Annotated in this window: 55 protein-coding genes and 1 pseudogene (1 of these 56 running past the window's edge); 20 read left to right on the top strand and 36 right to left on the bottom strand. The window is 64.7% G+C overall.

The window, feature by feature from the left end; translation table 11 throughout:
• Positions 1 to 171: 171 nt before the first annotated feature.
• Both ACK6AU_RS13045 and ACK6AU_RS13050 read left to right on the top strand, forming a co-directional pair.
• Positions 172 to 921, top strand: a complete 750-nt coding sequence (locus ACK6AU_RS13045; protein ID WP_185701340.1) for a TetR/AcrR family transcriptional regulator — start codon at positions 172 to 174, stop codon at positions 919 to 921.
• A gap of 201 nt (positions 922 to 1,122) precedes the next feature.
• Entirely contained in the window at positions 1,123 to 2,070 is a 948-nt protein-coding gene (locus ACK6AU_RS13050) for an alpha/beta fold hydrolase (protein ID WP_409299550.1), read from the top strand.
• 13 nt (positions 2,071 to 2,083) lie between these two features.
• Here ACK6AU_RS13050 and ACK6AU_RS13055 read toward each other — a convergent pair whose 3' ends face one another.
• From ACK6AU_RS13055 to ACK6AU_RS13065, 3 genes are read right to left on the bottom strand one after another with little or no spacing between them, the layout of a single operon-like run.
• Positions 2,084 to 3,397: an NAD(P)/FAD-dependent oxidoreductase gene (locus ACK6AU_RS13055; RefSeq protein ID WP_409299551.1), complete on the bottom strand. Its 1,314-nt coding sequence runs from the start codon at positions 3,395 to 3,397 to the stop codon at positions 2,084 to 2,086.
• Positions 3,394 to 4,482 (bottom strand): polyamine ABC transporter substrate-binding protein, encoded by a 1,089-nt coding sequence (locus ACK6AU_RS13060; RefSeq protein ID WP_185701343.1) that lies wholly within the window; start codon positions 4,480 to 4,482, stop codon positions 3,394 to 3,396. The genes ACK6AU_RS13055 and ACK6AU_RS13060 overlap by 4 nt, the downstream gene beginning before the upstream one ends.
• A gap of 48 nt (positions 4,483 to 4,530) precedes the next feature.
• Positions 4,531 to 5,889: a glutamine synthetase family protein gene (locus ACK6AU_RS13065; protein WP_409299552.1), complete on the bottom strand. Its 1,359-nt coding sequence runs from the start codon at positions 5,887 to 5,889 to the stop codon at positions 4,531 to 4,533.
• A 163-nt stretch (positions 5,890 to 6,052) separates the two neighbouring features.
• On the opposite strand from ACK6AU_RS13065, the gene ACK6AU_RS13070 reads away from it, so the two are divergent.
• The gene (locus tag ACK6AU_RS13070; protein ID WP_409299553.1) at positions 6,053 to 7,039 is read left to right on the top strand and encodes a helix-turn-helix domain-containing protein; all 987 of its coding nucleotides are present in this window, start codon (positions 6,053 to 6,055) and stop codon (positions 7,037 to 7,039) included.
• Here the strand turns inward: ACK6AU_RS13070 and ACK6AU_RS13075 are convergent.
• The 3 genes from ACK6AU_RS13075 to ACK6AU_RS13085 all read right to left on the bottom strand — a co-directional run bounded on the left by ACK6AU_RS13075 (position 6,993) and on the right by ACK6AU_RS13085 (position 8,854).
• The gene (locus tag ACK6AU_RS13075; RefSeq protein ID WP_409299554.1) at positions 6,993 to 7,382 is read right to left on the bottom strand and encodes a hypothetical protein; all 390 of its coding nucleotides are present in this window, start codon (positions 7,380 to 7,382) and stop codon (positions 6,993 to 6,995) included. The genes ACK6AU_RS13070 and ACK6AU_RS13075 overlap by 47 nt on opposite strands.
• A 223-nt stretch (positions 7,383 to 7,605) precedes the next feature.
• Positions 7,606 to 8,076 (bottom strand): YbaK/EbsC family protein, encoded by a 471-nt coding sequence (locus tag ACK6AU_RS13080; RefSeq protein WP_185701346.1) that lies wholly within the window; start codon positions 8,074 to 8,076, stop codon positions 7,606 to 7,608.
• Positions 8,077 to 8,158: 82 nt separating this feature from the next.
• Positions 8,159 to 8,854: a peptidoglycan DD-metalloendopeptidase family protein gene (locus ACK6AU_RS13085; protein WP_185701347.1), complete on the bottom strand. Its 696-nt coding sequence runs from the start codon at positions 8,852 to 8,854 to the stop codon at positions 8,159 to 8,161.
• 322 nt (positions 8,855 to 9,176) lie between these two features.
• Between ACK6AU_RS13085 and ACK6AU_RS13090 the strand changes: the two genes are divergently transcribed.
• On the top strand, positions 9,177 to 9,392 hold the full coding sequence (locus ACK6AU_RS13090; protein ID WP_185701348.1) for a PLD nuclease N-terminal domain-containing protein: 216 nt from the start codon (positions 9,177 to 9,179) through the stop codon (positions 9,390 to 9,392).
• A 208-nt stretch (positions 9,393 to 9,600) separates the two neighbouring features.
• On the opposite strand, the gene ACK6AU_RS13095 is transcribed toward ACK6AU_RS13090, so the two are convergent.
• The 3 genes from ACK6AU_RS13095 to ACK6AU_RS13105 form a co-directional block, all read right to left on the bottom strand.
• On the bottom strand, positions 9,601 to 11,601 hold the full coding sequence (locus ACK6AU_RS13095; RefSeq protein WP_409299555.1) for a peptidase U32 family protein: 2,001 nt from the start codon (positions 11,599 to 11,601) through the stop codon (positions 9,601 to 9,603).
• Positions 11,602 to 11,715: 114 nt separating this feature from the next.
• A complete protein-coding gene (locus tag ACK6AU_RS13100) occupies positions 11,716 to 12,096 on the bottom strand; it encodes a RidA family protein (protein WP_409299556.1) in 381 nt (126 codons plus the stop codon).
• 87 nt (positions 12,097 to 12,183) lie between these two features.
• Positions 12,184 to 13,134, bottom strand: a complete 951-nt coding sequence (locus ACK6AU_RS13105; protein ID WP_409299557.1) for a LysR family transcriptional regulator — start codon at positions 13,132 to 13,134, stop codon at positions 12,184 to 12,186.
• Between the two features lie 143 nt (positions 13,135 to 13,277).
• Between ACK6AU_RS13105 and ACK6AU_RS13110 the strand changes: the two genes are divergently transcribed.
• Positions 13,278 to 14,453 carry a M20 aminoacylase family protein gene (locus tag ACK6AU_RS13110; RefSeq protein WP_409299558.1) on the top strand — a complete coding sequence of 392 codons (1,176 nt, stop codon included), beginning with the start codon at positions 13,278 to 13,280 and terminating at the stop codon, positions 14,451 to 14,453.
• 26 nt (positions 14,454 to 14,479) lie between these two features.
• Positions 14,480 to 15,802: an MFS transporter gene (locus tag ACK6AU_RS13115; protein WP_409299559.1), complete on the top strand. Its 1,323-nt coding sequence runs from the start codon at positions 14,480 to 14,482 to the stop codon at positions 15,800 to 15,802.
• A gap of 343 nt (positions 15,803 to 16,145) precedes the next feature.
• Here ACK6AU_RS13115 and ACK6AU_RS13120 read toward each other — a convergent pair whose 3' ends face one another.
• Positions 16,146 to 16,709 (bottom strand): TetR/AcrR family transcriptional regulator, encoded by a 564-nt coding sequence (locus tag ACK6AU_RS13120; protein WP_185701354.1) that lies wholly within the window; start codon positions 16,707 to 16,709, stop codon positions 16,146 to 16,148.
• Between the two features lie 128 nt (positions 16,710 to 16,837).
• Entirely contained in the window at positions 16,838 to 17,461 is a 624-nt protein-coding gene (locus ACK6AU_RS13125; RefSeq protein WP_185701355.1) for a TetR/AcrR family transcriptional regulator, read from the bottom strand.
• Between the two features lie 167 nt (positions 17,462 to 17,628).
• Between ACK6AU_RS13125 and ACK6AU_RS13130 the strand changes: the two genes are divergently transcribed.
• Complete coding sequence (locus ACK6AU_RS13130) at positions 17,629 to 17,790, top strand: hypothetical protein (protein ID WP_409299560.1); 162 nt, start codon at positions 17,629 to 17,631, stop codon at positions 17,788 to 17,790.
• Between the two features lie 32 nt (positions 17,791 to 17,822).
• On the top strand, positions 17,823 to 18,257 hold the full coding sequence (locus ACK6AU_RS13135; protein WP_409299561.1) for a nuclear transport factor 2 family protein: 435 nt from the start codon (positions 17,823 to 17,825) through the stop codon (positions 18,255 to 18,257).
• A gap of 66 nt (positions 18,258 to 18,323) precedes the next feature.
• Here ACK6AU_RS13135 and ACK6AU_RS13140 read toward each other — a convergent pair whose 3' ends face one another.
• Positions 18,324 to 18,572, bottom strand: a complete 249-nt coding sequence (locus tag ACK6AU_RS13140; protein WP_185701358.1) for a hypothetical protein — start codon at positions 18,570 to 18,572, stop codon at positions 18,324 to 18,326.
• Between the two features lie 238 nt (positions 18,573 to 18,810).
• Here ACK6AU_RS13140 and ACK6AU_RS13145 point away from each other — a divergent pair, with 238 nt between their 5' ends.
• On the top strand, positions 18,811 to 19,152 hold the full coding sequence (locus ACK6AU_RS13145; RefSeq protein ID WP_185701359.1) for a hypothetical protein: 342 nt from the start codon (positions 18,811 to 18,813) through the stop codon (positions 19,150 to 19,152).
• Positions 19,153 to 19,191: 39 nt separating this feature from the next.
• On the opposite strand, the gene ACK6AU_RS13150 is transcribed toward ACK6AU_RS13145, so the two are convergent.
• Genes ACK6AU_RS13150 through ACK6AU_RS13165 form a run of 4 tightly spaced genes read right to left on the bottom strand, consistent with a single transcriptional unit; the run spans position 19,192 to position 21,209 of the window.
• Positions 19,192 to 19,500 (bottom strand): hypothetical protein, encoded by a 309-nt coding sequence (locus ACK6AU_RS13150; RefSeq protein WP_185701360.1) that lies wholly within the window; start codon positions 19,498 to 19,500, stop codon positions 19,192 to 19,194.
• On the bottom strand, positions 19,497 to 19,775 hold the full coding sequence (locus ACK6AU_RS13155; protein ID WP_185701361.1) for a transporter suffix domain-containing protein: 279 nt from the start codon (positions 19,773 to 19,775) through the stop codon (positions 19,497 to 19,499). The genes ACK6AU_RS13150 and ACK6AU_RS13155 overlap by 4 nt, the downstream gene beginning before the upstream one ends.
• Before the next feature lie 59 nt (positions 19,776 to 19,834).
• Entirely contained in the window at positions 19,835 to 20,587 is a 753-nt protein-coding gene (locus ACK6AU_RS13160; RefSeq protein WP_409299562.1) for a DUF3313 family protein, read from the bottom strand.
• A gap of 19 nt (positions 20,588 to 20,606) precedes the next feature.
• Complete coding sequence (locus ACK6AU_RS13165; protein ID WP_185701363.1) at positions 20,607 to 21,209, bottom strand: TetR/AcrR family transcriptional regulator; 603 nt, start codon at positions 21,207 to 21,209, stop codon at positions 20,607 to 20,609.
• Between the two features lie 555 nt (positions 21,210 to 21,764).
• Between ACK6AU_RS13165 and ACK6AU_RS13170 the strand changes: the two genes are divergently transcribed.
• Both ACK6AU_RS13170 and ACK6AU_RS13175 read left to right on the top strand, forming a co-directional pair.
• The gene (locus ACK6AU_RS13170) at positions 21,765 to 22,910 is read left to right on the top strand and encodes an efflux RND transporter periplasmic adaptor subunit (RefSeq protein WP_409299580.1); all 1,146 of its coding nucleotides are present in this window, start codon (positions 21,765 to 21,767) and stop codon (positions 22,908 to 22,910) included.
• A 12-nt stretch (positions 22,911 to 22,922) separates the two neighbouring features.
• Positions 22,923 to 26,096 (top strand): efflux RND transporter permease subunit, encoded by a 3,174-nt coding sequence (locus tag ACK6AU_RS13175; RefSeq protein WP_409299563.1) that lies wholly within the window; start codon positions 22,923 to 22,925, stop codon positions 26,094 to 26,096.
• A gap of 104 nt (positions 26,097 to 26,200) precedes the next feature.
• Here the strand turns inward: ACK6AU_RS13175 and ACK6AU_RS13180 are convergent, their stop codons facing one another.
• The 5 genes from ACK6AU_RS13180 to dkgB all read right to left on the bottom strand — a co-directional run bounded on the left by ACK6AU_RS13180 (position 26,201) and on the right by dkgB (position 30,566).
• Entirely contained in the window at positions 26,201 to 27,088 is an 888-nt protein-coding gene (locus ACK6AU_RS13180; RefSeq protein ID WP_409299564.1) for an AraC family transcriptional regulator N-terminal domain-containing protein, read from the bottom strand.
• Positions 27,089 to 27,285: 197 nt separating this feature from the next.
• Positions 27,286 to 28,455: an MFS transporter gene (locus ACK6AU_RS13185; protein WP_409299565.1), complete on the bottom strand. Its 1,170-nt coding sequence runs from the start codon at positions 28,453 to 28,455 to the stop codon at positions 27,286 to 27,288.
• Positions 28,452 to 28,796 (bottom strand): MoaF-related domain-containing protein, encoded by a 345-nt coding sequence (locus ACK6AU_RS13190; protein ID WP_185701368.1) that lies wholly within the window; start codon positions 28,794 to 28,796, stop codon positions 28,452 to 28,454. The genes ACK6AU_RS13185 and ACK6AU_RS13190 overlap by 4 nt, the downstream gene beginning before the upstream one ends.
• Positions 28,793 to 29,758, bottom strand: a complete 966-nt coding sequence (locus tag ACK6AU_RS13195; RefSeq protein WP_409299566.1) for a TIGR03571 family LLM class oxidoreductase — start codon at positions 29,756 to 29,758, stop codon at positions 28,793 to 28,795. The genes ACK6AU_RS13190 and ACK6AU_RS13195 overlap by 4 nt, the downstream gene beginning before the upstream one ends.
• 4 nt (positions 29,759 to 29,762) lie before the next feature.
• Positions 29,763 to 30,566 (bottom strand): 2,5-didehydrogluconate reductase DkgB, encoded by an 804-nt coding sequence (gene dkgB, locus ACK6AU_RS13200; RefSeq protein ID WP_185701370.1) that lies wholly within the window; start codon positions 30,564 to 30,566, stop codon positions 29,763 to 29,765.
• A gap of 277 nt (positions 30,567 to 30,843) precedes the next feature.
• Here dkgB and ACK6AU_RS13205 point away from each other — a divergent pair, with 277 nt between their 5' ends.
• Positions 30,844 to 31,740, top strand: coding sequence for a LysR substrate-binding domain-containing protein (locus tag ACK6AU_RS13205; RefSeq protein ID WP_409299567.1), 897 nt, complete (start codon positions 30,844 to 30,846; stop codon positions 31,738 to 31,740).
• Here the strand turns inward: ACK6AU_RS13205 and ACK6AU_RS13210 are convergent.
• On the bottom strand, positions 31,737 to 33,152 hold the full coding sequence (locus ACK6AU_RS13210; protein WP_409299568.1) for an amino acid permease: 1,416 nt from the start codon (positions 33,150 to 33,152) through the stop codon (positions 31,737 to 31,739). The two genes, ACK6AU_RS13205 and ACK6AU_RS13210, sit on opposite strands and share 4 nt — an antisense overlap.
• A 253-nt stretch (positions 33,153 to 33,405) precedes the next feature.
• On the opposite strand from ACK6AU_RS13210, the gene ACK6AU_RS13215 reads away from it, so the two are divergent.
• A complete protein-coding gene (locus ACK6AU_RS13215) occupies positions 33,406 to 34,209 on the top strand; it encodes a phytanoyl-CoA dioxygenase family protein (protein ID WP_409299569.1) in 804 nt (267 codons plus the stop codon).
• A 64-nt stretch (positions 34,210 to 34,273) separates the two neighbouring features.
• On the opposite strand, the gene ACK6AU_RS13220 is transcribed toward ACK6AU_RS13215, so the two are convergent.
• Positions 34,274 to 35,182, bottom strand: coding sequence for a LysR substrate-binding domain-containing protein (locus ACK6AU_RS13220; RefSeq protein ID WP_409299570.1), 909 nt, complete (start codon positions 35,180 to 35,182; stop codon positions 34,274 to 34,276).
• Positions 35,183 to 35,284: 102 nt separating this feature from the next.
• On the opposite strand from ACK6AU_RS13220, the gene ACK6AU_RS13225 reads away from it, so the two are divergent.
• The 4 genes from ACK6AU_RS13225 (at position 35,285) to ACK6AU_RS13240 (ending at position 41,070) form a co-directional block, all read left to right on the top strand.
• On the top strand, positions 35,285 to 36,199 hold the full coding sequence (locus tag ACK6AU_RS13225; protein WP_409299571.1) for a DMT family transporter: 915 nt from the start codon (positions 35,285 to 35,287) through the stop codon (positions 36,197 to 36,199).
• Positions 36,200 to 36,316: 117 nt separating this feature from the next.
• Complete coding sequence (locus tag ACK6AU_RS13230) at positions 36,317 to 37,153, top strand: Ku protein (RefSeq protein WP_409299572.1); 837 nt, start codon at positions 36,317 to 36,319, stop codon at positions 37,151 to 37,153.
• Between the two features lie 143 nt (positions 37,154 to 37,296).
• Positions 37,297 to 39,774 (top strand): DNA ligase D, encoded by a 2,478-nt coding sequence (gene ligD, locus ACK6AU_RS13235; protein WP_409299573.1) that lies wholly within the window; start codon positions 37,297 to 37,299, stop codon positions 39,772 to 39,774.
• Positions 39,775 to 39,957: 183 nt separating this feature from the next.
• Positions 39,958 to 41,070 (top strand): sensor histidine kinase, encoded by a 1,113-nt coding sequence (locus tag ACK6AU_RS13240; protein WP_409299574.1) that lies wholly within the window; start codon positions 39,958 to 39,960, stop codon positions 41,068 to 41,070.
• Between the two features lie 45 nt (positions 41,071 to 41,115).
• On the opposite strand, the pseudogene ACK6AU_RS13245 reads toward ACK6AU_RS13240, so the two are convergent.
• A pseudogene (locus ACK6AU_RS13245) lies at positions 41,116 to 41,283 on the bottom strand (general stress protein); the annotation flags it as partial.
• 341 nt (positions 41,284 to 41,624) lie between these two features.
• Between ACK6AU_RS13245 and ACK6AU_RS13250 the strand changes: the two are divergent.
• Genes ACK6AU_RS13250 through ACK6AU_RS13260 form a run of 3 tightly spaced genes read left to right on the top strand, consistent with a single transcriptional unit; the run spans position 41,625 to position 43,670 of the window.
• Positions 41,625 to 41,801, top strand: a complete 177-nt coding sequence (locus ACK6AU_RS13250; RefSeq protein WP_185701428.1) for a hypothetical protein — start codon at positions 41,625 to 41,627, stop codon at positions 41,799 to 41,801.
• 26 nt (positions 41,802 to 41,827) lie between these two features.
• Positions 41,828 to 42,925 (top strand): DUF3182 family protein, encoded by a 1,098-nt coding sequence (locus ACK6AU_RS13255; protein WP_185701379.1) that lies wholly within the window; start codon positions 41,828 to 41,830, stop codon positions 42,923 to 42,925.
• Complete coding sequence (locus ACK6AU_RS13260) at positions 42,915 to 43,670, top strand: alpha/beta hydrolase family protein (protein ID WP_409299575.1); 756 nt, start codon at positions 42,915 to 42,917, stop codon at positions 43,668 to 43,670. The genes ACK6AU_RS13255 and ACK6AU_RS13260 overlap by 11 nt, the downstream gene beginning before the upstream one ends.
• Here ACK6AU_RS13260 and ACK6AU_RS13265 read toward each other — a convergent pair.
• The 12 genes from ACK6AU_RS13265 to ACK6AU_RS13320 all read right to left on the bottom strand — a co-directional run.
• Positions 43,654 to 43,920: a hypothetical protein gene (locus tag ACK6AU_RS13265; RefSeq protein ID WP_185701381.1), complete on the bottom strand. Its 267-nt coding sequence runs from the start codon at positions 43,918 to 43,920 to the stop codon at positions 43,654 to 43,656. The genes ACK6AU_RS13260 and ACK6AU_RS13265 overlap by 17 nt on opposite strands.
• Positions 43,917 to 44,174: a DUF6555 family protein gene (locus ACK6AU_RS13270; protein WP_409299576.1), complete on the bottom strand. Its 258-nt coding sequence runs from the start codon at positions 44,172 to 44,174 to the stop codon at positions 43,917 to 43,919. The genes ACK6AU_RS13265 and ACK6AU_RS13270 overlap by 4 nt, the downstream gene beginning before the upstream one ends.
• Positions 44,175 to 44,454: 280 nt before the next feature.
• Positions 44,455 to 45,408 (bottom strand): lysylphosphatidylglycerol synthase domain-containing protein, encoded by a 954-nt coding sequence (locus ACK6AU_RS13275; RefSeq protein WP_185701383.1) that lies wholly within the window; start codon positions 45,406 to 45,408, stop codon positions 44,455 to 44,457.
• Positions 45,405 to 46,613 carry a cardiolipin synthase ClsB gene (gene clsB / locus ACK6AU_RS13280; RefSeq protein ID WP_185701384.1) on the bottom strand — a complete coding sequence of 403 codons (1,209 nt, stop codon included), beginning with the start codon at positions 46,611 to 46,613 and terminating at the stop codon, positions 45,405 to 45,407. The genes ACK6AU_RS13275 and clsB overlap by 4 nt, the downstream gene beginning before the upstream one ends.
• The gene (locus ACK6AU_RS13285; protein ID WP_409299581.1) at positions 46,610 to 47,377 is read right to left on the bottom strand and encodes an endonuclease/exonuclease/phosphatase family protein; all 768 of its coding nucleotides are present in this window, start codon (positions 47,375 to 47,377) and stop codon (positions 46,610 to 46,612) included. The genes clsB and ACK6AU_RS13285 overlap by 4 nt, the downstream gene beginning before the upstream one ends.
• Positions 47,378 to 47,382: 5 nt before the next feature.
• Positions 47,383 to 48,315: a DUF72 domain-containing protein gene (locus ACK6AU_RS13290; protein WP_409299577.1), complete on the bottom strand. Its 933-nt coding sequence runs from the start codon at positions 48,313 to 48,315 to the stop codon at positions 47,383 to 47,385.
• A 19-nt stretch (positions 48,316 to 48,334) separates the two neighbouring features.
• Complete coding sequence (locus ACK6AU_RS13295) at positions 48,335 to 49,483, bottom strand: zinc-dependent alcohol dehydrogenase (RefSeq protein ID WP_185701387.1); 1,149 nt, start codon at positions 49,481 to 49,483, stop codon at positions 48,335 to 48,337.
• A 91-nt stretch (positions 49,484 to 49,574) separates the two neighbouring features.
• Entirely contained in the window at positions 49,575 to 50,297 is a 723-nt protein-coding gene (locus ACK6AU_RS13300; RefSeq protein WP_185701388.1) for a glycosyltransferase family 2 protein, read from the bottom strand.
• Positions 50,294 to 50,893: a class I SAM-dependent methyltransferase gene (locus ACK6AU_RS13305; protein WP_185701389.1), complete on the bottom strand. Its 600-nt coding sequence runs from the start codon at positions 50,891 to 50,893 to the stop codon at positions 50,294 to 50,296. The genes ACK6AU_RS13300 and ACK6AU_RS13305 overlap by 4 nt, the downstream gene beginning before the upstream one ends.
• Positions 50,890 to 51,648, bottom strand: coding sequence for a PIG-L deacetylase family protein (locus ACK6AU_RS13310; protein WP_185701390.1), 759 nt, complete (start codon positions 51,646 to 51,648; stop codon positions 50,890 to 50,892). The genes ACK6AU_RS13305 and ACK6AU_RS13310 overlap by 4 nt, the downstream gene beginning before the upstream one ends.
• Positions 51,645 to 52,676, bottom strand: a complete 1,032-nt coding sequence (locus tag ACK6AU_RS13315; RefSeq protein WP_260498093.1) for an acyl-CoA dehydrogenase — start codon at positions 52,674 to 52,676, stop codon at positions 51,645 to 51,647. Before ACK6AU_RS13315 ends, ACK6AU_RS13310 begins: the two co-directional genes overlap by 4 nt.
• Positions 52,677 to 52,827: 151 nt before the next feature.
• Positions 52,828 to 54,038, bottom strand: partial view of a sodium:proton antiporter gene (locus tag ACK6AU_RS13320; RefSeq protein ID WP_185701392.1) — the 3' portion only. Its footprint extends 142 nt past the window's final position; only the last 1,211 of its 1,353 coding nucleotides appear in the window; its start codon lies beyond the right edge, outside the window — the gene reads right to left on this strand; the stop codon is at positions 52,828 to 52,830.

A 54,038-nucleotide genomic window follows, 5' to 3' on the forward strand; every position in this document is an offset into this window, starting at 1 on the left:
TTTTTTGACAGGTTCGGGGCAGGAACCCGCTGGTCACAAAAAGGCCTATGGGCGCTGTGGGAGTCCCTGGGGCGCTTGCTTTTAGGGAGGCTGGCGGGTATAAAAAATCAAATTTTTTTTTAAAACACTGTTCGAACGGTCAGTTTTTCATCCAGCAAAGGTTAGCCCTCCATGGTCGCCAAGAAACTCAGTGCCCCCAATGTCACCAAGACCCGACTGCTGGAAGCGACCGAGGCATTGTTCATCAAGTACGGCTACGACGCCGTGCTGCTGCGCCAGATCACCGAACGGGCCAAGGTCAACCTGGCGGCGGTGAACTATCACTTCGGCGACAAGGACTCGCTGATGAAGGCCCTGCTCATGCAGCGCCTGGGCCCACTCAACGACCAGCGCCTGGAACTCCTGGCCAAGTGCGAGGAGCAGTCCGACGGCCCCCTGGACTGCGAAACCCTGCTGGGGGTGCTGTTCGCCCCGGCGATGGGCATGGAGCGCAGTGATGAAAGCGGCGGGGTGGAGGGGCGTTCGTTCATTCGCTTCCTTGGCCGGGTGTACAGCGATACCTCGCCTTTCATCCAGGAATACCTCAAGGAACACTACCAGCCGGTGTTCGAGCGCTTTTTCAAGGCGTTCGCCCTGGCCTTGCCGGACCTGCCGCGCAACGAGCTGGGGGTACGCTTGCAGTTCGCCCTCAAGGCGATTTCCGGGGTAATGGCCGGTACCGAACTGCGCTTGCTGATGCAGGCCATGAGCCTGGGGCGCCCGGCCACCGATGCCGAGGTCATGGCCAAGCTGATCAGCCTGGTATCGGCGGCGATCCGCGCGCCGATGCAGGACCCGGATTCCGAGCAGGCCCTGGAAAAGGTCCTGGCGACCCAGCGATTGATTCGCCAGCAAAGCCAGTCATTGGCCGGGCACCTGTAGCCGCAGCTCGCGGATCCACCTGAGCCGATGCCCGCTGCGCGGCCATGCGCGGCTGGTACCCGCGGCTACACGCTGCGGCAGCCCCCGGCCATTCGCCTCGCCGCGCAGATCCGCTACCCGCATCATTCGGCTGATCGATGATGCTCAATGCCTGGCAGGACATCTGCTAGGTTTTCCTGGCACTTGCCAGGAGCCCTCGCCATGACTTCCTTCCAACAGCACATTCTGGCCGTCAACGGCATCGAACTCAGCGTCCGGGTCGCCGGCCCCGAGCAAGGCCGGCCCGTTTGGCTGCTCCATGGCTTTCCCGAGTGCTGGCATTCCTGGCGGCACCAGGTGCCGGCTTTGGCGGCGGCCGGGTTCCAGGTCTTCGTCCCGGAGATGCGTGGCTACGGTCGCAGCTCGGCTCCCCAGGCGATAGCAGACTATGACCTGCTGACCCTGTGCGCCGACATCCAGCAGGCCATGGATGCCTTCGGCCATGACCGGGTGTGCATGGTCGGCCACGATTGGGGCGCTCCGGTGGCCTGGCACCTGGCACTGCTGGAACCACAGCGGGTGGCGGCGCTGGTGACGATGTCGGTGCCTTTTGCCGGAAGGCCCAAGCGTCCGGCCACGGACATCATGCGCCAGGTGCACGGTGGGCATTTCAACTACATCCTGTATTTCCAGGAACCGGGGCTGGCCGAAGCTGAGCTGGATGCCGACATCGATGCCAGCCTGCGCCTGTTCATGGGCAACATCGACGCGTTGCTGCAACCCAAGCCGGCCGAAGCCCGCTTGTTCGACGGTGTGACTATTCCCGAGCGCTTGCCCGCCTGGTGCTCCGAAGAGGATTTCCAGGTTTATCGGCAAACCTTCGCCGGCCGCGGTTTCCGTGGGGCGTTGAACTGGTACCGCAACTTCGAGCGCAACTGGCAGCGCAGCGAGTTCCTCGCGCAAGCCCGGGTCCTCCAGCCCACCTTGTTCCTGCTCGGCGACAGCGACCCGGTCGGGGTCCTGGAAGCCCATACCCTCAAGCGCATGCCAGACCGGGTCGCCGACCTCGAGCAGCACCTGCTGCAAGACTGCGGGCACTGGCTGCAAAGCGAATGTCCCGAACAGGTCAACCGCTTGCTGCTGGACTTCCTGCAGCGACGTTTTGCCTGAGGCGCCTGGATTATCAGCCCAGCACCTCGCGCATCCGATGCCAGAACATGCCCAGAGCCAGCAAGGGGGCACGCAGTGCCGGCCCACCGGGGAAGGTCATGTGCGGCACGGCGCTGAACACATCCAGGCCCTGGCTGTGCCCGGCGTGGATCGCCTCGGCCAGCAGGCGCGCCGTCCAGTGGGTGACGTTCAGCCCATGGCCCGAATAACCCTGGGCGTAGTACACATTGGGATACTGGCGCAGCCGCCCGACCTGGGGAAAGCGGTTGGCGGTGATGCCTATCTTCCCGCCCCATTGGAAGTCGATACCGATGTCCGCCAGTTGCGGGAACACCTTGAGCATCTTCGGCCGCATGTAGCCGGCGATATCCGCTGGATCGCGACCGGAATAATGGCAAGCGCCGCCGAACAGCAGGCGGCGATCGGCAGTGAGGCGGTAGTAGTCGAGGCCGACCTTCTGGTCGCACAGCGCCAGGTTGTCCGGGATCAGTTGCCGGGCCAGGGCCTCGGGCAGCGGCTGGCTGGCGATGATGTAGCTACCCGCGGGCAAGACCTTGCCGCTCAGGCGCGGCTCCAGGTCCTCCAGATGAGCGTTGCACGCCAGCACCAGGCGTCCGGCGCGCACCGTGCCCGCGGCGCAGCGCAGCGTCACGCTATCGCCGTGGCGCAGCTCCAGCACCGGGCTGTGCTCGAAGATCCGCACCCCCAGGCTGCTGGCCAATCGGGCTTCGCCGACCACCAGCTTGAGTGGGTGCAGGTGCCCGGAGCCCATGTCCACCAGCCCGCCGGCATAGAGCCGGGAAGCCACTACTTGTTGCATGTCTTGCGCGGCCACCACGCGAGTCGGGTGACGGTAGCCCAGGCTCACCAGGTGGTCTTGCTCAGCCTGGAACGCGGCGTACTGGGCCTGGGTGTTGGCCAGCTCGCAGAAGCCCCAGCGCAGGTCGCAGTCGATGCCGTGTTCGGCGATGCGCCGGCCCACCAGTTCCACCGAGTCGATGCCGGCACGCTCCAGGTATTTGAGTCCTTCCTGGCCGACGTAACGGGCAAAGCCGCCGATCTCATGGCCGATGCCACGGATCAGTTGCCCGCCGTTGCGCCCGCTGGCGCCCCAGCCGATGCGCCGGGCCTCCAGGAGGATCACCGACAGCCCGCGCTCGGCCAGCTCGATAGCGGTATTGACCCCGGTGAAGCCGCCGCCGACCACGCAGACATCGGCGTGCAGGTCGCCTTCCAGGGACGGGTAGCCGGGCAGGGCGCCGACCGAGGCGGCGTAGTAGGAGGGGGCGTGCCCGTTGGCGCCGCCCAGGGACAGTGGCTGGTTCATTTGTTGGACTTCACTTTGCTCCACGAACGAGTCATGACGCGCATGATCGCCGGGGAAGGAGTACTGGCGATGTACAGCTTGTCCAGCACCTCCTTGGGTGGATAGACCTCGGGATCGTTCAGCAATTGGGCGTCCATGTACTGCTGGGAGGCCGGGGTGGGGTTGGCGTAGCCGACCTGGGCACTGACCTTGGCGATCACTTGCGGGTCCAGCAGGTAGTTGATGAAGGCATGGGCCTGCTTGGTATTGGTGGCGTCCGCGGGGATGGCCATCAGGTCGAACCACAGGTTGCTGCCTTCCTTGGGAATGGCATAGGCGATGTTCACTCCATTCTGGGCTTCCTTGGCCCGGTTGGCGGCCTGGAAGGCATCGCCGGAGTAGGCGAACGCCACGCAGATATTGCCGTTGGCCAGGTCCGAGACGTACTTGGAGGAGTGGAAGTAGGTGATGTAGGGGCGCAGGCTCAGCAGCTTGGCCTCGGCCTTTTGGTAGTCGGCCGCCGATTGGCTGTTGGGGTCCAGGCCCAGGTAGTTGAGCATCGCCGGCATGACCTCATCGGGCGAATCCATCAGCGAGACCCCGCATTGCGCCAGCTTCTTCAGGTTCTGCGGCTCGAACAGCACCGCCCAGGAGTCGATGCGGTCGATGCCCAGCACCTGCTTGACCTTGTCGACGTTGTAGCCGATGCCATTGGTGCCCCACAGGTAGGGCACCGAGTACTGGTTGCCGGGATCGTTCTGCTGCAACAGGGTCATCAGCTTCGGATCCAGGTTCTTCCAGTTGGGCAGTTGCGCCCGGTCCAGCTTGAGGAAGGCCCCGGCTTTCACTTGGCGGGTGAGGAAGTGGTTGGAAGGCACCACCACGTCGTAGCCGGTACGCCCGGCCAACAGCTTGCCTTCCAGGGTTTCGTTGGAGTCGAACACGTCGTAGATCACCTTGATCCCGGTCTGGGCCTGGAAGTCGGCCAGGGTCGTCTTGCCTATGTAGTCGCTCCAGTTGTACACGCTGACACTGGGCTCGGCCTGGGCGGCGGTGCTGCACAAGGTCGCCAGGGCGACCGGGATCACTGCTTTGAATAGACGCATGTTCGACACCTCTGTGGGATGTTTTTGTTGTGCGAAAAATCGCCCGGGTCAGACGCTGAGCAGCAGGAACTCACGTTCCCAGGAGCTGATCACCCGCTTGAAGTTCTCGTTCTCGGCGCGCTTGACCGCGACATAGCCACGCACGAACTTGCGCCCCAGGTACTGCTCGATGACCGGGCATTCCTCCATGTGCGCCAGGGCGTCCTCGATGGTGATCGGCAGGCGCAGGTTGCGCCGTTCATAGGCGCGGCCTTCCACCGCGGCGCTGGGGGCGATGCCCTCGACCATGCCCAGGTAACCGCACAGCAGGCTCGCGGCGATCGCCAGGTAGGGGTTGGCATCGGCGCCGGGCAAGCGGTTCTCCACCCGCGTGGCATCCGGGCTGGAGGTCGGTACGCGCAGGCCGGCGGTGCGGTTTTCCACGCCCCATTCGACGTTCACCGGGGCCGAGGTATCCGGCAGGAAGCGGCGGAACGAGTTGACGTTGGGGGCGAACATCGGCAGCACCTTGGGGATGTACTTCTGCAAACCGCCGATGTGCTGCAGGAACAGCTCGCTCATGCTGCCGTCGTCGTTGGTGAACACTGGCTTGCCGGTGGCGATGTCCACCACGCTCTGGTGCAGGTGCATGGCACTGCCGGGCTCATCGGTGATCGGCTTGGCCATGAAGGTGGCGGTGACGTTGTGCTTGAGTGCGGCCTCGCGCAGGGTGCGCTTGAACACGGTGATCTGGTCCGCCAGGTCCAGGGCGTCGCCATGGCGGAAGTTGATTTCCATCTGCGCCGGGCCGTCTTCGTGGATCAACGTATCGAGGTCCAGGCCCTGGGCTTCGCACCAGTCGTAGACGTCCTCGAACAGTGGGTCGAATTCGTTGGCGGCATCGATGGAGAACGACTGCCGGCCGCTCTCGGCACGCCCCGAGCGTCCCAGGGGCGCTTGCAGCGGCAGGTCCGGGTCTTCGCAACGCTGGGTCAGGTAGAACTCCATTTCCGGAGCCACGATCGGCTTCCAGCCCTTGTCGGTGTAGAGCTGAAGGACTTTCTTCAGCACATTGCGTGGCGACAGCTCGATGGGGTTGCCGAACTTGTCGAAGGTGTCGTGGATGACGATGGCGGTGGGTTCCAGGGCCCAGGGCACCAGGTAGATCGACGAGGGATCGGGACGGCAGAGCATGTCGATGTCCGCCGGGTCCAGCAGCTCGTAATACAGGTCGTCGTCGACGAAATCCCCGGTGACCGTTTGCAGCAGGACACTTTCCGGCAGGCGCATGCCTCGCTCATGCAGGAACTTGTTGGTGGGGGCGATCTTGCCGCGGGCAATCCCGGTCAGGTCGCTGACCACGCACTCTACTTCGGTGATCTTGTGCTCTTTCAGCCATGAGGAAAGCTGATCGAAAGGGGCATTCATAAAGACCTCGATGATTGTTTTCATCTGCGCCCAGGTGAGCGGGAGTATCCCGGCAAGGCTTCCCCAGCGGCGCATTGGCGACTATCTTGGGCAAGCCTTGTGGTTCCATCTATCCACTTTAAACAGACGCAAAACGCACCAAAAGAGTGCGTAAGGTCTTCCCATGACGATGTCCAATCCGCTTCAGGTCCAGGCGTTCAAGAGCTTCGATGTGCTCGACCAGGTCCGGGCCACGCCAGGTTGGGTCCAGCAGTACCGGCAGATGTCCCCCGGGCATTTCAATGGCCTGGTGCGCTACCTGGACCTGCAGGGCGTGCAGATCTACGAAGAGCGCATGAATACCCGGGTCGAGCAGAACTTCAATGCCCCCGAAGGGGCCCTGGCGTTCTGCTTCGATCGCAGCGACAACGCGCTGTACGTGCTCAATGGCGAGAGCCGCAATATCTGGATCACCCCCGAGAACTACCAGGAAGTGGCGGTGGTGTTCGGTCCCGAGTTCGTCCAGGGCCAGGGCCTGGGTGTCGAGCGCCTGGACGGCCTGTTCATGGCACCCTTGACCTGCCAGCAGAACCCGTTGTTCTGTCGCTGGCTCAGCGCGACGCTGACCCGCCTGTCACAGACCCTCGATCCACCCAGCCGCGAGGTCCTGGCCCAGCAGTTGCTGGATGACTGCCTGTACATTCTCGACAACGCTTGCGTACGCCTGGACCCCGGCGGTTTGCAGCGGCGGGCCGAGGAACGGGCGATCATGCGGCGGGTTGCGCAGTGGGCCGCCGATGTCCCCGAGGAAACCCTCAACCTGCTGGACCTGTCCCAAGTCGCCGGGGTGTCCCTGCGCCAATTGCAGAGTGCCTTCAAGGCCTTTACCGGCATGGCTCCCAGCCACTGGCTGCGCCTGCGCCGGCTCAACAGCGCCCATCGCGAATTGCTCAGCCGTGGCCCGACGGATACCACGGTGGCCGAGGTGGCGATGCACTGGTCGTTCTGGCACCTGGGGCGTTTCTCCAGCAGCTATCGGGCCGTGTTCGGGGAGTTGCCGAGCCAGACCCTGAAGCGTGCGCCGGGGGCCACCCTCTTCGACCCACGGGAGGGTGCAAGCGCGATCAACGGAATGTTCCGCAGAGCGCGTTACCCTGGTAGTCGTGCATGAGAGGGCCGAGGAACATGAAGGGGCCGCAGGCATGGAAGTCCGAACTGATCTTGCGGCTCGAGCGCAGCAAGGGAACCTCAGTGCCGTTGATGTCGTTGCCGTAGGCGATGGCATTGCTGTAGGACTCGCACACCGGCAACTTGAGCGGGATCGGCAGGATCACCACCAGAAGGGTGGCGCCACACCATTGTCGTTCGGGCGAATTCTTCTGCATGCGCGTGATGACCGGTGTCCTGGCGCTTTCGATCAGTCGCTGGTGGGCTGCTGTCTTCGTTACCTGTTCCTCAGGCATGTCCACCCAGGCGCCCACGCAGCCATGGAGTGCGACCGTCGCCAGGGCCAATAGCGCGCCCCTGATGAGAGGGGCAAACGAGCGGGGCGCGTGATGCAACCGGGGAGTGGCTGGCAGTGGGGGCTGCGCGCAATTGAGTGGAGCGTGCATTCTGCACCTGTCGCTGGAATGGGGGCCTGCGTGGGGCGACGCATCAGCAAGTCGCCAACCTCTCCCGGGGCGTGGCCCGACACGCTAAGGCGTCGGGCAGATCGCGGGTGTCCTCGCTGCTCGGCTACTTGACGCAGATCACCTGGTGCCTGGGCAGGATGGCGGTCAGTGGGCCGGTAATCCGGAACACGGCATTGGGGGTGCCAGCGGCGGCCCAGACTTCATCGAAGTTCAGCAGGTCTTCATCGACCAACAGCTCGAGCTCCTGCCGGTGGCCGAGCGGTGGCACACCCCCGATGGCGAAACCGGTCACTTGCTTGACGAAATCGGCGTCGGCCTTGGTGATCTTGTCGCCGAGCAAGCGGGAAATGGCTTGCTCATTGACCCGGTTGGGGCCGCTGGCGAGGACCAGCACAGGAGTGTCGAGCGCGCTCCGAAACACCAGGGACTTGACGATCTGGGCTTTTTCGCAGCCCAGGGCGTTGGCCGCGTCGTCGGCGGTGCGGGTCGAGTCCGGGAGTTCTTGTACCGTCAGGTCGAGTCCGCGCTGGTGGAGCAGGTCCTGGAACTGTTGAGCTCGTTTACTGATACTCATGGGGATTTCTCCTGGGGTGGGAAGGCGAAGAGCAGCTGGCGCCAGCGCCACGGCCGGGGGCCGGAATCGATGGGTTGAACGATCAGCCCGGGGGCAGCAACCGCAGCGGGTCCACCGGCACGCCGTTGGCGCGAATCTCGAAGTACAGCTGGGCGCGATCGGTGTCCTGGGAGCCGGCCTCGGCGATCTTCTGGCCCTTGATCACCATCTGGCCTTCCTTGACCACCAGCTTGCTGTTGTAGGCATAGGTGCTGGTGTAGGACGGACCGTGCTGGAGGATCATCAGGTTGCCGTAGCCACGCATGTAGCCGGCGAACGCGACCTTGCCGCCGAGGCTGGCGTGGATCGGCTGGCCTTGGGTGGTGGCGATGCGAATGCCCTGGTTGAGCTTGCCGGTGGGCGAAAAGCGCCCGATCAGCACGCCGCGCAGCGGCCAGGTCCAGCCCTTGAGGGTGACCTTGGGCATCGGCGGCGGGGGCGGCGGGGCTTTGCTCCGGCTGCTGGAGGTCCGCGTCTTGCTGCTGGCCACCCGGGTCGTCCTGGGGGCGCCGCCGCCCACCTTCAGCACTTGGCCGACTTCCACGGTGTAGGGCGCCTTCAGGCCGTTGAGTCGCGCCACTTCCTTCCAGCTCGTGCCGTTGCGGCTGGCGATGGAATACAGGGTATCGCCGCGCTTGACCCGGTACTCCCCGGCCTTCAGAGGCCCGGAGCTGGGTGAGTTGGAGCTGCAGGCCGAAAGGGTCAGCAGCAGGGCAATGAATATGAATCTTGCGAACACACGCTATCCATTCTGTCTTGATGGGCCTGGGCCCGGAACGTGCGGCCAGCGCTGAATCGAATCGCTGGGCAGCGAAGCCGGCAACTATACCTGTTTGCCGAACGCTCGGCGCGTAGTAGACCACTGCAACTGGCATTGAACTCCCGTTGCCGGAAAAAAAGCCGCGTCGCTATCGCGGCTTCACTCATCCTCCCGCCAGGCGGCCCAGGTTCGCCGGCTTGCTGGCGCTCGATGGACGACGTGCCGGATACCCCACGGACCAACCAAACTGAACCTCGGCTAGCGGTTCCTTCCTAAGCAAGTACAGACCGGGAGGAAATCCATGCACATCGAATACATCTGGATCGTGTTGGCCGTCATCGTCTTGCTGATCGAACTCTGGGCCATCAAGAGCCTGTTGCGTAGCGCGGCCAGCTCCGAAAACAAGGGGACGTGGCTGGTGGTGATCATCTTCGTCCCGCTGCTGGGGTTCCTGCTCTGGTTGTGCGTGGGCCCAAGGCAAGCGCATGGTGAGCATCCTGGAGCGGGCAGAGGCTGAGGCGCGTTGGTCGGCACAGCCAGGGTGGCTTGCGGTGCCGGAGAAGGTCGAGCGCGACGGATATCGCCCGCGGCATGGGCTGGCAGTCGCTGTGGCCCCCAGCTTTCCTGTGACTGCCGACAGCGCTTTAGCAGGGAATGCCACCGGCAGATGCGGCCCCTGACCGCAGCCGCGAGCGCGACGGCATTGCGCCGCGCTCGCCCAGCTGTCAGTGCGGCGCGCGGGGGATGGTCTTGAGCAGGTCCTCGGGGCTGATATGGCCGACCACCGAGTCTGCGGTGCTGCCTGGCAGCGGCAGGTCGAGGATATGGCCCTTGATCTTGCCCACCACGTGCATTTCGCAAGGCTTGCAGTCGAACTTCAGGATCAGCACCTCGTCACCGTGCACCAGTTGCATCGGCGCCACCTTGGTGCGCACCCCTGTCACGCCCTTGGCCTGCTTGGGGCACAGGTTGAAGGAGAAGCGCAGGCAATGCTTGGTGATCATCACCGGCACTTCGCCGTGTTCTTCATGGGCCTCGAAGGCAGCGTCGATCAACTGCACGCCATGGCGATGGTAGAAGTCCCGGGCCTTCTGGTTGTAGACGTTGGCCAGGAACGACAGGTGCGACTCGGGATAGACCGGTGGCGGGTTGCTTTCGGCTTTGCGCGAGCCCCGTGGATGGGCGGCGATCCGTGCGGCGTCCAGGGCTTCGATGGCTTCCCGGCGCAGGGCCTTGAGCTGGGAGTTGGGAATGAAGTAGGCCTGGGGCGCGTCCAGCTTGACGTCGGTGGCGTGGTAGCAGGTGGTGCCCAGTTGGCCCAGCAGGTCACGCAATTGCTCCAGGGCCTGCTCCGGCTTGTTGGCTACGCCGAAGGGGCCGTCCAGGGCGACGCTGATGCCGATGCCTTCTTCGCTGGTGGCGTTCAGCTCCAGGCGCTCTTCGCGCAGGCGGGCCTGCCAGGCCAGGCCGATGCGGCGTTCGGCGGAGGTGCGGGTCAGGGCCTGCTGCCAGTTGTGGTCCAGGTTGCGGCTCAGCGGATGGTTGGGGCGCAGGCGGTGCAGGCCCTCGGGCATCTCGTTGGGCTCGACGCGATAGCGATAGCGTTTTTCCCCATCTTCCTCGAATTCGCCGCGGGCTTCGGCGATGTTGGCGCGGAAACCCACCACCTCGCGCTTGACCAGCAGGTTGAGGCCGTCGCCGTTGGACAGCGGCTCGAAGGTCACCACTTGCAGATCGCGCTTGCCGACCTTTTCCACCACGCCCACCGGAAGGCCGGTGAAGGTCGGTGAATCGAAGGCGCCGATGTCGATCTTGCGCTCGCTGACGAAGTAGTCGGTGCTGCCACGGTGGAACGTCTTGTCCGGATCGGGAACGAAGAAGTGCGCGGTGCGGCCGCTGGAAGCGCGGGCCAGGTCCGGGCGGTCCTCCAGCACGTCATCCAGGCGCTGGCGGTAGTAGGCGGTGATGTTCTTCACATAACCTACATCCTTGTAGCGTCCCTCGATCTTGAACGAGCGCACCCCGGCCTCGACCAGGGCGCGGATGTTGGCGCTCTGGTTGTTGTCCTTCATCGACAGCAAATGTTTCTCGTAGGCGATCACCCCGCCGTGCTCGTCCTTCAGCGTGTAGGGCAGGCGGCAGGCCTGGGAGCAATCGCCACGGTTGGCGCTGCGCCCGGTCTGGGCGTGGGAGATGTTGCACTGGCCGGAAAAGGCCACGCACAGGGCACCATGGATGAAGAATTCGATGGCCGCGTCGGTCTCGGCGGCGATGGTGCTGATTTCCTTGAGGTTCAGTTCGCGGGCCAGTACCAGCTGGGAGAAGCCTGCCTGGTCGAGGAACTTGGCCCGGGCCAGGGTGCGGATATCGGTCTGGGTGCTGGCGTGCAGCTCGATGGGCGGGATGTCCAGTTCCATCACCCCCAGGTCCTGGACGATCAGCGCGTCGACACCCGCATCGTATAACTGGTGGATCAGCTTGCGCGCCGGTTCCAGCTCGTTGTCATGGAGGATGGTGTTGAGGGTGGTGAACACCCGTGCATGATAACGGTGGGCGAACTCCACCAGCTGGGCGATATCGCTCACCTCGTTGCTGGCGTTGTGGCGGGCGCCGAAACTCGGGCCACCGATGTACACCGCGTCGGCGCCATGCAGGATGGCTTCGCGGGCGATGCCGACATCGCGGGCAGGGCTGAGCAGTTCGAGGTGGTGTTTGGGCAAGGACATGTTTTTCTAATCAGGCTTATCAGGGGCAAGGCGCGCATTGTAGCGGCGAAACGCTTGCCCGGCACCCGTGTACTGCCCGGTGGCGGCTGCGCACCGGGCGCAGCCGCTGGGGCGTCAGGCCTTGGCGGCCATCGCGGTGACTTCCACACGCATGCCGGGAACCGCCAGCGCAGCCACGCCGACGGCGGCGCGTACTGGCCAGGGCTTGGTGAAGAAGCGCTGGTAGACCTCGTTGAAGGCGGTGCGGTCGGCCATGTCGGTGAGGTAGATGGTCAGGTGCAGGACCCGGTCCATGGAGCTGCCGGCGCGCTCCAGCGCCACCTTCAGCGCCTGCAGGGTGCATTCGCTTTGCCGGGTGATGTCGCCCAGTTCCAGGCTGCCGTCGGCATGGGTCGGGATCTGGGTGGAGACCAGCAGGCCGCCGAAGCCGGCAACGTCGGAAGAAATGGAGTCGGTGTCCGGGTCGGGCAGGAAGGAAATATCGTGGTTGGCCATGGGCTTTTCTGGTCCTTGGGAAAACGGGTCTCGCATGATGCCATCAATGGCGGCATTTACCAGTCGAGGCGTACGCAGCCAAGGGAGTCAGAAGAGCAGCTCGAGCATCCCCGCCAGCTGGCGCTGCTCGGGGCTGCGGGAGCGGCCGCAGGCCTTCAGGTTGTCCTGCAGGCACTGGACAAAGCACAGCGCCGCGGTGTCCAGGGGCTGGTCGCGCAGGTGGATCACGCTGACTTGCGCTTCCTCCAGGGGTTCGACCAGGTCCAGGGCCTGGGTCCGGCCGCGCAGCGGATCGCACAGCAGCATGGGCTCCGGCGAGTACCCAAGCATGCCGGCATCCACGATCAGGCTGCTGAGCATGGCACTGGACTGGGCGCCGACGATACGCCCGGCGGCGATGCGCCAGCCGTGGCGCTCGAACAACTGCTGGACCAGCGGAGCCGGGCCGGAGGGACCGAAGTTCATCACCCAGTCGTCCTCCAGCAATTCGCCCAGGGAGCGCGCCGCGCCGCGCGGATGCTCACGGGAAGCCAGGACCTGCATGCGGTAGCGAACCAGGGGCTGGTGGACGAACTCCTGGGCCGGCAGGGTGTTGGCCGGGCCCAGGGCCAGGTGCATCAAGCCGCTGCGCAGTAAAGGCAGGCTCACTGCCTGCAGACCTTCATAGATCTCCAGCTGGACCGATGGCAGCGCCAGGCGGAATGCCCGCAGCGTCGGCGCGAGCAAGGTCTGGCCCAGCCAAGGGGTGACGCCTACGCACAGTCGCGTGGGGGGGGCGCCGCGCAACTGCGCCAGTTCGTGCTGGGCGCGCTGCAATTGGCTGGCGATCTGGCTCGCGTGGGGCAGCAGCACCTTGCCTGCCGGCGTCAGCCTGGCGCCCCCGGTATGGCGCACCAGCAAGGCCAGGCCTTGTTCTTCCTCCAGTTCGCGCAAGGCTCGGGTCACCGCCGCCTGGGACAACCCCAGGATACGCGCGGCGGCGCGAATCCCGCCGCCTTCGGCAACGGCCAGCAAGGCTTGCAGTTGATGTAGCTTCACGGCGCTTTCCCCTGAATACCAAAGGTTGTCACGACAACGTATTTGCGGCTTATGCCGGGCTTTTTCCGGCGCTAGGTTAGCCACTGGGCCCAGACCGGTCCAATCGCCATTGCAGGCTTTCCTTGTCACTCAGGACATTCCTCATGCATGAACGCTGGATAACCCCCGGCATCGCCGAAATCGCCCCGGCCATGGTCGAGTTGCGCCGGGCGATCCATGCCCTGCCAGAGCTGGGCCACGAAGAGTTCCTCACCCGCGAGCGCGTGGCCCAGTGCCTGCAAGAGTGGGGCTACCAGATCCACCCGGCCATGGCCGGCACCGCGGTTGTGGCCACCCTGCGCAATGGCCAGGGCCCACGCCTGGGGCTGCGTGCCGAACTCGATGCGCTGCCGATCCAGGAGCAGGGCGAGCGCCCCTGGCGCAGCCGCATCCTCGGCAAGATGCACGCCTGCGGGCATGACGGGCACATCGCGATGCTCCTGGCCGCGGCCTGGGAGCTGGCCCGCAACCGCTCATGGCGCGGCACCCTGCAGCTGTTCTTCCAGCCTGCCGAGGAGGGCCATGGCGGTTCCGGGGCCAGGCACATGCTGCAAGAGCAGGTTTTCGAGCGATTTCCCTGCGATGCCATCTTCGCCCTGCATAATTCGCCGGGCATGCCCCTGGGCAAGTTCGGGGTGCTGGCCGGGCCATGCATGGCCAGCACCGATAACATCGTGATCCTGATCCACGGGGCCGGCGGCCACGGTGCGATGCCGGACAAGACCCAGGATCCGGTAGTGATCGGCGCCTCGCTGGTCATGGCCCTGCAGAGCCTGGTCTCGCGCAACGCGCCGCCCAGCGAGACCGCCATCGTCACCGTCGGGGCCTTCCTGGCTGGCGACGCGGCCAACGTCATACCGCAACGCGCAGAACTGCGCTTGAGCGTCAGGGCCCTGCAACCTGCGGTCCGGCAGATGCTCAGGCAGCGGATCAAGAGCCTGGCCGAGCTGCATGCCAGCGGTTTCGGCGCCAGGGCCGAGGTGATCTTCGGCGAGGGTTATCCGGTGCTGGTCAACGACCCGGGCGCCAGCGCACTGGCCGCCCAGGTGATCCGCGACTGGCTGGGCGAGGAGGGCCTGGTGCCGGACATGCGGCCGATCTGCGCCAGCGACGATTTCGCCTTCTGGCTGGAGCGCGTGCCCGGCTGCTATCTGCTGATCGGCAACGGCGATGGCGCCGGCAGTTGCGAGGTACACCACCCCGGATACGACTTCAACGATCAGGCCTTGCCCTTGGGGGCCAGTTTCTGGGTGCGCCTGGCCCAGCGTTTCCTGACCTGAACCGAACACCCTGAGAGGAACCATCGATGACAACAACAAAAACAACCATCAACCCCATCACCGATACCGGCCATGCCCCACCCTTGGTGAGGAACCCTCGAGCGATTGCCGCCATCTGCCTGGGCAACGCCCTGGAGTTCTACGACTTCCTGGTCTACAGCATGCTGGCGACCCTGATGGCGCGGCTGTTCTTTCCCTTCGGCGATGATTCGCTGATCCCATTGATGCTGTCGCTGGCCGTGTTCGGCACCGGCTTCGTCATGCGCCCGCTGGGTGGCCTGGTCATCGGCCTGTATGCCGACCACGCCGGACGCAAGGCGGCGTTGCGCCTGACGTTGTGGTTGATGGCCACGGGCTCGCTGTTGTTCACCGTGGCACCGACCTATGCCCAGGCCGGCCTGTTCGGGCCGGCGCTGATCATCATCGCGCGGCTGATCCAGGGCTTCGCCGTGGGTGGGCAGATCGGCAGTTCCACCACCTTGCTGATGGAGTATGCGGACAAGCATTCACGGGGCTACTACTGCAGTTGGCAAACCTTCAGCCAGAGCCTGGGCATCGTCTTTGGCGGTGTACTGGTGATGAGCCTGAGCAACCTGCTGAGCGCCGAGTCCATGGACAGCTGGGGCTGGAGGCTGGTGTTCGCCATCGGCATCCTGGCCATTCCGATAAGCGAATACATCCGCCACCGTTTGCCGGAGACCCCGGTGCACCGTCAACGGGAGCGCCACGGCGAGACCGCCGCCCATTCCTTCAAGCTGCTGCTGGGTCATCCCCGGCAACTGGCGGCGGGAGTACTGCTGGTGATCGGCGCCACGGTGCCGATCTACACCATCCAGTTCTACCTGGCTAACCATGCCATCAGTGTGTTGCACATGCCCCTGGGAATCGCCACCTGGGCCGCTATCTTCGCTTGCCTGCCGCCCTTGCTGCTGTCGGCCCATGCCGGTCGCCTGAGCGATCGCATTGGCCGGCGCAAGTCGATCTTCTGGCCATTGCCTATCCTGCTGCTGGCGATCTACCCGGCGTTCCTGCTGATCAACCAGCACCCGCATATCGGTGTGCTGCTGGCGCTGGTGACGCTGCTCAGTATCCCGTTGACCTACACCATAGTGCCCAACATGGCGCTGCTGCCGGAGCTGTTCCCGGCGCGCATACGGGCCAGCGGCATGTCCATCTGCTATTGCCTCGGAGTGGCGGTATTCGGCGGCTTTACCCAGCTGTTCGCCACTGGCCTGGTGAGCCTTACGGGCAGCCCCAATGCTCCGGCCTGGTACATGTTCGCGGCGATCATGCTGTGCCTGGCGGGGTTGAAGCTGGCGCCTGAAACGGCTGGCAAGGAGCTGGACTGAGCAGCGAGGTGGTATTCAGGGGACAGGCGCGGCGGGTATTTTTATGATTCATGTGAGTCAATATTGACTCAATGGCGCCATGAAAGTATCTTCGCTCCAGTCCGGAACCGCTCCGGGCGTTTCATCGGCAATCCGTGTGTGCAGGGAAGGCGCTGACACCGTCCCTCGGGCTCCAACAGCACGAAGTGCCATGGCCGCGTCGCTCTGCCAGGGGCCATGGTACGGATGGATTTGCCGGTCCAGCTCCTTTGGTTGGCCGCAACCAGCCAGTTTTGCCCCGTTGGCCCTAGGGCCGCGGGGCTTTTTTATGCTCCAACCAGGCAGTGGAGCGAGGGGCGGGGGCTCAGGCTGGCTTGGTGGCGATGGCGCCGTGGAGGAACATCTGCTCCACCACATTGGCCGAGTTGGCGCTGGCCGCGCGGCCACGGCGCTCGGCATCGACGATGCCGAAGATCAGGGTCAGGAACAGCTCGGTGAACACCTGGGCGGTGATGTCGATACGGAACACCCCCAGCTGTTGGCCTCGCAGGAAGAACGCATCCAGGGCATCGGTATAGAACTGCCAGCGCTCGTCCTCGCCATCGTTGAGCATGGTGTCGGGACGGTACTGGAACAGCAGGAACACCAGCATCTCGCGATGGGCCAGGTGTTCGCTGACCAACGCGCGCAGGGCCGCCACGGGTTCGTCATGTTGCAGGTCGGTGCCGTCGATGATGCGCTTGAGCACGCCTTGCCCATGGTCTTCCATCATTTGCAGCAGCTTGTCGCGCGTGCCGCAGAAGCGGTGCAGGGTGGCCTTGCTCACTCCGGCGAGTTCCGCCAGCTCCTTGAGGGTCGCCCGCGGACGGTCGACGATGGCCTGCGCCAGCGCCTTGATGAGTCGTTCGTCTTGAGGGGTCAAGAGCATCAGTGGGCCTCTAGTTCAGTTTTCAGTTGCACGCATTGTGCAGAAATAGTCGTTGGCTTCAACGGAAATGACCGCTTCGGCCGGGAAAATATCGCTCCAGGGGGATTTTGCCCCTGATCGCCTGGGGCTCAGCCCGGGCTGCTGGCGCGAAACAGCTGTTGCAGGCCTTGCAGGGTGCTGTCGACGAAGCGCTCGTCGCTGGTGCCCTCGGGAAAGTCCAGCACCCCATGGATCACCAGGGAGGCCAGACCATGGGTGTAGGACCAACCGGCAAGGGCGGCACGGCGTACCTCGGCGCTCTGCACGTCCTGCTCCAGCAGGCCGGCGATGATCCGCCGCAGTTCACCGAAGGCCTGCTCGCGGGCGCTGCCGAGCTCCGGCGGCATGTCGCCGCCGGCGAACTCCGGGCCGAACATCAGCTGGTATAGCGCGGGATTGCCCCGGGCGAAGCTGAAATAGCTCAGGCAGGCGCTGCGCAATCGTTGCCCGCCGCCGCTATCGCGGTCCTTGTGTACCAGCACCGCCGCCAGTTCGCGAAACCCCTGGGCCGCCAGGCTGCCGATCAGTTGCGTGCGGTTGGCGTAGTGATGATAGACGGCGGTGGAGCTGACGCCGACCCGCTCGGACACCGCCCGCAGCGACAACCGGGTCGGGCCGACTTCCTCGAGCAATGTCCGGGCGGCGTCCAGCAGCTGTGGCGCCAGGTTGCCCACGTGGTAGGAGTCGCGGGAGCGCGGGGAATTCTTGGTCATACAGGGCTCGAAAAGGTCGGACGCAGGGCTGGAGCGCGGCGAATCTTAGCATGATGAAGAATCTTGACGCTGTTAAGATCGCGCCGTAGCCTGCGTGCTACGGCCGCCATCGGATGCATGATTCATGATCGAGAACCTGTCCAGGCTGCTGCTGGTCCAGGGGCCGTATGGATGCCAGCCTGCTGGCCGCTGACGATTTTCATCCCGGGGCGCCGGCCTACCGGATCTGGGCCGAGCTGCCCGCGACCTCGCTGCGCCAACGCGTTGCCGCGTCGGTGGGCGTCTGCAATGCCCTCGCTCCCGGACCGACCGGGGTCGAGGCTTCCTGAGCCGTACCCTTGAAGCTGGATAGGAGAATCCGATGTCCGAATTGAAACTGCATCCCCAGGCCGACGCTTCCCTGAAGCGCTGGCACGCCATGGTCGAGCGCGAGGATCTCGGCGGCCTGCCCGAGATCCTCGACGCCAATGTGCTGTTCCGCTCGCCCATGGCCCACACTGCCTATCCCGGGGCTCCCATGGTGGCGAGCATCTTGCGCACGGTGCTGCAAGTCTTCGAGGATTTTGCCTACCACCGACAATTGGCCACGGCCGACGGCTTGAGCGTGGTGCTGGAGTTCAGCGCACGGGTCGGCGACCGGCAGCTCAAGGGGATCGACATGATCCGCTTCGATGAGCAGGGCAAGATCGTCGAGTTCGAGGTCATGGTTCGGCCCATGAGTGGGTTGCAGGCCTTGGGCGAGGAGATGGGGCGGCGCCTGGGGGCCTACCTGGCCGCCAGCAAGTCCGGAGCCTAGGGTTTGCGCACCCGGCGGCGGCCTGTGACGGGCTGCCGCCGAACGCGTCTGGCTGTGCAGGGGACTTCAGGCTGGCGGCTGGCTCAGCCAGGACGCCACCACTCGCCGGTCGAGTTCTTCCCAGTCGGCCATGCCCAGGACCCGGGTGGTGTTCAAGCCGCGCAGGTAGCCACGCAACTGGTAGGCAACGGCGCGTCGCGCTTGCGGATCGGTAGCGCTATCGCCCAGGGCGGTTTCGTAGTCGACGAGATAATCGGCCACTCGCTCACGGAATTCCGGCAGGACGGCATCACGAATCAGGTCAAAAGTTCGCACGGGGATTTCCTTTTCTAGTTGTATTCGGGCTGTCAGGCAGTCTGCATGTGGCGTAACTATCGGTTCAAGTAATAGTGACAATCAAGAAACACCTATTCTGCTGCGCCCGCCAATCAGGGAAAATCGCCGCCGTCACAGACGCCACCCCCTGGCGTCTGGAGTCCATTGATGAACGCAGCGGCAGCGCCGTGACGCTGAACCGCTGCGCAACGAACCAGACTTTTCCAGGATTTCACCGATGCGTGTTGCCCCCGTTGTCGCCTTGACCCTAGGTTCCCTGCTGCTGAGCGCCTGCGCCACGGCCCCGAACGACCCGACCCTGGTCATGCAGACGAACAAGACTCCTGCCCAATATGCTGATTGTGTAGTGCCCAAGTTGCGTGAGCAGGCGTTGGCCCCCACGGTTTCCCAGACCCAGCGCAGCTACCGGATCGTAGTGCCCAGCAAAGTGGCGGCCAATAACGTGCTGGAGGCGTACAAGGCGCCCAATGGCGGCAAGGTATTCCTGTACGAGCGCCATTTGCTGGCGTCGAGTTTTACGCCCTCGAACTTTTCCCGGGCCGCCCAGGATTGCCTGTAACCGGCTGAAATGAGTCGCCCCGGTATGCCCGGGGCGGATTCACCCCGCCGTTTCGAGCAGGTGTTCGATCCGGGCCAGTTCCCAGGTGCTGAGCAGGCTGACCGGGTCGGTACCGAAGCGTTGCCGGGTCTCGAGCTGCCATTGCCGCCCTCCGGGGGCCTGGCAGCTCTGGCAGTGCAGCAAGCGCCCGCCGTCCAGTTCCAGCACCAGGCGCCAACCCTCGATATCCACCCTGAGCGGATCAGTCTCGCATTGCCGGCCCAGCACCTGTAGCCGATGGGTGCCCAGGGCGGCTTCGCGCAGGCGTTGGCAAACCATGCGGGCGTCGAGGGCAGGGGACTGGTTCATGGTGTTTGCTTGTCGTCCGTGGTTGGCGGTTGTTTTCCGGGGCGGCGCAACAATTGCCGGGCCCCATGCTTGAGCTGTCCCCAGTATTCCTTGCCGAGGATGACCATGACCGCCAGGGTCAGCAGCTCGCCGAACAGCGCCAGGGTGGGAATGACCAGGGCCTTATGGGGTATTTCGAGGAACGGCAAGATAGGCAGTGCGATCCAGTAAAGCAACACCAGTGCCAACAGCGACAAGCCAAGTTTCTTGCGCAACCCCGTGGTTTTTTCTTTCATGTCCAACCTCTCGTTACCAGGCCGCGGCGAACCAGCGCCGCTCCTTGCACCGATTCGTCTTAGCGGGCAGCACGCCCGAGTGGAGAGAAAAAGCCTGCCGCTTCAGCGGCGAACTTTCGCGCCAGGGCCTGGGCATGGGCGGCGCGTTGGTAGCTGTCGAGGAGGTCCGTGAACCCGGCATCGTCGGCCAATAGCAGCAAGGCCTGTTGTTGCCCGCTGCGGCCATCGATCGCCTCGAACTCCACGGACAGTCCACCGTTCTTCACCGGGCCCAGCAGCGGGGTGGTCATGGCATTGATGAGCGGCGAGGCTTCAGCGACCCGGGTGATGCGGGCCTTGACTATCAGGGTGTCGGCGCTGGAGTTGCGCGGTGTGAGCATGAAGCTACGGCTCAACTCGGCTTCCAGGGATTGGCGCAGGGTGCGTTCGACGTCCAGCGCTACCTCGGGAGTGACCTGCAGGGCGACTGCCGATGCTACTTGCAGCGGTGCCACCAGGACCTGGGCATAGTGTCCGCCGCGAGCGGCCTGGGGAATGATACCCATGCCGTGTTCACCGATCTTCTGCAGGCCCTGGTAGCTCCTGGCCTGGCCCGAGCGCGTGACTTGGGGAGTCGTGCAGGCGCTGAGCAGGAGGACGGCCAGTGCGATCAGCAGCCAATGGTGGATCTTGAGCTGGGCTGGTGATAAATAAACGGAGTACTTCGTCTCGCTATTTGGCAAAAAAAAGCCCATCGGCGAGGGGCGTTTTTCGACAGTGTCCTGGCCTCCCCGGGCACGGGCGGGGGAGAGGCGCTTGCGAGGGTTCAACATAGTGTGGCGATCCTGGGTGTCATTGGGATTGAGGAGTCAACAAATAGGTCCGGACGAAGTCGCCCATGGCTGTTGCAGCCTGATTGGCATCGATGGCCAGGCCCAGGCTCAGTTCCAGCCACAGGCCGCTGAACAGGGAAAACACCAGGCCCGCTGCGCCCTGGGGTGACAGCTCGGGGCGAATCCAGCCTTCACGCTGACCGCTGGCCAGGAGTTCGCCCAGTTCGTTACGCATCCGCTGATCCATATCGATCATCCGGCTGTGCTGGTTGCCACGGGTCACTTCCAGCCAGCTGTCCAGGCTGAGGTCCAGTTCTCCCGAATGCAGTTCGGCCAGCAGTTCCTCGGCACTGATCCTGGCCAGCGCATGCAGGCCTTCCTTGCTGAGCAACTGCCGGATCTGGCTGGCGTAGCGCTCGGTCTCGATCTCGACGATCGCATCGATGATCTCGCGCTTGTCACGGAAATAACGGAACACCGCCCCGGCACTCATGCCCGCCCGCTGGCAGATGTCCTCGGTGCGAGCGCCATGGAAGCCCTTTTCCTTGAAGACACGAGCGGCCGCCAACAGGATCTGTTCGCGGCGCTGTTCATGCAGTTGTTCGTTGCGGGTACGGGCCATGGGAAAGTGCTTAATAATCGGACTGAATAGTCGCATTATGTTGGCAGCCCATTCGCGCCGTCAATGGTCGGTGATCGGCCATGTCAGGCCCTGGTCGACTACATCACCGGGCTGGGAGCCGCGCCTGCCAGGGCGCCCGGGCCCTGAGCGGCCCGCAAGCGAATCCGGGCAGCCGTGTCCGGACTCGTCCTCGTCCTGGGCCCATCCTCGCAGGGCGTCTATACGCCTGCGGTCAAGCCAGGCAGTAGGGGCGTTCCTGCATCCGCTTGCAGGATCAGGCACGGCTTTCGTGGAATCGATGTAACCCTAGCAAAGACCCCAATGGCATCGTGCACATGCCGAAAGCCAAAGCAGGCCAGCTGAAGCCAGCAGCCAGGCTTTCCAATTGTGCAAGTTGCGTCCTGCGCAACTTTTATTTCATTCCCTCTTTCGATTTCGACCCCGCCCGTGTCTCGCAGCAACGTTGCATCTACTGATGCCGGCGCAGGGCCTGGCGCGCTCCGAAATCACTCAAAGGAGATGGTTGTGCCTGACCTAAAGCGATATTGGACTTCATTGGGACCGGGGACTTCCCTGGTCGTCATCGCCTCGATCGCCGTGGCGCTGACGGCGTGCAGCGACGACGGCGGCCAAGCGGGAGCCCCTCCGGCGGCCCAGGTCAGCGCGGCCCGGGTGGTGGTCAAGCCGGTGCGCCAGTGGGACGAGTTCAGTGGGCGCATAGCCGCCACCGATGCGGTCGAGGTACGGGCGCGGGTCAGCGGCTACATAGAGCGCATCGCCTTCAAGGAGGGTGACGAGGTCAAGCCCGGCGACCTGCTGTATGGGATCGACCCGCGGCCGTACAAGGCCTCCTATGACAACGCCCTGGCGCAACTCGCCCGAGCGCGAGCAACCGCAGAGCTGGCGCGGGTACAAGAACAGCGGGCGCAGGTGCTGGTGGCGGTCAATGCGATTTCGCGCGAGGTATTCGATACCCGCCGCGCCGCCGCGGCCCAAGGCGCCGCCGATGTGCGTGCAGCAGAAGCGGCGCTGGCCAGCGCCCAGCTCGACCTGGGCTTCACCGAGGTCCGTTCACCTATCGCCGGGCGAGTCGGCCGGGCCATGCTGACCGTCGGCAACCTGGTCCAGGCCGACCAGAGCGTATTGACCAGCGTGATCTCCCAGGACCCGCTCTATGTCTACTTCCAGCCGGACGAACAGAGCTACCTGCGCTACATGGCGCTGGCCCGCAGTGGCCAGCGAAGCGCCTCGGCCAATCCGGTACGCATTGGCCTGGCCAGCGACAGCAGTTTTCCCCATGCCGGGGTGGTTGATTTCGTCAACAACCAGGTGGATTCCGCCACTGGCACCATCACGTTGCGCGCGGTGGTCGCCAATCCCCAGCGCTTGTTGTTTCCAGGCTTGTATGCCCGGGTACGGCTCCAGGGAAGCGGCGAATTCAACGCCATGCTGATCGATGACAAGGCCATCCTCACCGATCAGGATCGCAAGTACGTCTATGTGGTGGGTGCGAAGAACGAGGCATTGCGCAAAGACGTCACGCTTGGCGGTTTCGCAGACGACCTGCGCATCGTGCAGGACGGGCTCGCGCCAGAGGACAAAGTCATCGTCGCCGGCTTGCAGAAGATCCTGTTCCCCGGTGCGCCGGTGGACGCCAGCACGGTGACCATGGGCGCAGCCAGTTCGATCACGGCGAAGTGAGGAAGGCTGCCAATGAATTTCTCCAGATTCTTCATCGAGCGCCCGATCTTCGCTGCGGTGCTATCGGTGGTCATTTCCCTGGTGGGCCTGATCGCCATACCCCTGTTGCCGGTCAGTGAATACCCCGAGGTAGTACCGCCGACAGTCGTCGTCACCGCTACCTATCCCGGCGCCAACCCCAAGGTGATCGCCGAGACCGTCGCGGCACCGTTGGAAGAGCAGATCAATGGCGTCGAGGGCATGATGTACATGAAGTCGGTGGCCGGCTCCGATGGTGTCATGATGATGACGATCACCTTCGAACCCGGCACCGATCCCAACAAGGCCCAGGTGGATGTACAAAATCGCGTGGCCCAGGCTCAGTCGCGCTTGCCTGCGGCGGTGGTCGCGCTGGGCGTGACGACGCAGAAGCAGTCACCGAGCTTCGCCTTGATGATCACCCCGGTCTCCCCGGACGGACGCTACGACGGTCTGTACTTGCGCAACTACGCCAACATCAAGATCAAGGACCAGCTTTCCCGTATCCCGGGCGTCGGCCAGGTGCGTTTCTTCGGTAGCGGCGATTATGCGATGCGTGTCTGGCTCGATCCGGGCAAGGTCGCCTCGCGTGGCCTGACCGCGGGCGATGTGGTACGTGCGATACAGGATCAGAACCTGCAGGTTTCGGCTGGCCAGCTCGGTGCCGAGCCCGTCCGGGGCGGCAGCGATTTTCTGATCGCGATCAATGCCCAGGGCCGCCTGCGCACGTCCGCCGAGTTCGGCGCCATTGTGCTCAAGACTGGTCCGAACGGTGAAGTGGTGCGCCTGTCCGATGTCGCGCGTATCGAATTGGGGGCCAGCGACTACACGTTGCGTACCCGGCTCGAAGGCCAGGAAGCTCCGATCATCGGTGTATTCCAGGCTCCAGGCGCCAACTTGCTGGAGGTGCGCAGCGACGTGATCGCCAAGATGGACGAGCTGAAGAAAAGCTTTCCTCCCGGCATGGACTACCGGTCGGACTACGATGCGACCATTTTCGTGCGCGAAGCCATCGACGCGGTGGTCAAGACACTGGCCGAGGCGATCGTACTGGTGGTGTTGGTGGTGATCCTGTTCCTGCAGACCTGGCGCGCCTCGATCATTCCGCTGATAGCGGTGCCGGTATCGGTGATCGGCACGTTCGCGGTGTTGCATGTGCTGGGCTTTTCGATCAACACCTTGACCTTGTTCGGCCTGGTGCTGGCGATCGGCATCGTGGTGGACGATGCCATCGTGGTGGTCGAGAACGTCGAGCGCAATATCGGTGGGGGCCTCACGCCCTTGGCCGCCGCGCATCAGGCGATGAAGGAGGTGTCCGGGCCGATAGTCGCGATCGCCCTGGTGCTGTGCGCGGTATTCGTGCCCATGGCCTTTCTCAGCGGCGTCACCGGTACCTTCTACAAGCAATTCGCCGTGACCATCGCCATTTCCACGGTGATCTCGGCGATCAATTCGCTGACGCTGTCGCCTGCACTCGCGGCCATGCTCCTGCGTGGCCACGATGCACCCAAGGATGCGCTCTCCAGGGGGATCGACCGTACCTTCGGCTGGTTGTTCGCGCCATTCAACCGGTTTTTCGAGGCCAGCTCGCACAACTACCAAGGAGCGGTGTCGCGCATCCTCAAGCGGCGCGGCGCTGCGTTCGTGGTCTATGGCGTGCTGCTGGCGGCTACGGGCCTGTTGTTCGATAAGGTGCCCCGGGGGTTCATCCCGACCCAGGACAAGCTGTTCCTGATGGGCGTGGTGAAGCTCCCCGAGGGCAGCTCCATCAGTCGCGCGGATGCGGTCGTCAACGAACTGGGCAAGAGTGCCCTGGCCACCGAAGGCGTTGCCCATGTGCTGACGTTCGCTGGTTTCAATCCGATCCAGCAGACCAACACCCCGAACTATGCGGTGGCCTACGTGATTCTCAAGCCCTTCAACGAGCGCCAGCGCAGCGCCAAGCAAATCATGGGTGATATCCAGGCCAGGATGAATGGCATGCAGGAGGGCATGGCTTTCGTGATAAACCCTCCGCCGATCCTCGGCCTGGGTTCCGGGGCCGGTTATTCCTTGTTCGTCCAGGACCGCGCCGGAGCCGGCTATGGTGCCTTGCAGCAAGCCACCGGCGCGTTGCAGGGGGCGTTGATGAAGGAGGCGGGCATGGGGTTTCCGTTCTCGGGCTACCAGTCCAACGTGCCGCAACTGGATGTCGAGGTCGATCGCATCAAGGCCAAGGCCCAGGGCGTGGCTCTGGCGGACCTGTTCCAGACGCTGCAGGTGTATCTGGGCTCCGCCTATGTCAACGATTTCAACCTGTTTGGCCGTACCTGGCGGGTATATGCCCAGGCCGAAGGCGACTTCCGCAAGCGTGTCGAGGATATCGGCAACCTGCAGGCACGCAACGAACGGGGCGAGATGGTACCGATCGCCTCGATGATCAAGCTCAGCCAGACCTACGGTCCTGATCCGGTATTGCGCTACAACGGCTATCCGGCCGCGGACTTCTCGGGTGAAGCCGATCCGGCGCTACTGTCTTCGGCACAGGCGATGGACAAGATCGCCGAAGTCGCCAAACAGGTATTGCCCAACGGCTTCGAGTTCGAATGGAGCGATATGAGCTTCCAGGAGTCCATCCAGGGCAAGGCTGCGCTAGTGGTCTTCCCGGTGGCGATCCTCCTGGCTTTCCTGGTACTCGCTGCGCTGTATGAATCCTGGACCCTGCCGCTTGCGGTCATACTGATCGTGCCGATGTGCGTGCTCTCGGCATTGTTCGGAGTGAAGTTGTTCGGCGGCGACAACAATACCTTCGTGCAGGTGGGGCTGGTGGTGCTGATGGGGCTGGCCTGCAAGAACGCGATCCTGATCGTCGAGTTCGCCCGGGAACTGGAGTTCCAGGGGCAGGGGATAGTCGAGGCCGCCCTGGAGGCGTGCCGCTTGCGCCTGCGTCCGATCGTGATGACCTCGATCGCCTTCATCGCCGGGACCATTCCTTTGGTGTTCTCCCAGGGTGCCGGTGCGGAGGTGCGTTCCATCACGGGGGTGACGGTGCTTGCCGGGATGATCGGCGTGACGCTGTTCGGCCTGTTCCTGACGCCGGTGTTCTATGTCGGCCTGCGCAAGCTGTCCGGGCGCAAATTGGTCCAGCATGGCCAGAGCAGCATGGGGCAAGCCGACCACGGCCTGTAGCTTGTCAAGGCCGGTTGCCGCGGCGTACGCGCAACCGGCCCTGGAGGTTTGCAATGCCCTGGCCGTCACGTCGGAGCTAGGGCCGTATCGCAGGCAAGTGCCGGTCAAGCCTCGCTGTCCCTCAGGTGCTGCAATGGCGATACGCCGTAGAACCGGCTGTATTCGCGGGTGAACTGCGAGCGGCTCTGGTAGCCGACCGCGAACCCCGCATTACCGATGTTATGGCGTTCGATCTGGATCAGCCGACGTGCCTCGTGCAGGCGGAACTGCTTTTGATACTGCATGGGGGTGAGACCGGTGATGGCCTTGAAGTGATGATGCAGCGAGGACTCGCTCATTCCCACCTGGTCGGCCAGTTCCGGTATGCGCAAGGGTTGCATGTAGTGTTTGCGCAGCCAGTCGATCGCCCGGGTGATGCCATTGGTCGAACTGTCCACCACCGCCAGTTGCAGCAGGCGGCGGCCATAGGGGCTGGATAACAGTCGATAGATGATTTCTTGCTCGATCAGGGGCGCCAGCGACTGGATATCGCCAGGAGCATCCAGCAGACGCAGCAGGCGCAGTGTCGCGTCGAGCAGTCCGGGGTTCAGCCGATCGACTACCACGCTGCACGCCTCGTGGGTGGTCGAAGGATGGGGCGGAATGTCCATCCGGGCGAGCACCTCGTGCAGGCGCTCGGGGGTGATCGCCATGCCAAGACTGAGGCAGGGCTGGTCTTCGCTGGCCTCGACGACGTGGAAGGCCACGGGAACGTCGAATGACACGAACAGGTAGTCGCCTTGGGCGAAGTGGCGGATCGTTTCTCCCAACTGGATGCTCATGCGGCCTTGTACCACCATGCCAAAGGACGGCGACTGCGGGCAGCGCAGCGCCGTCTGGCACGTGCTATGGCGGGCCACTTCCAGGCTGTGGTTGGCCGTGCAGTGGACTCCTTCGCCGACGGCATGGCGAGCGACGAGCTGGGTGATTTCCTTGAGCGCGCTGGTATTCATGGCTGATCACTGATCGGTAGAGGTGATCTGCGAATCTTATCCGTAGCGAGATCCATTCCTGTGCTCGTTTGCAGGATAAGGCACAATTCTCGGAGAATTGGCGCAATCCGTCCCTGGGCCGGCTCAAGGAAAGGGGGAACTCTTGCCTCAAGCCGGATCGCATCCCCGGCGCTCAACGGGGATTCCTGGCTCAGGCGTCAGGCCAGGTCGGCGGCGGCATCGCTGGCCTGGCGCCGTCCGCCCAGCCACACCAGCAACAGCCCCGCCGCCGCCAGCAGGCCGCCGGCCACCGGGACCGCGGCGTAGCCCAGGCCCTGGCTGATGACGGCACCGCCGAGCGCGGCACCCACCGCATTGCCCAGGTTGAAGGCGCCGACGTTGATCGACGAGGCCAGGCCGGGCGCTTCGGCCGCGGCGATCATCACCCGCATCTGCAGCGGCGGCACCACGGCGAAGGTGAACATGCCCCAGACCAGCAGCGCCAGGGCGGCGGTGACATGATTGCCCAGTACCAGCGGCATCGACACCATGATCACCGCCAGCACGCCGAGGAAGAGCCGTGCCGAGCCATCCAGCGACCAATCGGCCAGGCGCCCGCCGAGGCTGTTGCCCAGGGTGAAGCCGACACCGATCAGGACCAGGCCCAGGGTGACGAAGCGGTCCGAGGCACCGGTCAGTTGCGCCAGCACCGGAGCCACGTAGGTATAGAGAGTGAACATGGCGCCAGCGCCCAGCACCGTGGTGGCCATGGCCAGCAGCACGTTGGGTCGGGCGATCACCGCCAGTTCACGGCGGACATGAGGCACGCTGCCACGCTCGCCCTTGGGCAGGGCGTACCACAGTGCGGCGATGGCCAGCAGGCCCAGCACCGCGGTACCGGCGAAAGCCATGCGCCAGCCGACCTGCTGGCCGAGCCAGGTGGCCGCCGGCACACCGCCGATGTTGGCGATGGTCAGGCCCATGAACATGGTGGCCACGGCGCTGGCTTGCTTGTCCTTGGGCACCACGCTGGCCGCCACCACCGCACCGAGGCCGAAGAAGGCGCCATGGTTGAGGCTGGTGACCAGGCGCGAGGCGAGCAGGGTGTAGTAGTCCGGCGCCAGGGCCGAGAGCAGGTTGCCGAGGGTGAAGATGCCCATCAGCATCATCAGTGCCGCGCGCTTGCCGAAGCGGCTGAACAACAGGGTCATGATCGGCGCGCCGACCATCACGCCGATGGCATAGGCGGTGACCAGCATGCCGGCGCTGGGAATGCTCGCGCCGACGCCTTCGGCGATGACTGGCAAGAGGCCCATGGGGGTGAATTCGGTGGTGCCGATACCGAAGGCGCCGATGGCCAGGGCGAAGAGAACGCGTCCGGGTTTCATTGTGCGCACTCCTGGCTGGCGAGGGCGGTCAAGGAGCCCTGCATGCGATAGAAACTCAGGTCGCTGGCGGTGAAGAAGGCCTGGGAATGGCCACGGGCGAAGTCGTCGACATGTACCACGGTGGCGCCGTCGGCTTCTTGCCAGGAGATCACGTAGACGCCGTCGGCGATTTGTCGCCATTGGCAGGCGGCTTCGCCGCTGGCTCCGGCGTAGGGGCCGGAGACGATGGCGTAGCGAATGCTCAGGCCATCGCTTGCATAGATGTTATGGGCTACCAGGCCGTCGTAGGCGACCTGGTAGCTACGACCGGCGAAGGCCGGCACCAGGGTGGAACTGCTCATGAAATGGCCTCCGGTTGTGGGTGGGATGCAGTCGCAGCAGTGGCATGGAATGGTGGCAGTACGTACTCGGCGATCTCCCGCAGGGTTTCATCCAGTGGTCGTACGTTGCGTCGCAGGTGCAGGCCGACATGGTCGACGCCGGCTGCGCGCAGGGCATTGAGTTCGGCGATCAGCGCGTTGCGGCCACCATGGAAACCGAAGCGCCAGCGGCGCAGGGGTTCGTCGGCACGTTCGGCCAGGTCCAGGTGGATGAAACTGCTGTAGGGCTTGTTGCCCGCCACCGAGCGCCAGGCGGCAACGCGTCGCTGGTGGTCCTCGGGGGGTCCGGGGTAGGCCAGGCAGCCATCCATGTGGCTGCCGATCCAGGCCGGGCTTTGCTGGGCCAGGCCCGCCACCAGCAAGGGCAGGGGCGAGGTACTGGCTGGCAGCACGGCCATGCCCTCGGGCAGGTGGCCGTTGGCGCCGTCCTTGAGCAGGGCGACCTGCTCGCGGAAGGTATGGCCGCGCCCCTCGAAATCCCGCCCGAACAGTGGGTACTCCACCGGCCGGTCACCGCTGGCTACGCCCAGCAGCAGGCGATTGCCGCTCAGGCGTTGCAGGCTGTTGGCCGACTTCAGGGTCAGCAACGGCTCGCGAATCGGCAAGACCACGGCAGCGGTACCCAGCAGGATGTCCCGGGTGACCCCGGCCAGGTAGCCGAGGTAGGAGAACACCTCGAACACTTGGGCGGCATCGCCGAACGCCGGGTCATACAGCGGCACATCGCGGATCCACAGGGCGCGAAAACCCAGGCGGTCGGCCAGTTGCGCCAGGTAGGCATGCTGCTTGAGGTCGGGCTCGCCGGGCAGGCGGCCAGCTTGGCGCCGGGCCTGGTCGCCGGCCGGGGTCCAGTCATGGTCCAGCGGTGCTTCCAGGCCGATGCTGAAACCACCGGCGGTCAGGCGTTCGAGGGACGTGGTCATGGCATCAGTCCCAGATTGGCGCCAGGCCGTCAGGGCTGACTTCGCGGCCATTGCGTTCAAGGGTGGCGATACGCGCCATGTCTTGCTCGTCCAGGCGCAGGCTGCGGGCGAGCAGGTTGCTGGCCAGGTTCTCTGGCTTGGTGGACGACGGGATCACCGCATAGCCCAGTTGCAGCGCCCAGGCCAGGGCGACTTGGGCCACGGTGGCCTGGTGCTTGGCGGCGATCTCGGCCAATACCGGGTCCTTGAGCACCTTGCCGTAGGCCAGGGTCATGTAGGAGGTGACACTGATCCCTTGTTCCTTGAGGAACGCAGTGAGCTTACCGCCTTGCAGGTAGGGGCTGAGCTCGATCTGGTTGGTAGCGATCTGCTCTTTGCCGACCACGGCGATGGCTTGCCTGGTCAGTTCGATGTTGAAGTTGGAAACACCGATCTGGCGGGTCAGGCCCAGTTTCTTGGCCTCCAGCAAGGCTTCCATGTATTCGGCCAGCTCGACGCCGTTGCCCGGGGCCGGCCAATGGATCAGCAGCAAGTCGACATAGTCGGTGCGCAGCTTGCCCAGGCTGTCGCGCAGGCTGGCAACCAGCTTGTCGGCGGCGTAGTTGTCGACCCAGATCTTGGTGGTGATGAACAGTTCGCCGCGGGCTACGCCGCTTTCGGCGATCGCCTGGCCGACATCGGCTTCGTTACCGTAGATCTGCGCGGTGTCGATCGCGCGATAGCCCAGGGCCAGCGCCGACTTCACCGAATCGATGACCGCCTGGCCGGTCAGGCGGAAAGTACCGAGGCCAAAGGATGGAATACTCATGGATTTGCTCCTGGTGATTGTTGCGTACGATGATCGGTGCGTTGGCTGCCGCAGCTTATGGCCCGCGGCTCAGCGATCGCTTGGATGCGGCGTAGTATGGCCACCGCCCGGTGGCGGATTAAGCCGTCGGCGCACCAAAGTCCTTTGACTTGAAGTCACGAATCAACGCCAGCGCTGTGTACTTTCGACATGGATGGATCGGGGAGGAGGGCGCGTTGCCGATAGATGCCGGGGCCGCTGTATCATCGCCGCAAACAATAATCAGGAAGCCAGGCCGATGATCGGGTTCACCTTTCGCCAGCTCGAATACTTTGTCGCGGCCGCGGAGCAGGGCAGCGTCAGCGCCGCTGCCAGGGCCATGCACATCTCCCAGCCCTCGGTGTCCCTGGCGATCGCGCAACTGGAGACGGCACTTGGCGAAAAGCTCTTTCATCGCCAGGTCAGCCGGGGCATGGAGTTGACTCCGGCGGGCCGCAAGCGCCTGGAACAGGCACGGGACATCCTGGGCCGGGCGGGGGCCATGGTCGGCGTCGAGGATCACCAGGCCGGGCTGCGCGGCAACCTGAGCCTGGTGTGCTTCCAGGACCTGGGACCGTATTTCACCCCACGCCTGCTGGCGGGCTTTCGCCAGCGTCACCCTGACGTCTCGATCACCCTGTTCGAGAGCGACCTGGCGGGCGTCAATCGACGCTTGCTGGAAGGGCAGGCGGAGCTGGCCCTGACCTACGGTGTCGGCCTGAGCCCGAATATCGAGGCCCGGGTGCTGGAGCGCCTGATGCCCTACGCGCTGCTGCCAGTGGGTCACCCCCTGGCCGCCCAGGAGCAGGTTTCTCTGGTGGACCTGGCCGCCGAGTGCCTGATCCTGGAGGACATCGCCCGTACCCGCGAGTACTTCCTGTCGTTGTTCTGGGCACACGACCTGCAGCCGGCGTCATTGCAACTGACCCAGACCTTCGAGATGCAGCGCGGCCTGGTGGCCCATGGGTATGGCGTGGCGCTGTCCTGCACGCGGCCGGTGGGCGATCGCAGCTATGACGGCCAGCCCCTGGCCTGTCGGCCGTTGCTGGAGGCCGTCAGTCCGCAGCCGGTGGTGCTGGCTCAGTCCAGCGCCATGCGCCCGTCGCCGGTGGCCCAGGCCTTCCAGGAGTGGGCCAGCCAGCAGTTTGCCTGCTAGGGCGCGGGGTCGGCCGGGACCGGCTTGCTCGCGGCGCCCGGCTGCTTGCCGCCCCGGGCGATGCACAGCCAGTAGCCGATGGACAGCAGCACCAGCCAGCCCAGCCCGACGAACAACGAAGTGCGGGTATCGGGGAACCAGGCCAGGACGCCGAAGATGAACAGCATGAAGGCGATGCCCAGGGCCGGCCCGACCGGCCAGAGCGGCACCGGGAAGACCAGGGCGGCGACCTGCTCGGGCGTCATGCGCCGGCGCATCATGACTTGCGACAGCAGGATCATCAGCCAGACCCAGACGATGGAGAAGGTCACCACCGCCACCAGGATCAGGAACAGATTCTCAGGTGCCAGGTAGTTGAGCAGGACCCCGATCAGCAAGGCTACGCACATGACCGCGACCGTCATCCAGGGCACCCCGAAACGCGACAACCTGGCGAAGCTCGTCGGCGCCTGGCCGTTCTCGGCCATGCCGTACATCATGCGTCCGGCGGCGAAGATATCGCTGTTGATGGCCGAGATCGCCGCCGAGATCACCACGATGTTCAGCAAGGCCGCCGCCGACTCGATACCCAGGGCACTGAAGATCTGCACGAACGGACTGCCTTCGCTACCCACCTTGGACCATGGGTAGATCGCCATCAGCACGAATAGGGTCAGCACGTAGAACAGCAGGATCCGCAGCGGTACCGAGTTGACGGCCTTGGGTATCGCCCGCTGCGGTTCCCTGGCCTCGCCGGCGGTGACGCCGATCATCTCGACGCCGCCAAAGGCGAACATCACCACGGTGAACGAGGCGACCAGTCCGCCGATGCCATTGGCGAAGAATCCGCCATGGCTCCACAGGTTGCTGAAGCCGGACTGGCCCTGGGCCGAACCGCCGGGCTGGATGCCCAGCAGCAGGATTGCGATGCCACCGACAATCATCGAGACAATGGCGGTGACCTTGAGCAGCGACAGCCAGAATTCCATTTCCCCGAAGACCTTGACGCTGCACAGGTTCAGCGCGGCGATGCCGCACACGATGCCCAGGACCCAGATCCAGCGGGGCGTATCGGGAAACCAGAAACCCATGTAGATACCGAACGCGGTGACGTCGGCCAGGCACACCACCAGCATCGAGAAGGCATAGCTCCAGCCGGTGAGAAAGCCGGGAAAGCGTCCCAGGTACTGGCTGGTGTAGTGCCCGAAGGACCCCGATACCGGGTCGCGCACGGCCATTTCGCCCAGGGCGCGCATCATGATGTAGATGGCCGCGCCACCGATCAGGTAGGCCAGCAGGACCGAAGGACCGGCCAATTGGATCGCCGCGGCGGAACCGTAGAACAACCCGGTGCCGATGGCCGAACCCAGGGCCATGAAACGAATATGACGGGTGCTCAGGCCCCGCCGCATGGAGGGCTGTTTATCGTTCATCTCAAGTCACTCCTGATTGTTCTTATTATTCGGGTGTCAACTGCCGATGATGAAACGCGAGGGGCCGGTATTCCTGTTCCGGCAATGGATGAGGGGGAGGCAGGCAGGGCTATTAACTGGGCAAACGCCGGGGCTGGCAACCGGTTGGTTATATAAAGTGCCTATATTGATGAATAAGTAATCTGTCGTTTACGGGAAAAGTTCAGGGCCTCGATACTGGGCTTCATTAAAACAACAAATAGAGGCTGATGTGATGAACCGGCAGATCGAAGAGTTTCGGCGCGATGGCGCCATTGTCCTGCGTGGAGTCTTTGGCGACTGGATCGAGCGCTTGCGCGAAGGTTTCGAGCAGAACCTGGCCGAACCCAGCGCCTTCGCCATCGAGAACGTCGGCAGTGGCGAAGGTGGGCGCTTCTTCGAGGACTACTGCAACTGGCAGCGTATCCCGGCCTTCCAGGACTTCGTGCTGAACTCGCCGGCGGCGGCCATCGCCGGGCAGTTGATGGCGTCGCAACAAGTGCAGGTCTTCCATGACCACATCCTGGTCAAGGAGCCCGGCACCTCCAAGCCCACGCCCTGGCACCAGGACCTGCCTTACTACTGCGTCGACGGCTTGCAGACGGCCAGCTACTGGATTCCCCTGGACCCGGTGACCCGCAGCAACACCCTGAGCGTGGTCCTGGGCTCGCATCGCTGGCCCAAGCCGGTACGGCCCAAGAGCTGGGCCAGCAACCAGGACTTCTACGGCGCCACCGACGACCACACCGGCGAGAGCCTGTTCATGGACATGCCGGACGTGGACAACGGCCAGTACCCGATACTCTCCCCGGAGCTGCAACCGGGGGACGCCATCGTCTTCGACTTCCGCACCGTGCATGGCGCCGCCGGCAACACCGGGAGCGGCCGTCGACGGGCGTTCTCCACCCGGTTCATGGGCGACGACGTACGTTACATCCAGCGCCCGGGGCGTACCTCGCCGCCCTTTCCCGGCATCGACCTGAACGACGGTGATCGCATGCGCGAAGACTGGTTCCCGGTGGTCTGGCGGCGTGGGTGATCGCAAGGCCAGCGCAGCGCCTAGCTAATCTCCATGCCTGTGGGGTTGGCCGCCAGTGTCGCCACTAGTCCTGGCAGACACGGCGCAGCCATTGCAGCAAGCTGCGGCTGCGCGCGCGCAGAGGGCTGTTCTGCCACTGGTAGACCGCCAGAGCCTCATCCACCTTGATCGACTGCTCGAACGGGCAGATCAGCTCGCCGTTGTCGATCATTTTCTCGGTGGTGCGGCGCCAGCCCAGGGCGAAGCCGAAGCCTTCGACACAGGCCTGCATCATCACCGGGTAGCTGTCGAAGAACTTGCCCCGGGTCTCGTCCAGAAGCGCGAGTCGGTAGCGGGCCAGCCACTGGGCCCAGGTCATCCAGTCCTGGGGAACCACCCAATGATGCAGCAGTGGCAGTTCGGCCAAGTGCTCCAGGGTCCGGGCCGCGGCAGGCAACTGCTGCCAGTAGCCCGGGCTGCAGACCGGAAAGATCTCGTCGCTGATGGTGAACAGCCGGGAATGGCCGCCCGAGGGGCGCCCGGTGGACTGGATGGCGATATCGAACTTCTCGGTGACCTCGGTGATGGGGACGGTGGAGGCGTTCAGGCGAGTGTCGATTTCGGGGAATCGCTGGTGGAACAGCGCCAGCTTGGGTGTCAGCCAGTAGAAGGCCTCGCAAAGCTGGACCGTCAGCGCGACTTCCCGGGCGTCCCGTTTCTTGCGCAGTTCCTCGGTCTTGGTGGCCAGCCCCAGCAGGGAGGATCTGACTACATCGCGAAATTCCCTGCCTGTCGCGGTCAGGAATACCGCGCGATTTCTGCGGGTGAACAGGGTGACGTCCAGGTATTCCTCCAGGGCACGGATCTGCTTGCTGATGGCTGCCTGCGTCAGGTTCAGCTCTTGCGAGGCCTTGGAGAAGCTCTGCAGGCGCGCGGCCGCCTCGAAGGGCACAAGGCTGGAGAGGGGCGGGAGCGAGCGTTTGAAATTGTCCATAACCTTGGTTCCTCCTGCTTAACCACAAGTCGCTTTAACCGCGCTGGATGCGTGAGCAGAATCTGTCGGCACATCCAGAAGGGAGACAGCAGGAGCGCAAGCATGAACGTTTCGTCCGTGGAGAACCGTCAGAGCATCATCATAGTGGTCGGTTCGGTTTTCTTGTTGTCCGTTTCGGATGCCATCATCAAGGCTGCAAGCGCGCAGATTTCGTTATGGCAGCTCAATGTCATCCGCTCCTTGCTGGCGGTGGTGATGCTGGCCGCGCTGGTGCTGCTACGCAACGGCAAGGACAGCCTATGGCCGCAGTCCCCAGGCTGGGCGACGCTCAGGGGGCTGCTGCTGGCCCTGATGTGGATCGCTTTTTATGCCGCCTTGCCGTTCATTACCCTGACCATGGCGGCGCTGGCCATCTATACGACACCGCTGTTCATCACATTGTTCTCCTCCATCTATCTGAAAGAGCGGATTACCCCGCGCAAGTGGTTCTCCATCGTCCTGGGGTTCGCCGGGGTGCTGGTCACCCTCAATCCTACGGCGGACGACTTCAGTTCCTATGCCTTACTGCCGATCCTCGCGGCCATGCTCTACGCCCTGGCAGCGGTGGTGACCAAGGGCAAGTGCGCGGACGAGGACGCCATGGTGCTGGCCATGGTGATGAACCTGGTGCTGTTGGCCAGCGGCCTGCTCGGCAGCCTGTTGATCGCCATGGCCGGGCCCCTGGAGCCACAGCAGGGGCAATTGCGTTTCCTCTTGGGCGACTGGTCGTACATGCAGTTGGCCGACTGGACGTTGATGGTCTTGCTCGCGGTGCTGATGGTGCTGGTCAGCACCGGTATCGCCAGGGCCTACCAGATCGGCGAGCCCAGCATCATCGGCGCGTTCGACTACACCTACCTGGTCTTCGCCATTCTCTGGGGAGTCCTGGTGTTCGAAGAGTCCTTGAATGCCCGGATCGTCACCGGGCTTGTCATGATCCTGATGTCCGGATTCGTCCTGTTCAAGCGCCCCGCTTAGCGCAGGGCGCGCAGAGAATCCTTAGGAACGGGGTATTGCCCCTGCGGTCGAATCTTCCAGATGCGCAGGGCAGGTTGTCCTGCGGATGTTCCCGTCACTGCCTTGCAGGAGGTCGTCATGGCCCGAGCGATCTGGAAGGGCGCCATCAGCTTCGGGCTGGTGCATATCCCGGTGTCCCTCAATAGCGTGGTCGCCAGCCGTGGGCTGGATTTCGACTGGCTGGACAAGCGCAGCCTGGAGCCGGTGGGCTATCGGCGGATCAACAAGGTCAGCGGCGAGGAACTGCAGCCGCAGCAGATCGTGAAGGGTATCGAGTACCAGAAGGGGCGCTACGTGGTGCTCGGCGAAGACGAGATCCGCCAGGCCCGGCCCGCGGCCACCCAGACCATCGATATCTTCTCCTTCATCGCTGCCGCGGAGATTCCCCTGCAGCAATTCGACACGCCCTATTACCTGAGTCCCGATCGGCGCGGCGGCAAGGTCTATGCCTTGCTGCGCGAAACCCTGAAGGCCACGGACAAGGTCGCGCTGGCCCGGGTGGTGCTGCATACCCGGCAACACCTGGCCCTGGTGCGGGCGCTGGAGGATGCACTGCTGTTGATCACCCTGCGTTGGCCCGACGAAGTACGCAGTCTTGCGGGGCTGGAGTTGGACAGCAGCGTGACTCGGCCCAAGCTCGACAAGCGCGAGCTGCAGATGGCCAAGCGGCTGGTGGAGGACTTGAGCGGCCACTGGGAGCCTGGGCTATATCACGATGATTTCACGGACAGCATCATGGCCCTGGTGCAGGAGAAGGCCCGCAAGGGCCGGATCGCCACAGTGCCCATGGGGCAGGCGGCGCAGGACAAGAGTGCCGATATCCTCGACCTTACCGAACTGCTCAAGCGCAGCCTCGGTGGTGGCAAGGCCAAGCCGGACAGGCCGGCCAAGCGCACCCGACGGCGGGCGTCCTAGTCCAGGCAGGTCTGGCCAGGCAGCAGGCAACCGTCGGTAGGCCTGGCCGGCAAGTGCCTTGAACTTCTCCCAGGGCACCGTCTCCACCGTTACAGGTCCCTGGCCTTGTCGGCCATCGGGCACGCCACACGTGGAGCAGCGCCATGGCCAGACCGCTATCGCAATACCGCAATAAACGTGACTTCCAGGCCACCCCCGAGCCAGTGGGCCGTCGGCCCCGTGGCAGGCCGGCGCAGGCCCTGCAGTTCTGCGTGCAAAAACACGATGCCAGCCACCTGCACTACGACTTTCGCCTGGAACTGGGAGGCACCCTGAAAAGCTGGGCCATTCCCAAGGGACCTTCGCTGGACCCCGGGGTGCGCCGCCTGGCCGTGCATGTCGAGGACCATCCCCTGGACTACGCCAGCTTCGAAGGGCATATCCCTGAAGGCCACTATGGCGCGGGCGAGGTGATTGTCTGGGACCGCGGCAGCTGGTTTCCCGAGGGCGACCCCCACGAGGGTTATGCCCGGGGCAAGCTGCGCTTTCGCTTGCAAGGCGAGAAGCTCGGAGGCTGGTGGAACCTGTTTCGTACCCGCCTGGCAGGCAAGAAGGAACAATGGCTGCTGGTCAAGTCCGCCGATGACCAGGCCCGTGCCGAAGCGGAGTACGACATCCTCCAGGCGCAGCCGCACAGCGTGCTCAGCGCGCGCACCCTGGCGCCGCGCCAGGCATCGGCGTCCACTTCCCGGCCCAGGTCTGGGAGCAGGGCACGCTCCACGTACCAGGAGTTACCGGGCTCGCTCAAGCCGCAGTTGGCCACTTTGGTGGACACGCCGCCGGCGGGCGACTGGCTCTATGAAATCAAGTTCGACGGCTACCGCATGCTGGCCCGTATCGAAGGAACGCAAGTGCAACTGCTGACCCGCAGCGGCCTGGACTGGACGGCCAGGATGCCCAACCAGGCCCGGGCCCTGGCCGAGCTGGGACTGGAATCGGCATGGCTGGACGGCGAGATGGTGGTGTTGGATGCCGACGGTGTGGCCGACTTCCAGGCCTTGCAGAACGCCTTCGATGCCGGGGCCGACCAGGACATCCTCTACTACCTGTTCGATGTGCCCTTTCTCAATGGCGTGGACCTGCGCCAGCGACCGCTGCACGAGCGCCGCGCTGCGCTCAAGGCACTGCTGGCCAACAACCGCGCGGCGGCGCTGCGCTATTCCGAGACTTTCGACCAGCCTGTGCAGCAGCTGTTGGCCGGCGCCTGCCAGATGCACCTGGAGGGCCTGATCGGCAAGCGCCCCGACAGCCCCTATGTCAGTCGGCGCAGCGGCGACTGGATCAAGCTCAAGTGCCAGCAACGCCAGGAATTCGTGATCCTCGGCTACACCGATCCCAAGGGCAGCCGCAGTGCCCTGGGCGCGCTGTTGCTGGGGCTGCACGACCCGGACCGGGGCGGCTTGCGTTACGCCGGCAAGGTCGGCACCGGCTTCAGCAGCGCTTCCCTCCAGCACTTGCTCCAGCGGTTGCGACCGTTGGAAACATCCCGGCCGGTGTTGGATAAAGCGCCCGCGGGGGTGCCTGCGGCCACCGTGCACTGGGTGCAGCCGCGCTTGCTGGCGCAAGTCTCTTATAGCCAGATGACCCGTGAAGGGGTGGTACGCCACGGTGTCTTCCATGGCCTGCGCGATGACAAGCCGGCCACTGGCGTGGTCCTGGAGCGAGCGGCACCAGCCCCAGCGGCCAGCCCAGCAGCCGATGGCTTGCGCATGACCCATGGCGAGCGTGTGGTCGATACCGTAAGCGGTGCCACCAAGCTTAAGGTGGCCGAATACTATGCCCGGGTGGCGCAGTGGATCCTGCCCCACCTGCAGCAGCGCCCGGTGGCGCTGGTGCGTGCTCCCCAAGGCCTGGCGGGAGAGCTGTTCTTCCAGAAGCACGCCGCGCAACTGGCGATTCCCGGCTTGCGGACCTTTACCAAGGCCCAGGCAGGCCAGGCGGCCATGGTCATCGAGGGGCTGCCAGCGCTGCTGGGCGCGGTGCAGATGAACACCCTGGAACTGCATACCTGGAACGCCACCAGCAAGGACTTCGACCGGCCTGATCGCCTGGTGCTCGACCTCGATCCGGACCCGACGTTGCCCTGGAAGAGCATGGTCGAGGCCTGCCAGCTGACCCTGGCGCTGCTTGACGAGCTGGGCTTGCGAGCCTTTATCAAGACCAGCGGGGGCAAGGGCCTGCATCTGCTGGTGCCGTTAGCGCGGCGGGCCGGTTGGGACGAGGTCAAGGCCTTCAGCCAGGCAATGGTCCAGCACCTGGCGGGGTTGTTTCCCGAGCGCTTGTCGGCGGTGTCCGGGCCGCGCAACCGGGTGGGCAGGATCTTCATCGATTACCTGCGCAACGGGCGGGGAGCGACCACGGTCTGCGCCTATTCCCTGCGGGCCCGGGAAGGCCTGCCGGTCTCGGTGCCGGTGCACCGTGACGAATTGCAGCAGCTGCGTGGAACGGGGCAGTGGACCCTGGCCGACCTGGCGCGACGCCTGGATGAAACCACCGACCCCTGGGCCGGCTATGCCGCCACCCGCCAGTCGATCACCCTGGCGATGCGGCGAAAGCTTGGAATGGACGAGCCGCCAGCCTGAGTCCGCCGGGATCCTGGAACCGTATACACCGAGGGTGGTCATTGCTTCTATGCTTTTACGGCGCTGGTGCGACCTGAAGGGGCCAGCCAGTATCGATCCACATCGTCACCCGTGGTCATCGAGGACACCGCCGGGACAGTTGCAGCGGACCAGGATGGCCACGGGATCCAGCAAGGAGCCTCCATGCGACTCGCCAATTTCATTCTCATCCACATGGAATCGATCTTGCTGGAATGGGAGAGGTTCGCCAGATCCATCGAAACCCCTTATCCGACCCAGGATGCCCGCGGCCTGAGAAACCAGGCGGCGGATATTCTCAGGGGCATCGCCCACGACATGCTCACCCCGCAGAACGATGCGCAGCAGTTCGAGAAGTCCCAGGGCCGTGGCCCGGTCGTCCAGGCTGATACGGCAGCGCAGAATCACGCCCAGGCGCGCTGGTCGGCGGGCTTCACCTTGAACCAGATGGTTGCCGAGTACCGGGCCTTGTGGGCCAGCGTGTTGCGCTTGTGGCTGTGCGACGAGTTGGAAGCCAAAGCCACCCGTACCGACGACATGCTGCGTTTCAACGAGGCCGTCGACCAGGTGCTCACCCAGTCCATCGCTTCCTTCGAGGCGGCCCTGGAGCAGACCCGCAAGCTGTTCCTGGGCATTCTCGGCCATGACTTGCGAACCCCCTTGGGAGCGGTGCTGATGGGCGCCGACCTGCTGGCGCGATCGGTGGCCGAAGGCCGCCAGCAGCACCTGGCGCTGCAGATCGGCGCCAGCGTGCGCCGGGCCAACCGGATCGTCGACGACCTGCTGGACCTGGCGCGGAGCAACCTGGGGGAGGGTATTCGGATCCGCAAGGAGCGCATCGAGTTGACGGCGCTCTGTGCCCAGATCATCGATGAGGTGCGCGCTTGCTATCCCGAGGTGTGTATCCGGTTCGAGCAATGCCAGCCGCTCAACGGATTGTTCGATCCCGGGCGCATGGGCCAGGTCTTGGCCAACCTGCTGGGCAATGCCGTGCAGCACGGCGATAGCTGCCAGCCCATCGAGGTGCGCTTGGAGCGTGATGCGTCTGCGATCTGCGTTGAGGTGCACAATCAGGGCGAGCCCATCGCCGCCGAGGCGCTGCCGCTGCTGTTCAACGCCGGTGGCAGTGGTTACGAGCGCGGTGTTTCTTCAGGGCTGGGCCTGGGCCTGTTCATCGCCGCGCAGATCGTGGCGGGGCACGATGGGCACATCGAGGTGCGATCTACTCGAGAGCAAGGAACGACGTTCCGGGTCAGGATCCCGGCAACGCTGGACTGAATGAAGGGCGCAAGGGCCGCAGCCCTTGCGCAGTCACCTCAGGTATCAGCTGCGGCCATGCCCACCGCCACTGTGCTGACCACCCTTCTTGCCGGCCTCGGAGGCCTTTTCACGGTCATTGGCAAAATTGCCGCCGGAAGCGTGACCGCCTTTTTTCCCGGCTTCGGATGCTTTTTCGCGATCGTTGGCGAAGTTGCCCGGGTTGTTATTGCCTTTAGTCGTCATGATGATTTCCTCTTGGTGATGAAATATCGGCGCTCACTGCATAGTGAGCATTAACTGGGAGTTCGGGGAAATTCCCAAGGTCGAAAAATATCCCCGCTGTGGCGATGAATGGTATTGGCTGGCCATTGGCTAGTTATTTTTCTTGATGGGTTTTTATAAATAAGCGGTATTTGAGTAACTGGCGTGCATAAGTAAACACCCATATGGATGCATGCGCTGTCCATATGGGTGATTCGATATTCGGTCATTATCGGAACATTGAATCTTGAACTTGTGCCAGACAGGTTTTTCTACTGATTTACTACCAGCCTTTTTGTCGCAGGTGTGCCATGAATAACTTAATCAACGTCTCCCGGATAACCCTCTTGCTCGCTTGTCTGCTGGCCCTGCAGGGCTGCTTCGAAAATAGCGGGGACCAGGACAAGGACCATTCCAAGGCCTCGGTCCAGATGAGCGAGCCCGAATCCCGGGACAACGGAAACCGCGACGCCGGCGGCCAGCCATAGCAGCGCCCGAAGGGGGAGCCAGAACGATGCCTGAGCGGTCCATCAGCCGAAGGGTCGTGGCCCACTGCCACGCTGGTGCTGCGTTGCATGAGCGCCAGACCAACCTCAACCTGGCCCGCTGGCTGGCCGAGATCCTTGGCTGGCCGTTCGACGGTGCCTGGCAAGACCCCATGCCGCGCACTGGCATGTACCTGGTACCTACGCGCACTCTGATCGGCGAGCAGCGGCGTGAATTGGGCATCACCGGGGTCCAGGACCTGCTGGGAGGCCATGTGCAGCAGGCGTTCATGGCCAGCAAGGCCATTTCCCATCCGCTGCCCCGGCGCACCGGTTATCGCCCAGTCGGTTGGAACCCGCAATTCTGCCGTCAAGTGCGCCAGGTGGTGCTGCCGGGACTGACAGTGTTCGATATCGCCGATGCCCGGCGTATCGCCCGCCAGTACCTGGGCCCGGCCCAATTGCGGGTCAAGCAGGTCCAGGCCAGCGGCGGAACGGGACAGGTGGTGCTACGCACTGCCCAGGACCTGGAGCATTGGCTGGGGCAACTGGACCCCGATACCTGCCGTGCGGGCCTGGTACTGGAGGAGAACCTGCACCAGACCCGCACCTATAGCGTGGGCCAGGTCTTGATCGACGGCTTGCTGATCAGCTATCACGGGCGCCAGTCCCAGCAGCCCAACCAGCGCGGCGAGCCGGTGTACGCCGGTTCCCAGCTGTGGTTGGCGCGTGGGGGGTATGCCCAGTTGCTACAGCATGACCTGGAGCCCGAGGTGCGCCAGGCGGTGGAGCATGCACGGGCCTACGACGCGGCGGCCACGGCCTGCCTGCCGGGGTTCTTCGCTTCGCGGCGCAACTACGACGTGATAGGCGGGCTGGGCCACGATGGCCGGTTCCGGCTCGGAGTGCTGGAGCAGTCGTGGCGCGTGGGCGGGGCCACGGGAGCGGAACTGGCGGCCCTGCAGGTGTTTCGCCAGCAGCCGCAGGTGGATTGGCTGCGGGCCGAGACCTGCGAGACGTGCCAGGAACAATTGCTGCCTCCAGGCGCCGTGCTGTTGTATCGCGGGCCTGACGAGGCGGGCGGCTTTCTACTCAAGTATGCGCAGGTGCAGGCCCATGGCGGTTAACAGCGAACAGGTCCTGATCGATGTCCAAGCGGAACGACTGGCGGGCAATCTGCTCAGCCCCAAGGTCCGGGTGCCCGGCGTGTTGTTCGTCCACGGCTGGGGCGGGAGCCAGGAACGCGACCTCAACCGGGCCCGGGGCATCGCCGGCCTGGGCTGCCTATGCCTGACTTTCGACCTGCGTGGCCACGGTGCGGCCAACCAGCGCCAGGCCCAGGTATCGCGCGAAGACGGCTTGCAGGACGTGCTCGCCGCCTACGACCACCTGGTGGCGCATCCGACGGTCGATCCGATGGCCGTGGCGGTGGTCGGTACCAGCTACGGCGGCTACCTGGCCACCCTTCTCAGCCAGCTGCGCCGAGTACGCTGGCTGGCGCTCCGGGTTCCGGCCATCTATCGCGATCGTGACTGGCTGGTGCCCAAGCGGGCCCTGGATCGCGAGGATCTCAAGCGCTATCGGGCCAGCCCCATCGATATACAGGGTAACCGGGCACTCAAGGCTTGTGCCGGGTTTCAGGGGGACGTGCTGCTGGTCGAGTCCGAGCATGACGAACATGTGCCCCATACCACCATCATGAGTTATCGGGCGGCTTTCCAGCGCAGTCACTCGCTGACCCATCGCATCATCGACGATGCCGACCACGCGCTTTCCAGCGAGGCCTCACAGGAGGCCTACACCACGATCCTGGTGGATTGGGTCACGGAAATGGTGGTCGGCGAACGCCTGAGCATCAGCCCCAGGGTCTGAGGGCGGTTCCGCAGCGCTGCATGGCCCGTCTGATGCTCAGCCACTGGGCCAAGGCTTCACGGCGCTTGCCGTCCGCCCGGCTCTTGGCCTGGGAGTAGCGGGCCCAGACCTGCTTGTCACAGGCACCTCGGCCGATGATCTGGTAGGCCAGGTCGTCCAGCCGGTCGGCCTCGTAGAACAGTCGGGTGTTTTCAGCTATTTCCGCGTCCCAGTCCCGGGCGCTTGGTTTCTTGGTGGCTTGGCGTTTCATTTCTGTCCCTGCTCAGACCAACGAAGCGGAGCCGAATGGAACCACTTGACGTCGGTTATCCCGTACTTTTCCGCCATTGGCCTGGAGATCTTCTTTACCGGGTCGCGATCGGACTTCGGAATAATCCCGACGCCCGCATCACAACTGGCCCAGTGCCAAGCCTTGGCGTTATCCATGGTCTTGGCCCTGATAACGAAGAATCTTGGCTGGCCATGTAGCAGATAGTGGATTTTGTAGATGGTTTCCTGATTCATGAATATCTCCTTGTACACAACTAGTCGATATCCATGCAGGGTGAAGAATTCAAAGTAAAATCGATTGTTCGACAATTCAAATTAGTACCAACGGCCAGAGCCGTATGTTTTATCAAAAAACTATTTTCAATTTTTAGCGACTATGGCGTTTTAATGGCGCTGGGTAACTAGTTGCTCACTACGAGCAGGCGTTGCATGGCCATGCAAGTTACAACTTGCCTGGTCGTGGTTTTATTGATGCGGCCCGCTTGATAGTTGCTCATATCTGTGCCTGGACAACTCAGGCGCGCTGGCGTTGCTGACGCAGGGCCTTGGCCCGTCGTTCCAGCACCAGGTAGACCATGCTTGCCAGGGCCAGTGGCAGCAGCAGGTAGATTGCCCGGTAGCCCAGCAGGGCCGCCAGGACCGCTCCCTTGCCCAGTTGATGCTGGAGCAGGGTGATGAATACCGCTTCCAGTACACCCAGGCCGGCCGGGATGTGGGTGATGATTCCGGCGATGCTGCTGATCAGCATGATCCCCAGCACTTGGGGATAGCTGGCGCCGACGGGCAACAGCAGGAACACCACCAGCGCCGGCAGCATCCAATTGAGCGATGACAACGCGGCCTGGATGAGCGACATGGTCGTGCCGGGCAGTTCCAGGCACTGGTTGCGCCAGCGCCAGGTTCGGCGCTTGGCGAAGCGGCACGCCAGCAGGTAGGCGGCGGCCACCGCCAGCAGCGCGCCACCCACCATGCGCAGGCCGCTGCTGCCCAGGGTCCAGTGGTCCGGCAAGCGCACCAGTCCCAGGGCGAACAGCACGCCGGCCAGCAGCAGGTAGCCCAGCCAGTTGGTGGCCAGGCTGAAGCTCAGGATCCGCGTGATCGTGCCCACCTCCAGGCCCAGGCGCGAATACAGTCGGTAGCGCAGGGCGATAGCACCGACCCAGGCGCTCAGGTTGAGATTGAAGGCATAGACCACGAACCCCAGCGCCAGCACCTGGCGGGCCGGTAACGAGTGGCGTACGTAGTGTCCGGCGAGCAGGTCGTAGCTGCTGTACAAGGCAAAGCTCAGGACTGTGGCCCCCAGCGCCAGCAGCAGGGTAGTGGCGCTATAGGCGCCAACGGCCTGGCTGACCTCGTGCCATTGCAGGTTCCTGGCCAGTCGCCAGAGCAGCACCGGCACCAGCACCAGGAACAGCAGGTTGAGCAGGCGCCGGGCGCGTACCAGCCAGCCATGGCGCCCGCCGTTCATGAACTGTGCTCCCGTTCCAGGGGCTGCTGGCACCGACGTCCAGGCGGGCCCGGTATCGATTCGAGTCGCGGCCGGTGGGCCGGCAGCCAGCCGGCGATGGCCGGGAAATGCCGTAGCAAGTGGAAGTACAGGAAAATCACCGGCCCGCGCCACCAGTGGCCGCGCAGCAAGCGCTGCTGGGTGACCTGGCGACAATCGCGAGTCATCAGCCGCTCCAGGTGGCGATGCAGGCGCTGGTTGAAATCGACGTCGCGGATGATCAGGTTGGCTTCCAGGTTCAATGACAGGCTCAAGGGATCGAGGTTGCTGGAGCCCACCGTGGCCCAGTCGTGGTCGGCCAGGGCCACCTTGCCGTGCAGTGGTCGGCGGACGTATTCATGAATGGCCACGCCATCGCGCATCAAATAGTTGTACAGCAACCGTGAGAACCCCCGAGCCCAGGGCAGGTCTGGCTGGCCCTGGAGGATCAGGCTGACCTGCACGCCACGGCGTGCGGCATTGCGCAGCTCGCGGATCAAGCGGTAGCCAGGAAAGAAATAGGCATTGGCCAGGACCAGGCGCTGGCGGGCAGCGCGGATCGCCTGCAGGTACTGGGTCTCGATATCGTCGCGGTGTCGCTGGTTGTCGCGGATCGCCAGGCGGATGCTTGTCGGGCCGCAAGGAGGCATCGCAGGCAGCGAGGGGCCGGCGGGAGTCACCTGGGCCAGGGTGGCCAGGGCTGCGGCGCGGATATCGGCGACCACCGGCCCGTGTACGTCCACGGCATAGTCCTGCTTGGCCATCGGACCGAAGTCACGCAGATGATCGGCAGAAAAGTTCAAGCCGCCGATGAACGCCCGTTGGCCATCGATCACCAGCACCTTGCGATGCAGGCGGCGGAACAGGTGGGTACGCAAGCCGAACAAGCGGGGATGCGGATCGAACAGGTGGACCCGCACCCCGGCGTCGACCATCTGTGCGACGAAGTCCGCGCCCAGGTCGGCGCTGCCATAACCGTCGACGGTGATCTCCACCCGGGAAATGCGCCGGGCCGCTTCGATCAGGGCTTGCTGCAGCGCGCAGCCGACCTTGTCCTCGAACAGGATGAAGGTCTCCAGCAGCACCTCTTGGCGGGCATCGGCGATGGCCGCCAGTACCCGGGGGTAGAATTGCTCGCCGTTGATCAGCAACTCGATGCGGTTGCCAGCGCGCCAGCCGGGGCTCATAGCCAGACCTGCACTGCCAGCGGCGCGTGATCCGACAGGTGCGACCAGGGTCGGGTGGAGAGCACCCGGGGGTCGCAGGTGCGGCCGTTGCGTACATAAATGCGGTCCAGGCGCAGCAGGGGCCAGCGTGCGGGAAAACTGCGGGCCGCACGCCCGAGATGGCGAACGAAGGCTTCGTGCAATCCCTGTTCGGCCAAGAGTGCATCGGCCCGCAGGCGCCAGTCGTTGAAGTCGCCGGCGACTATCACCGTGGCCCGTGGCGGCAGGCCCGCTACCAGTTCGCACAGCAGGCCCAGTTGCAACTGCCGATGAGCTTCGCGCAGGCCCAGGTGTACGCAGATCGCGTGCACCTCGCGCCCCGGCACGGCCAGCACCGAATGCAACAGCCCGCGCTGTTCGTCGCCCTGTTGCGAAACGTCCAGGTTGCGGTGGCTCAAGATCGGGTATTTCGACAACAGGGCGTTGCCGTGCTCGCCCTCGGGGTACACCGCGTTGCGCCCGTAGGCGAACTCGTGCCACATGCTGTCGGCGAGGAATTCGTGGTGGGGTTGGCGGGGCCATTTGTCGAAGCGCTTGGCGTGGTGACTGTGGTCGCCCAGTACCTCTTGCAGGAACACCAGGTCGGTGCCGGTGGCGCGCACCGCGTCGCGCAGTTCGGGCAGCATGAAGCGTCGGTTGAGAAAGGTGAAGCCCTTGTGGATGTTCACCGTCAGGACCTTGAGCGAAGCCACTGCCGGTGCTTCGTCGGGCCTTGGCAGGAGCATGCCGTTCATTGCCAGTCGCCCTCGGGCAGGTGCCCGGGCTGCACGGCCAGGGTATCGGCCAGGCCGAGGCGCTCCAGCAATTGGCGAGCGTCGTAGGGCGCGCGGACCTTGATATCGTTGTCGAAGTAGCAATAGACGTCCCGCGCGCCGCCTCGGTCGCGCTCCAGGTCCTGGAATCCGGGAATACGCCGGGCATCGGCCGGTTGCCGGCCCCGGCGCCAGAGTTCGATGCGCTGGCCCCAGCGTTCCAGGGCCTGGTCGCTATAGCCGCTGGCGTAGAGCTGTTGGTCGCCGTGCAGGCGCACATAGACGAAGTCGGCGCACAACTCCTCGACCCAGGGCCACTTGCCGGCGGTGTCGGCCACCACCAAGGCGACGTTATGCCGGCGCAGCAGCGTGACGAAGGCCGGATCCAGGAAGCTGGCGTTGCGGATCTCCACGCAATGGCGCAGCGCTGCGTCGGCGGGAATGTCCAGGTAGCCCTCGCGCCGCAGGCGTTCGTCGCAGTCCCGGGCCAGTTGCCGGGCCATACGGCCCTGGTGCGGCAGTTGGGCGAGGAATTGCTCGAACAGGGCCGGATCGAACTGGAAGCTCGGCGGGAACTGCCAGAGGATCGGCCCCAGCTTGCGGCCCAGCTGGAACAGCCCCGAGGCGAAGAAGTTCGCCAGTGGCTCGTGGATGTCCCGCAGGCGCCGGACATGGGTGATGAAGCGCGGCGCCTTGACACTGAAGACGAACTCCTCGGGCACCCGTGCGGCCCAGCCGGCATAGCGCTCGGGCGTCTGCAGGGCGTAGAACGAGCCATTGATCTCGATGCTGCCCACCGCGCGCGAGGCGAAGGCCAGTTCATCTTTCTGGGCCAGTCCCCTGGGGTAGAAATCACCGCGCCAAGGGGCATAGCGCCAGCCGGAAATGCCGATATGGATCTTGCTGCTCATGCTGTCCTTCCCATGCCGCTCAACGCTCGGGCTGTGGGCGCAATTGCACCTTGATCCAGCCAGGCTCACGCCGGTCGAAGGCCTCGAAGGCCGCGATGGCGTCGTCCATCGGCCGGGTCTGGGTCAGGATGCTGGCCGGATCGATACGCCGGTTCAGCACCATGTCGATCAGCGTCGGAATGTACTTGCGGTGGTGGCAGTTGCCCATGTTGATGGTCAGGTTCTTGTTCATCGAGAGGCCGATGGGAAAGCTGCGCGCCTGCTGCGGATAGACGCCGATGATCGACAGCGTGCCGGCCTTGGCCAAGGCTTCGACGGCCCATTGCAGGGCCTGGTCCGGCGCGTCGCCAGGTTGCCATTGGCCGCTGTCGCCATGGCCATGGGCCGCATGCTCGGCGTCTACCCCCACCGCATCGATGGCCCGGTCGACGCCGATGCCGGCGGTCAGCCGCTTGAGGGTGGCCACCGGCTCTTCCTGGTCGAAGTCGATGGTCTCGGCGCCTTGCCGGCGCGCCATCTGCAAGCGGTCCGGATGGTGGTCGATGGCGAACACCCGGGCGGCGCCCAGCAGCCTGGCGCTGGCGATGGCGAACTGGCCCACCGGGCCACAGCCGAACACCGCCACGGTGTCGCCGTGGCTGACCTCGGCCAGCCGTGCGCCGAAGTAACCGGTGGGGAAGATATCCGAGAGCAGGATCGCCTGGTCGTCGCTGATTTGCTCGGGCAGCTTCACCAGGCCGATATGGGCGAAGGGAATCCGCGCCTTTTCCGCTTGCAGGCCATGGAACGGCCCGGTGATCTCGGGGCCGCCATAGAACGCAGTGCCGGCTTCCTTGCCATGGGGATTGACGTCGTCGCATTGGGCGTAATAACCGGCCCGGCAATAGGCGCAGTTGCCACAGGCGATGGTGGAGGGCACCACCACTCGGTCGCCCACCTGCAGGTTGCGCACGTCGGCGCCCAGCTGTTCGACGATGCCCACGGCTTCGTGGCCAAGGATGGTGCCGGGCTTCATCGGTGCCACCGTGCCACGGACGAAATGCAGGTCGGTGCCACAGATCGCCGAGGCGGTCACGCGGATGATGGCGTCGGTGGGAGCCAGCAAGGTGGGTTCGGCGACGTCGTCGAGACGGATATCGCCCACGTTATGGAATACAACGGCTTTCATGACAGATCCTCCTGGGGAACAGGGTCGGCAACGCCTTGCAACCGGTACGGCCGGCGGTGCTGCAGCTCTTCACTGTTCCGACGGGGAGGCCTCAGGCACCGTTCAAATTATTGCCGGGAGCAGGGGACGACTGGTCCGCCAGCAATCCATTGCTCGCCTGTTCCTGCGATGCCAGCTGGCGCAGGTAATCGGCGAACCCACCGCTGGCGCGACCCAGCAGGCGGGCGCTGGTGGTCACCCGGGGCAGTTGGCTCCAGCAGATGCGCGCACCCAGGCGCTCGAAGGTACGTACCAGTTGCACATCTTCATGGGCCGACACCGGGAGGAAACCGCCGGAACGCAAGTAGGTCGCGCTGCAGAAGCCCAGGTTGGCGCCGTGGATATGCCGATGATCATCGGCCTGGGTGTAAGCCTGGGCGTAGCGCTGGCGGACGCCCTCGTGCAGCTCGCCCCAATCGCGGACCTGCACCGTGCCGCAGACCATCTGCGCTCCCAGGGACAGCTGCGCCACCAGCCAGTCCGGGGCGACTTCGCTGTCGGCGTCGGTGCAGGCAATCCAGCGCGCGCCCTGGGCGATCAGGTAGTCGCTGCCCACTGCCCGGGCATAACCGACATTGCGCGCGTCGACCTTCAGTCCCTGGACACCGGCCGCCACGACGAGCGCTTCGCTGTCATCGTCGCAGGCATCGAGCACCACCAGGATCCGCACCCGTTCCCCGTCCAGATGCGGATGCCGGGCAGCCTGCTCGACGGCGTGGATGCACTGGGCGAGCAAGGCTTGTTCGTTGTGGGCGGGGATCACTACCCCGATCATGCCAGGCCCTCGCGCTGGGCCACCGAGGTGGCACGAGTGCCCCATACCTCCAGGACGAAGTCGGCCTCCACATGGCGCAGCAACCTGGGCAATTGCAGTTGCCTGGCCAGTTGCCGGTGCACCCGGTCGCCGTCCAGCGGGCATTCGCTGATGGGGTGGCGCCAGTGGCAGGCCAGCAGCGTACCGTCCGCGGCCAGTGCGCCACGGGCCTGGGCAATCAGGCGTTGCAGGTCTTGCAGGTCGAGGTAGTAGCCCAGTTCGCTGATGACGATCAGGTCGAAGCGCCCGGTCGGCCATTGCCGTGGCAGGCGTGCCTGGCGCACCTCGGCCTGGTCCAGGTGCTGCAAGCATTGGCGAGCCTCGCGTACCGCCAGCGCCGAGGTATCGCAGCACAACAAGCGGTGGCAGCGCTCGGCCAGGCCCAGGGCCAGCTCGCCGTTGGCACAACCGGCTTCCAGCCCCCGGTGATAGTGGGGGCGGGGCAGGGCGGCGAGGGTCAGGTCGCGCTTGCGCTGCTCATACCAGCGCGAGCGCATGGCCCAGGGGTCGGGATTGCCATCGAACAACCGATCGAAGTAATGGTCAGCGACGCTCATAGGAATATCACCTCGAAATCCCTCAGCAGGCGCTCCAGGGTCGAGGGACCCAGTACCGGGGCATTGCCATTGAGGGGGTCTGGGCTGATCTGGCTGGTGAAGGCATGCACCGCGTGGCGCTTGCGGGCCAGGGTCGGGGCATCCAGCAAGAGCTTGCGCGCCCGGTGCCAGGGCAGGCGCGGGTCTTCCGGCTGCGCCCAGTGCCAGGCCCAGACCGGTAGTTCATGGACCCGCGCACCGACCTTGCTGGCTACCGCCAGGCAAGCGCGCCCGCAGGCTTCGTGATCGCTGTGGCCATCCTGGTGCCAAGTAGTGAAGACCACATCGCCGGGTTGCAGGCAGCGTTGCAGAAAAGCCTGCACGCTTCGCTCGTGGCGGGCCACGGCGGTGTCCGCAAAGCCGCCGCGCACCCAGTCCATGCGCTCCGGCGCCAGGCCCAGGCGCGCCAGGGCCACCGCGCTTTCCCGGGGCCGCACCTGCGCCAGGCGACGCGGTGTCCAGTAGCGTGAGCCGGGATGACTGGCGCAGCCATCGGTGACCGAGACCAGCAGCAGTTGGCGCTGCATCCGGGCCAATTGCTGGAGCAAGCCGGCACAGGCGAGGATTTCGTCGTCGGGGTGGGGCGAGACGATCACCGCGCGCGCTCCCTCCGGCACCAACTGTTGTGGTGCTACCGTCCCGAGCGCGGCGAGCCGGCATGAAGCGCTCCAGGCCTCGGGCGATGTGCCCTCGCCGATGATCGGATTGGCGTTCATGGCAGCCAGCCTCCCTCCGGATGCGTGGCCACCAGGCTGCCCAGGACAGCGAGATCGCGCTCGGCATGGCTCTGGCGCAGGTACACCGGCAGGTCGGCGAACAGCCGGGCCAGGTGCGCGTCGCGGCAGTAAGGCGTGGCTCCCAAGGCCCGGCCGACGTGTTCCAGCACTTGCGTGGCGCTGGCTTCGCAGGCGGCGCGCAGGCGGCGGGCAGGTAACTCGGCAGCGGTCGCAGGTCGCTGGTCGATCCACTGCGCTGTGTCTCGCAACAAGCTGGCACTGGCTTGCAACGCGCATTCCACTACACCCAGATGGGCCAGGGCATGGGGTTCGGGACGCGCGTTGCAGTGCTGGCGCAGGGCTTGGCCGATGGCCTGGGCCGCGCCATGCCAGCAGGCGGCGATGCCGGCGCCGCCATGCCAGAACCCCGGTCGTTGCAGGTAACCGTCCGCTGGGCCGACCAGTTGGCCGTGGGCACCGTCCAGCACCACCTCGACACTCTGGCTGGCGGCCATGCCCACGGCCTGCCAGCCGTCGCTGGTGACGTGCACACCGGGCTGCTCCAGTGCCACCGCTACCAAGCGTTGGCGGCCGTCTGCGTCCCAGGCGGTCAATAGCCCGTGGCTCAGGATCGAGGCACCGGAACACCAGGCCTTGAGCCCCTGCAGGCGCACATCGCGCGAGTGCCGGGTAGCATGCAGCGTGACCCGGGCCCGCGGCGATTCGGCGGCCCACATGCCCCAGGTACTGTCCGCGCAAGGTAGTGGCGCCGACCAGTACTGCATGATCGCCAGGGCATCGGTATGGCCTTCAAAGAGCTTGCACAGGCTCAGGTCGCAGGCCGCCACCCGGGCCAGGGCCTGCCAGCGCAACAGCGTCTGGCCCTGGCCGGGCAGCGGCAGGCGGTCGAGGCCCTGGCCAACCAGTTGCTCCATGAGCCGTGCCAGGGCAAGGGGCTCGAGCGGGGAGCCCAATGGCCACTCGCGCAGGCAGGTATCCAGCCTGGGCAATGAAAAACTCTCGTGCATATTCGTTCCTCGATCCCGCATCCAGTCTTCTGCCGGTCGGACCTGGCGCTGTCTCGCGGCAGGGCCCGGGCGATGGCTCCTCCAGCGAGGAAGCCTGGCGCAGCGGCGGCGTCAGCATATGGAGGGAGGCGGGGGTTGCGCGGTTCAGTTTTTATCGCCGCTCGGCTTGCCGGCGGTGGCGTTGGTAATGCAGCAGTAGTGGTTGGGTGCTCAACCCGTGGGCCAGGATGCTCAGGGCCACCACCGACAAGGTGAGCTGGATGCTGAGTGTCGCCTGCGCCGGTTCGAGCTGGTGGTTCAGGGCATAGAACAGGTAGTACAAGCTGCCGATGCCGCGGATCCCGAACCAGCCCAGCAACAGGCGCTGGTGACGGTCGAGCAGGTCGCCCCAGGGCATGGCCAGTACGCTCAAGGGGCGTACCACCAGGAACAGCAATGCCCCCAGCAACAACGCCCGCCAATCCCAGTGCGCCGGCAGTACCACCCCCAGCAGGGTGACGATGAACACTTCCATGGCCCGCTCCACTAGGCTGCCGAACGACAGCATGTCCCCGAGCATGATGCCGGCTGCCACCTGGCGCTCTTCCAGGGCCTGGACATCGCCGTGCACGGATTGGCGTGGATCGCCGTGCAGGTGGCCGACCACCGGCTGCACCAGATGCTCGGCCGGTGGATGGCTGGCGCTGCTGGCATGGACTTCGGCCTGGCGCAATCCCAGGCCGGCGGCGAATACCGAGAGGAAGCCGTAGCCGTGCACCAGTTCCGCCGCGACATAGGCCAGGGCGATCAGGGCGAAGCTCAGGTAGTCGTTGGGCGAGACGCTGCTGTCGGCGTGGCGGGTGCGCAGGCGCAAGGTCAGACGGCCCAGGCCATGGCCCAGGCCGTAGCCGCAGAGCAGCCCGGCCGGTATCGCCCAGAGCAGGCCGTACAGCAGCCAGTCCGCGAGCCAATGCTGCGGGGCGCTGTCCTGCTTGAGCAGCAACACCCCGAGGATCACGAAGGCGAAGGCCACGCCGTCGTTGAGCCCGGCCTCACCGGAGAGGCCGAAGCGCACCCGGTCGTGATCCTGGGCATCGTTGACCTGGACCATGGAGGCCAGCACCGGGTCGGTGGGCGCCAGGATGGCCCCGAGCAGCAGGGCGAGGCTCCAGTTCAGGCCCAGTACGACGTGCAGCACCAGGGTGACGCCAAGGATGCCCAGCACCAGCACCGGTCCGGCCAGGCCGAAGGCCACCCACCAACTGCGGTCGGCCAGCGGCAGGCGCAGCTTGAGCCCGCTGACGAACAGCGAGAACAGCAACGCCACCTCGGTCAGGTTCTCCATCCAGTCCGCTGCCTGGCGGATATCCAGTTGCAGCAAGC

It is taken from the genome of Pseudomonas sp. KCJK8993 (genome assembly GCF_046230915.1).
Classification (GTDB): domain Bacteria; phylum Pseudomonadota; class Gammaproteobacteria; order Pseudomonadales; family Pseudomonadaceae; genus Aquipseudomonas; species Aquipseudomonas piscis.

Excerpts from the sequence above, each read along its gene's own strand:
- ACK6AU_RS13190 (WP_185701368.1), bottom strand. The coding sequence starts at position 28,796 with ATGAGCAGTTCCACCCTGGTGCCGGCCTTCGCCGGTCGTAGCTACCAG.
- ACK6AU_RS13045 (WP_185701340.1), top strand. The coding sequence starts at position 172 with ATGGTCGCCAAGAAACTCAGTGCCCCCAATGTCACCAAGACCCGACTG.
- ACK6AU_RS13250 (WP_185701428.1), top strand. The coding sequence starts at position 41,625 with ATGAATAACTTAATCAACGTCTCCCGGATAACCCTCTTGCTCGCTTGT.
- ACK6AU_RS13135 (WP_409299561.1), top strand. The coding sequence starts at position 17,823 with ATGTCCGAATTGAAACTGCATCCCCAGGCCGACGCTTCCCTGAAGCGC.
- ACK6AU_RS13240 (WP_409299574.1), top strand. The coding sequence starts at position 39,958 with ATGCGACTCGCCAATTTCATTCTCATCCACATGGAATCGATCTTGCTG.
- ACK6AU_RS13290 (WP_409299577.1), bottom strand. The coding sequence starts at position 48,315 with ATGAGCAGCAAGATCCATATCGGCATTTCCGGCTGGCGCTATGCCCCT.
- ACK6AU_RS13050 (WP_409299550.1), top strand. The coding sequence starts at position 1,123 with ATGACTTCCTTCCAACAGCACATTCTGGCCGTCAACGGCATCGAACTC.
- ACK6AU_RS13185 (WP_409299565.1), bottom strand. The coding sequence starts at position 28,455 with ATGAAACCCGGACGCGTTCTCTTCGCCCTGGCCATCGGCGCCTTCGGT.
- ACK6AU_RS13120 (WP_185701354.1), bottom strand. The coding sequence starts at position 16,709 with ATGCTCTTGACCCCTCAAGACGAACGACTCATCAAGGCGCTGGCGCAG.
- ACK6AU_RS13155 (WP_185701361.1), bottom strand. The coding sequence starts at position 19,775 with ATGAAAGAAAAAACCACGGGGTTGCGCAAGAAACTTGGCTTGTCGCTG.
- ACK6AU_RS13160 (WP_409299562.1), bottom strand. The coding sequence starts at position 20,587 with ATGTTGAACCCTCGCAAGCGCCTCTCCCCCGCCCGTGCCCGGGGAGGC.
- ACK6AU_RS13310 (WP_185701390.1), bottom strand. The coding sequence starts at position 51,648 with ATGAACGCCAATCCGATCATCGGCGAGGGCACATCGCCCGAGGCCTGG.
- ACK6AU_RS13230 (WP_409299572.1), top strand. The coding sequence starts at position 36,317 with ATGGCCCGAGCGATCTGGAAGGGCGCCATCAGCTTCGGGCTGGTGCAT.
- ACK6AU_RS13070 (WP_409299553.1), top strand. The coding sequence starts at position 6,053 with ATGACGATGTCCAATCCGCTTCAGGTCCAGGCGTTCAAGAGCTTCGAT.
- ACK6AU_RS13225 (WP_409299571.1), top strand. The coding sequence starts at position 35,285 with ATGAACGTTTCGTCCGTGGAGAACCGTCAGAGCATCATCATAGTGGTC.
- ACK6AU_RS13315 (WP_260498093.1), bottom strand. The coding sequence starts at position 52,676 with ATGCACGAGAGTTTTTCATTGCCCAGGCTGGATACCTGCCTGCGCGAG.
- ACK6AU_RS13265 (WP_185701381.1), bottom strand. The coding sequence starts at position 43,920 with ATGAAACGCCAAGCCACCAAGAAACCAAGCGCCCGGGACTGGGACGCG.
- ACK6AU_RS13130 (WP_409299560.1), top strand. The coding sequence starts at position 17,629 with ATGGATGCCAGCCTGCTGGCCGCTGACGATTTTCATCCCGGGGCGCCG.
- ACK6AU_RS13295 (WP_185701387.1), bottom strand. The coding sequence starts at position 49,483 with ATGAAAGCCGTTGTATTCCATAACGTGGGCGATATCCGTCTCGACGAC.
- ACK6AU_RS13095 (WP_409299555.1), bottom strand. The coding sequence starts at position 11,601 with ATGTCCTTGCCCAAACACCACCTCGAACTGCTCAGCCCTGCCCGCGAT.
- ACK6AU_RS13305 (WP_185701389.1), bottom strand. The coding sequence starts at position 50,893 with ATGAGCGTCGCTGACCATTACTTCGATCGGTTGTTCGATGGCAATCCC.
- ACK6AU_RS13165 (WP_185701363.1), bottom strand. The coding sequence starts at position 21,209 with ATGGCCCGTACCCGCAACGAACAACTGCATGAACAGCGCCGCGAACAG.
- ACK6AU_RS13195 (WP_409299566.1), bottom strand. The coding sequence starts at position 29,758 with ATGACCACGTCCCTCGAACGCCTGACCGCCGGTGGTTTCAGCATCGGC.
- ACK6AU_RS13300 (WP_185701388.1), bottom strand. The coding sequence starts at position 50,297 with ATGATCGGGGTAGTGATCCCCGCCCACAACGAACAAGCCTTGCTCGCC.
- ACK6AU_RS13215 (WP_409299569.1), top strand. The coding sequence starts at position 33,406 with ATGAACCGGCAGATCGAAGAGTTTCGGCGCGATGGCGCCATTGTCCTG.
- ACK6AU_RS13110 (WP_409299558.1), top strand. The coding sequence starts at position 13,278 with ATGCATGAACGCTGGATAACCCCCGGCATCGCCGAAATCGCCCCGGCC.
- ACK6AU_RS13205 (WP_409299567.1), top strand. The coding sequence starts at position 30,844 with ATGATCGGGTTCACCTTTCGCCAGCTCGAATACTTTGTCGCGGCCGCG.
- ACK6AU_RS13220 (WP_409299570.1), bottom strand. The coding sequence starts at position 35,182 with ATGGACAATTTCAAACGCTCGCTCCCGCCCCTCTCCAGCCTTGTGCCC.
- ACK6AU_RS13125 (WP_185701355.1), bottom strand. The coding sequence starts at position 17,461 with ATGACCAAGAATTCCCCGCGCTCCCGCGACTCCTACCACGTGGGCAAC.
- ACK6AU_RS13175 (WP_409299563.1), top strand. The coding sequence starts at position 22,923 with ATGAATTTCTCCAGATTCTTCATCGAGCGCCCGATCTTCGCTGCGGTG.
- ACK6AU_RS13055 (WP_409299551.1), bottom strand. The coding sequence starts at position 3,397 with ATGAACCAGCCACTGTCCCTGGGCGGCGCCAACGGGCACGCCCCCTCC.
- ACK6AU_RS13255 (WP_185701379.1), top strand. The coding sequence starts at position 41,828 with ATGCCTGAGCGGTCCATCAGCCGAAGGGTCGTGGCCCACTGCCACGCT.
- ACK6AU_RS13180 (WP_409299564.1), bottom strand. The coding sequence starts at position 27,088 with ATGAATACCAGCGCGCTCAAGGAAATCACCCAGCTCGTCGCTCGCCAT.
- ACK6AU_RS13275 (WP_185701383.1), bottom strand. The coding sequence starts at position 45,408 with ATGAACGGCGGGCGCCATGGCTGGCTGGTACGCGCCCGGCGCCTGCTC.
- ACK6AU_RS13060 (WP_185701343.1), bottom strand. The coding sequence starts at position 4,482 with ATGCGTCTATTCAAAGCAGTGATCCCGGTCGCCCTGGCGACCTTGTGC.
- ACK6AU_RS13270 (WP_409299576.1), bottom strand. The coding sequence starts at position 44,174 with ATGAATCAGGAAACCATCTACAAAATCCACTATCTGCTACATGGCCAG.
- ACK6AU_RS13210 (WP_409299568.1), bottom strand. The coding sequence starts at position 33,152 with ATGAACGATAAACAGCCCTCCATGCGGCGGGGCCTGAGCACCCGTCAT.
- clsB (WP_185701384.1), bottom strand. The coding sequence starts at position 46,613 with ATGAGCCCCGGCTGGCGCGCTGGCAACCGCATCGAGTTGCTGATCAAC.
- ACK6AU_RS13150 (WP_185701360.1), bottom strand. The coding sequence starts at position 19,500 with ATGAACCAGTCCCCTGCCCTCGACGCCCGCATGGTTTGCCAACGCCTG.
- ACK6AU_RS13260 (WP_409299575.1), top strand. The coding sequence starts at position 42,915 with ATGGCGGTTAACAGCGAACAGGTCCTGATCGATGTCCAAGCGGAACGA.
- ACK6AU_RS13100 (WP_409299556.1), bottom strand. The coding sequence starts at position 12,096 with ATGGCCAACCACGATATTTCCTTCCTGCCCGACCCGGACACCGACTCC.
- ACK6AU_RS13145 (WP_185701359.1), top strand. The coding sequence starts at position 18,811 with ATGCGTGTTGCCCCCGTTGTCGCCTTGACCCTAGGTTCCCTGCTGCTG.
- ACK6AU_RS13285 (WP_409299581.1), bottom strand. The coding sequence starts at position 47,377 with ATGCTCCTGCCAAGGCCCGACGAAGCACCGGCAGTGGCTTCGCTCAAG.
- ACK6AU_RS13090 (WP_185701348.1), top strand. The coding sequence starts at position 9,177 with ATGCACATCGAATACATCTGGATCGTGTTGGCCGTCATCGTCTTGCTG.
- ACK6AU_RS13080 (WP_185701346.1), bottom strand. The coding sequence starts at position 8,076 with ATGAGTATCAGTAAACGAGCTCAACAGTTCCAGGACCTGCTCCACCAG.
- ligD (WP_409299573.1), top strand. The coding sequence starts at position 37,297 with ATGGCCAGACCGCTATCGCAATACCGCAATAAACGTGACTTCCAGGCC.
- ACK6AU_RS13115 (WP_409299559.1), top strand. The coding sequence starts at position 14,480 with ATGACAACAACAAAAACAACCATCAACCCCATCACCGATACCGGCCAT.
- dkgB (WP_185701370.1), bottom strand. The coding sequence starts at position 30,566 with ATGAGTATTCCATCCTTTGGCCTCGGTACTTTCCGCCTGACCGGCCAG.
- ACK6AU_RS13065 (WP_409299552.1), bottom strand. The coding sequence starts at position 5,889 with ATGAATGCCCCTTTCGATCAGCTTTCCTCATGGCTGAAAGAGCACAAG.